At 70.1% G+C, this 57,671-nt stretch carries 49 protein-coding genes (1 of these 49 running past the window's edge); 16 read left to right on the plus strand and 33 right to left on the minus strand.

Annotation, left to right across the window (positions count from 1 at the left end):
* The 9 genes from ACIBTM_RS04900 to ACIBTM_RS04940 all read right to left on the minus strand — a co-directional run.
* On the minus strand, positions 1 to 907 hold the 5' end (the start) of the coding sequence (locus tag ACIBTM_RS04900; RefSeq protein ID WP_395875217.1) for an amino acid adenylation domain-containing protein. It extends 10,874 nt beyond the left edge of the window; 907 of the gene's 11,781 nt are visible here — the first part of the coding sequence; its start codon is at positions 905 to 907; its stop codon lies off the left edge, out of view.
* 55 nt (positions 908 to 962) lie between these two features.
* Positions 963 to 2,078, minus strand: a complete 1,116-nt coding sequence (locus tag ACIBTM_RS04905; RefSeq protein WP_395875218.1) for an amidinotransferase — start codon at positions 2,076 to 2,078, stop codon at positions 963 to 965.
* Positions 2,079 to 2,130: 52 nt separating this feature from the next.
* The gene (locus ACIBTM_RS04910; protein WP_395875219.1) at positions 2,131 to 3,087 is read right to left on the minus strand and encodes a TauD/TfdA family dioxygenase; all 957 of its coding nucleotides are present in this window, start codon (positions 3,085 to 3,087) and stop codon (positions 2,131 to 2,133) included.
* Between the two features lie 40 nt (positions 3,088 to 3,127).
* On the minus strand, positions 3,128 to 3,499 hold the full coding sequence (locus tag ACIBTM_RS04915; protein WP_395875220.1) for a nuclear transport factor 2 family protein: 372 nt from the start codon (positions 3,497 to 3,499) through the stop codon (positions 3,128 to 3,130).
* 53 nt (positions 3,500 to 3,552) lie between these two features.
* Positions 3,553 to 4,431, minus strand: coding sequence for a hypothetical protein (locus ACIBTM_RS04920; protein ID WP_395875221.1), 879 nt, complete (start codon positions 4,429 to 4,431; stop codon positions 3,553 to 3,555).
* Positions 4,432 to 4,869: 438 nt separating this feature from the next.
* Positions 4,870 to 6,129 (minus strand): MFS transporter, encoded by a 1,260-nt coding sequence (locus ACIBTM_RS04925; RefSeq protein ID WP_395875222.1) that lies wholly within the window; start codon positions 6,127 to 6,129, stop codon positions 4,870 to 4,872.
* Positions 6,126 to 6,473 (minus strand): VOC family protein, encoded by a 348-nt coding sequence (locus tag ACIBTM_RS04930; RefSeq protein WP_395875223.1) that lies wholly within the window; start codon positions 6,471 to 6,473, stop codon positions 6,126 to 6,128. The genes ACIBTM_RS04925 and ACIBTM_RS04930 overlap by 4 nt, the downstream gene beginning before the upstream one ends.
* A complete protein-coding gene (locus ACIBTM_RS04935) occupies positions 6,470 to 6,631 on the minus strand; it encodes a hypothetical protein (protein ID WP_016337362.1) in 162 nt (53 codons plus the stop codon). Before ACIBTM_RS04935 ends, ACIBTM_RS04930 begins: the two co-directional genes overlap by 4 nt.
* Before the next feature lie 9 nt (positions 6,632 to 6,640).
* The gene (locus ACIBTM_RS04940; RefSeq protein WP_395875224.1) at positions 6,641 to 7,777 is read right to left on the minus strand and encodes an MFS transporter; all 1,137 of its coding nucleotides are present in this window, start codon (positions 7,775 to 7,777) and stop codon (positions 6,641 to 6,643) included.
* A gap of 77 nt (positions 7,778 to 7,854) precedes the next feature.
* Here ACIBTM_RS04940 and ACIBTM_RS04945 point away from each other — a divergent pair, with 77 nt between their 5' ends.
* Positions 7,855 to 8,412, plus strand: coding sequence for a helix-turn-helix domain-containing protein (locus tag ACIBTM_RS04945; protein ID WP_395875225.1), 558 nt, complete (start codon positions 7,855 to 7,857; stop codon positions 8,410 to 8,412).
* Positions 8,413 to 8,414: 2 nt separating this feature from the next.
* Here ACIBTM_RS04945 and ACIBTM_RS04950 read toward each other — a convergent pair whose 3' ends face one another.
* From ACIBTM_RS04950 to ACIBTM_RS04960, 3 genes are read right to left on the minus strand one after another with little or no spacing between them, the layout of a single operon-like run.
* The gene (locus ACIBTM_RS04950; RefSeq protein WP_395875226.1) at positions 8,415 to 8,822 is read right to left on the minus strand and encodes a VOC family protein; all 408 of its coding nucleotides are present in this window, start codon (positions 8,820 to 8,822) and stop codon (positions 8,415 to 8,417) included.
* Positions 8,823 to 8,827: 5 nt separating this feature from the next.
* Positions 8,828 to 10,225 (minus strand): pyridoxal phosphate-dependent decarboxylase family protein, encoded by a 1,398-nt coding sequence (locus ACIBTM_RS04955; RefSeq protein ID WP_395875227.1) that lies wholly within the window; start codon positions 10,223 to 10,225, stop codon positions 8,828 to 8,830.
* A complete protein-coding gene (locus ACIBTM_RS04960) occupies positions 10,218 to 10,802 on the minus strand; it encodes a class I SAM-dependent methyltransferase (RefSeq protein WP_395875228.1) in 585 nt (194 codons plus the stop codon). The genes ACIBTM_RS04955 and ACIBTM_RS04960 overlap by 8 nt, the downstream gene beginning before the upstream one ends.
* A 276-nt stretch (positions 10,803 to 11,078) precedes the next feature.
* On the opposite strand from ACIBTM_RS04960, the gene ACIBTM_RS04965 reads away from it, so the two are divergent.
* Positions 11,079 to 11,546: an RICIN domain-containing protein gene (locus ACIBTM_RS04965; protein WP_395875229.1), complete on the plus strand. Its 468-nt coding sequence runs from the start codon at positions 11,079 to 11,081 to the stop codon at positions 11,544 to 11,546.
* Between the two features lie 84 nt (positions 11,547 to 11,630).
* Positions 11,631 to 12,656, plus strand: a complete 1,026-nt coding sequence (locus ACIBTM_RS04970) for a helix-turn-helix transcriptional regulator (protein WP_395875230.1) — start codon at positions 11,631 to 11,633, stop codon at positions 12,654 to 12,656.
* An 87-nt stretch (positions 12,657 to 12,743) separates the two neighbouring features.
* Here the strand turns inward: ACIBTM_RS04970 and ACIBTM_RS04975 are convergent, their stop codons facing one another.
* Positions 12,744 to 12,998: a hypothetical protein gene (locus ACIBTM_RS04975; protein WP_395875231.1), complete on the minus strand. Its 255-nt coding sequence runs from the start codon at positions 12,996 to 12,998 to the stop codon at positions 12,744 to 12,746.
* Between the two features lie 308 nt (positions 12,999 to 13,306).
* Here ACIBTM_RS04975 and ACIBTM_RS04980 point away from each other — a divergent pair, with 308 nt between their 5' ends.
* From ACIBTM_RS04980 to mscL, 3 genes are all read left to right on the plus strand, one after another.
* Positions 13,307 to 13,618 carry an FmdB family zinc ribbon protein gene (locus ACIBTM_RS04980; RefSeq protein WP_395875232.1) on the plus strand — a complete coding sequence of 104 codons (312 nt, stop codon included), beginning with the start codon at positions 13,307 to 13,309 and terminating at the stop codon, positions 13,616 to 13,618.
* A 115-nt stretch (positions 13,619 to 13,733) separates the two neighbouring features.
* Positions 13,734 to 14,375, plus strand: coding sequence for an SAF domain-containing protein (locus ACIBTM_RS04985; RefSeq protein WP_395875233.1), 642 nt, complete (start codon positions 13,734 to 13,736; stop codon positions 14,373 to 14,375).
* A 91-nt stretch (positions 14,376 to 14,466) separates the two neighbouring features.
* Positions 14,467 to 14,871: a large-conductance mechanosensitive channel protein MscL gene (gene mscL, locus ACIBTM_RS04990; RefSeq protein ID WP_395875234.1), complete on the plus strand. Its 405-nt coding sequence runs from the start codon at positions 14,467 to 14,469 to the stop codon at positions 14,869 to 14,871.
* Positions 14,872 to 14,877: 6 nt separating this feature from the next.
* On the opposite strand, the gene ACIBTM_RS04995 is transcribed toward mscL, so the two are convergent.
* Positions 14,878 to 15,051, minus strand: coding sequence for a hypothetical protein (locus ACIBTM_RS04995; protein ID WP_395875235.1), 174 nt, complete (start codon positions 15,049 to 15,051; stop codon positions 14,878 to 14,880).
* A 55-nt stretch (positions 15,052 to 15,106) separates the two neighbouring features.
* On the opposite strand from ACIBTM_RS04995, the gene ACIBTM_RS05000 reads away from it, so the two are divergent.
* Entirely contained in the window at positions 15,107 to 15,385 is a 279-nt protein-coding gene (locus ACIBTM_RS05000) for an Rv0909 family putative TA system antitoxin (protein WP_039921525.1), read from the plus strand.
* Positions 15,386 to 15,399: 14 nt separating this feature from the next.
* On the opposite strand, the gene ACIBTM_RS05005 is transcribed toward ACIBTM_RS05000, so the two are convergent.
* Positions 15,400 to 15,900 carry a molybdenum cofactor biosynthesis protein B gene (locus ACIBTM_RS05005; protein WP_005155592.1) on the minus strand — a complete coding sequence of 167 codons (501 nt, stop codon included), beginning with the start codon at positions 15,898 to 15,900 and terminating at the stop codon, positions 15,400 to 15,402.
* A gap of 122 nt (positions 15,901 to 16,022) precedes the next feature.
* On the opposite strand from ACIBTM_RS05005, the gene ACIBTM_RS05010 reads away from it, so the two are divergent.
* Positions 16,023 to 17,084: an NAD-dependent epimerase/dehydratase family protein gene (locus tag ACIBTM_RS05010; RefSeq protein WP_395875236.1), complete on the plus strand. Its 1,062-nt coding sequence runs from the start codon at positions 16,023 to 16,025 to the stop codon at positions 17,082 to 17,084.
* Between the two features lie 71 nt (positions 17,085 to 17,155).
* A complete protein-coding gene (locus tag ACIBTM_RS05015; protein WP_395875237.1) occupies positions 17,156 to 17,959 on the plus strand; it encodes an MBL fold metallo-hydrolase in 804 nt (267 codons plus the stop codon).
* A gap of 1 nt (position 17,960) precedes the next feature.
* Here the strand turns inward: ACIBTM_RS05015 and ACIBTM_RS05020 are convergent, their stop codons facing one another.
* From ACIBTM_RS05020 to ACIBTM_RS05060, 9 genes are all read right to left on the minus strand, one after another.
* Complete coding sequence (locus ACIBTM_RS05020) at positions 17,961 to 19,127, minus strand: serine hydrolase domain-containing protein (protein WP_395875238.1); 1,167 nt, start codon at positions 19,125 to 19,127, stop codon at positions 17,961 to 17,963.
* A 55-nt stretch (positions 19,128 to 19,182) separates the two neighbouring features.
* A complete protein-coding gene (locus ACIBTM_RS05025; protein ID WP_395875239.1) occupies positions 19,183 to 20,232 on the minus strand; it encodes a sensor histidine kinase in 1,050 nt (349 codons plus the stop codon).
* Positions 20,229 to 20,927, minus strand: a complete 699-nt coding sequence (locus tag ACIBTM_RS05030; protein WP_037340495.1) for a response regulator transcription factor — start codon at positions 20,925 to 20,927, stop codon at positions 20,229 to 20,231. The genes ACIBTM_RS05025 and ACIBTM_RS05030 overlap by 4 nt, the downstream gene beginning before the upstream one ends.
* A gap of 10 nt (positions 20,928 to 20,937) precedes the next feature.
* On the minus strand, positions 20,938 to 22,278 hold the full coding sequence (locus ACIBTM_RS05035) for a hypothetical protein (protein WP_395875240.1): 1,341 nt from the start codon (positions 22,276 to 22,278) through the stop codon (positions 20,938 to 20,940).
* A gap of 76 nt (positions 22,279 to 22,354) precedes the next feature.
* Positions 22,355 to 22,969, minus strand: coding sequence for a plastocyanin/azurin family copper-binding protein (locus ACIBTM_RS05040; protein WP_395875241.1), 615 nt, complete (start codon positions 22,967 to 22,969; stop codon positions 22,355 to 22,357).
* A complete protein-coding gene (locus tag ACIBTM_RS05045) occupies positions 22,966 to 23,430 on the minus strand; it encodes a hypothetical protein (RefSeq protein WP_395875242.1) in 465 nt (154 codons plus the stop codon). The genes ACIBTM_RS05040 and ACIBTM_RS05045 overlap by 4 nt, the downstream gene beginning before the upstream one ends.
* A 73-nt stretch (positions 23,431 to 23,503) precedes the next feature.
* Positions 23,504 to 24,466, minus strand: coding sequence for a cupredoxin family copper-binding protein (locus tag ACIBTM_RS05050; protein WP_395875243.1), 963 nt, complete (start codon positions 24,464 to 24,466; stop codon positions 23,504 to 23,506).
* A 26-nt stretch (positions 24,467 to 24,492) separates the two neighbouring features.
* Positions 24,493 to 25,395 carry a copper resistance D family protein gene (locus ACIBTM_RS05055; protein ID WP_395875244.1) on the minus strand — a complete coding sequence of 301 codons (903 nt, stop codon included), beginning with the start codon at positions 25,393 to 25,395 and terminating at the stop codon, positions 24,493 to 24,495.
* Between the two features lie 3 nt (positions 25,396 to 25,398).
* A complete protein-coding gene (locus ACIBTM_RS05060; RefSeq protein WP_395875245.1) occupies positions 25,399 to 25,956 on the minus strand; it encodes a hypothetical protein in 558 nt (185 codons plus the stop codon).
* A 338-nt stretch (positions 25,957 to 26,294) separates the two neighbouring features.
* On the opposite strand from ACIBTM_RS05060, the gene ACIBTM_RS05065 reads away from it, so the two are divergent.
* From ACIBTM_RS05065 to ACIBTM_RS05090, 6 genes are all read left to right on the plus strand, one after another.
* A complete protein-coding gene (locus ACIBTM_RS05065; RefSeq protein WP_395875246.1) occupies positions 26,295 to 26,846 on the plus strand; it encodes a copper resistance protein CopC in 552 nt (183 codons plus the stop codon).
* A gap of 146 nt (positions 26,847 to 26,992) precedes the next feature.
* Positions 26,993 to 27,649 carry a glycosyltransferase family 2 protein gene (locus ACIBTM_RS05070; RefSeq protein WP_395875247.1) on the plus strand — a complete coding sequence of 219 codons (657 nt, stop codon included), beginning with the start codon at positions 26,993 to 26,995 and terminating at the stop codon, positions 27,647 to 27,649.
* A complete protein-coding gene (locus tag ACIBTM_RS05075; RefSeq protein WP_395875248.1) occupies positions 27,646 to 28,290 on the plus strand; it encodes a DUF2064 domain-containing protein in 645 nt (214 codons plus the stop codon). Before ACIBTM_RS05070 ends, ACIBTM_RS05075 begins: the two co-directional genes overlap by 4 nt.
* Entirely contained in the window at positions 28,287 to 28,895 is a 609-nt protein-coding gene (locus ACIBTM_RS05080; protein WP_395875249.1) for a methyltransferase domain-containing protein, read from the plus strand. The genes ACIBTM_RS05075 and ACIBTM_RS05080 overlap by 4 nt, the downstream gene beginning before the upstream one ends.
* Complete coding sequence (locus ACIBTM_RS05085) at positions 28,892 to 29,959, plus strand: molybdopterin-dependent oxidoreductase (RefSeq protein WP_395875250.1); 1,068 nt, start codon at positions 28,892 to 28,894, stop codon at positions 29,957 to 29,959. Before ACIBTM_RS05080 ends, ACIBTM_RS05085 begins: the two co-directional genes overlap by 4 nt.
* Positions 29,956 to 30,366: a hypothetical protein gene (locus tag ACIBTM_RS05090; protein WP_395875251.1), complete on the plus strand. Its 411-nt coding sequence runs from the start codon at positions 29,956 to 29,958 to the stop codon at positions 30,364 to 30,366. The genes ACIBTM_RS05085 and ACIBTM_RS05090 overlap by 4 nt, the downstream gene beginning before the upstream one ends.
* A gap of 114 nt (positions 30,367 to 30,480) precedes the next feature.
* On the opposite strand, the gene ACIBTM_RS05095 is transcribed toward ACIBTM_RS05090, so the two are convergent.
* The 8 genes from ACIBTM_RS05095 to ACIBTM_RS05130 form a co-directional block, all read right to left on the minus strand.
* Positions 30,481 to 31,416, minus strand: coding sequence for a TauD/TfdA family dioxygenase (locus ACIBTM_RS05095; RefSeq protein WP_395875252.1), 936 nt, complete (start codon positions 31,414 to 31,416; stop codon positions 30,481 to 30,483).
* Complete coding sequence (locus ACIBTM_RS05100; protein WP_395875253.1) at positions 31,413 to 32,690, minus strand: ATP-grasp domain-containing protein; 1,278 nt, start codon at positions 32,688 to 32,690, stop codon at positions 31,413 to 31,415. Before ACIBTM_RS05100 ends, ACIBTM_RS05095 begins: the two co-directional genes overlap by 4 nt.
* Positions 32,687 to 33,958, minus strand: a complete 1,272-nt coding sequence (locus ACIBTM_RS05105) for an ATP-grasp domain-containing protein (protein ID WP_395875254.1) — start codon at positions 33,956 to 33,958, stop codon at positions 32,687 to 32,689. The genes ACIBTM_RS05100 and ACIBTM_RS05105 overlap by 4 nt, the downstream gene beginning before the upstream one ends.
* A complete protein-coding gene (locus ACIBTM_RS05110) occupies positions 33,955 to 39,384 on the minus strand; it encodes an amino acid adenylation domain-containing protein (protein ID WP_395875256.1) in 5,430 nt (1,809 codons plus the stop codon). Before ACIBTM_RS05110 ends, ACIBTM_RS05105 begins: the two co-directional genes overlap by 4 nt.
* Complete coding sequence (locus ACIBTM_RS05115; RefSeq protein WP_395875257.1) at positions 39,381 to 42,419, minus strand: amino acid adenylation domain-containing protein; 3,039 nt, start codon at positions 42,417 to 42,419, stop codon at positions 39,381 to 39,383. Before ACIBTM_RS05115 ends, ACIBTM_RS05110 begins: the two co-directional genes overlap by 4 nt.
* 11 nt (positions 42,420 to 42,430) lie before the next feature.
* Positions 42,431 to 47,746, minus strand: a complete 5,316-nt coding sequence (locus ACIBTM_RS05120) for an SDR family NAD(P)-dependent oxidoreductase (RefSeq protein ID WP_395875258.1) — start codon at positions 47,744 to 47,746, stop codon at positions 42,431 to 42,433.
* A gap of 10 nt (positions 47,747 to 47,756) precedes the next feature.
* Positions 47,757 to 51,215 (minus strand): amino acid adenylation domain-containing protein, encoded by a 3,459-nt coding sequence (locus ACIBTM_RS05125; protein WP_395875259.1) that lies wholly within the window; start codon positions 51,213 to 51,215, stop codon positions 47,757 to 47,759.
* A 304-nt stretch (positions 51,216 to 51,519) separates the two neighbouring features.
* On the minus strand, positions 51,520 to 54,978 hold the full coding sequence (locus ACIBTM_RS05130) for an AMP-binding protein (protein ID WP_395875260.1): 3,459 nt from the start codon (positions 54,976 to 54,978) through the stop codon (positions 51,520 to 51,522).
* 484 nt (positions 54,979 to 55,462) lie between these two features.
* Between ACIBTM_RS05130 and ACIBTM_RS05135 the strand changes: the two genes are divergently transcribed.
* Positions 55,463 to 56,440 (plus strand): hypothetical protein, encoded by a 978-nt coding sequence (locus tag ACIBTM_RS05135; RefSeq protein ID WP_395875261.1) that lies wholly within the window; start codon positions 55,463 to 55,465, stop codon positions 56,438 to 56,440.
* A 247-nt stretch (positions 56,441 to 56,687) separates the two neighbouring features.
* Here ACIBTM_RS05135 and ACIBTM_RS05140 read toward each other — a convergent pair whose 3' ends face one another.
* Positions 56,688 to 57,485, minus strand: coding sequence for a S1 family peptidase (locus tag ACIBTM_RS05140; RefSeq protein ID WP_395875262.1), 798 nt, complete (start codon positions 57,483 to 57,485; stop codon positions 56,688 to 56,690).
* Positions 57,486 to 57,671 lie beyond the last annotated feature (186 nt).

The raw sequence follows: 57,671 nt of genomic DNA on the forward strand, positions 1-57,671 counted from the left end.
TCGCGCGGAGCACGCCGCGCCCCAGCTTCTCGCCACCGAGGACGACGGTCCGCAGCCCGGTCTGGTGCACGGACACCGCCAGCAACCCGAAGTAGCCCGGGGTGAGTTTCACGAAGGTGACGCCACTCGCGACCAGGTGTTCGCGGTAGGCGTCCAGATCGTGCACCTGCTCCTGGTACACCGCGACCCGGCCGCCCAGGGCGAGGCAGGCCAGGGTCGTGGTCACGGTGAGATCGAAACTGAGGCTGGTCGAGTAGTCGCAGACGTCCTCAGCGGACAGACCGGTCCGTGCGGCCACGTTACGGATGTAGTTGACCACCGCCCGGTGTTCGATCATCACCCCTTTGGGGCGTCCGGTGGTACCCGAGGTGTAGATGACATACGCCAGATCCTCGGGCGTGCAAGAGGACTCGGCTTCCACCAAAGGATATTCGGCCTGTCCGGCATCGGGAGCCGGGCCGTCGACCACGAGAACGTCCACTGAGGACAGTCCGGCGACCCGTCCGGCGTATGCCCGGCCCGCCAACGCGACGACGGCGCCGGTGTCGCCGAGGATGAACCGCAGCCGTTCGTCCGGGATACCCGGGTCGATCGGCACATAGGCGCCACCCGCCTTGAGCACGGCGAGCAAGCTGACCAAGACGTCCGCGCTCCGGTCCTGGATCAGCACGACCCGGACGTCCGGGCCCACCCCGTGCCGATGACGGAGCAACGCGGCGAGCCGGCTGCTCCGCTCATCGACCTCCCGGTAGGTCAGTGCCTCGTCACCACAGCTGATCGCGATGGCGTCGGGCCGTTCCTCCACCCGCCGGGCGAACAGCCCGTGCGCCGTCTCGCCGTCCGGGTATCGGACTTGCGTGCGGTTCCACGCCGCGAGGTCGGCTTGATCTTGCGGCGTGAGGGACATCTACGCACCTTCCAGGTTCGGGACCGCGAGTGAGCCGATGTGGACCGTCGCCGATTCAGGCGTCCAGTTCGGGGAAGTAGGACTGAAGACCACCACGACGGCGGACGTCCAACGTGCAGCAGTGGAAGCTTCCGCCGAACGAGTAGACATCGCGGAAGGGCAAGGGGATCACCGTGAAGCCGAGGGTCTCCAGCAATTTGATCATCGGTTCTTCCCGCTCTTCACAGACGATGGTCTGCTCGTCGAGGTTGAACATGTTCATCGAGATCCAGTTGCTGACCTCGTCCGGGCGGGGAATGGTGTCGGTCACCGAAGGCACCGCGTCCACGACCTCCCATCCGTTGTCCTTGAACAACTGCGGGGTGTCGTCCACGGCGGGCCGCTCGGGGTTCATCATCACCAGCCCCGGCCGCAAGGGGACCATCGTGGCGTCGATGTGCTGGGGATGCGGATCCTTGAACCGCGCACGGTGCACCCGGTACTCCGGCCCGAGCTGCCTGGCGAGCCAGCGGGCCCCGAAATCGTTGGTGACGATGTCGGGCTGATAGAAGATGTCCTTGCCGATCCGGCAGAAGCTCGCCGCGTCGAAACAGGGCTCGAAGTCGGTGAGCGCAGGATGACTGTCGGCGTCGAACGGCGTCTCGACGGTGGAGTAGTCCTTGGTGTACATGGCGTCGGACATCGAGGGTTTGGGCGCGGCCACCCAGCGTGCGCCTCGGTTGAAGTAGTCCTTCACCAGCTCCCGGTAGGCCAGGTATTCGAAGAACCGGACCCGCTGGCCCATGGTCGCTTCGATGATCTGGTCACCGACCACCATGAGGACGTCGCGGGGGCAGGCACTGGCGTTCTGCCCCTTCACCTCGAAGTCGGGCGTCTTGACCGGGACGAAGTACTCGGTGCGCGTCGGCCGGTGAACCGTGATACCGCGCCCCTGCAGGAAGTTCGCGAAGTTGTCCAGCTGTGCCTGCGCGGCCTCGATGTCCTTCTCGTCGCGCGGGTAGCCGTCTCGTGTGCGGACACTCGGGTCACGGACGTAGGGGTTGAACGCCGGTTCGTAGCCCGCCTTGGCGGCGCCGTACGCGTTGCCGACGATGACCTCCTCGAGCGGATCCCACCCGTTGTAGGAGTTCACGACGGATTGCTGCGAGCCGACCTGGTCGGTACTGGTCATGAAACGTTCCCATCGATCCGAGCGGACAGTCCGGTGGAAGTGGCGGGGAAGGTCATCCCATCGCCACCACGATCTTGCGTTTCCCCGTGAACGGGGTACGGCCATGAGCGAACAGGAGGTTGTCGAGCAGCAGGACGTCGCCGCGCTCCCAGGGGAACGCGACCTTCTCCTGCTCGTAGGCGGCGCGGATATGGTCGAGCGTGTCGAGCTCGATGGCCGTTCCGTCGCCGTAGTACGCGTTGCGCGGCAAGCATTCCGTCCCCAGTTCGTCGATCAACGACCGCTGTTCGTTCGCCGCCAGTGCCGAGATGTGGAACAGATGTGCCTGGTTGAACCACACGGGTTCCGAAGTGACGGGGTGCACCAGCGTGGCCTGGCAACGCTGCCGTGTGGTCAGCTCCGGCTTCCCGGGCCCCCAGCGGACTTCGATGCCGTGCTCGACGCAGAACCCCTCCGCGGCCGACCGGTCGTCGGTCTGGAACACCTCCTGCCAGCTCAGGTCGACGCCGGCGGTGTAATTGCGCACGTAGAGCACGCCCAGCCGCTCGAACTTCTCCCGCACGCCGGGGTCGATCCGCTGGTACACCAGGCGGCTGTCGGCCACCGGGGTGTGCCCGCCCGTTTCGGCCACTAGCGCGCTGTAGAAGAAGATCCTGTTCGGCCAGACATCGGCGTAAGAGCTCTCGTTGTGCATCGGGATGCTTTTGTCGGCCGGGTACTCGGTGGCCGTGTAGAGTTTTCCGCCGAGTTTGGTGCGCGGAGTCGACCGATTGACGTAGTCCAGCAGCCGCGGGCTGATCAGCTGCACGGCCTTGTTGAAATCCGACACGGACTTCAACCCGAAACCGCGCAGCAGCACCCCGCCGTGGCTGGTCACCAGCTCGTCGAGGACCACACGGTTGTCCTGGAGCCAGGCCAGGGACTCGGCGCCGTTGTCCGGCCCCCGCAGCAGTACGGGACCCCGGCCGCCCGGCGCGACGGTTTCCAGTTGCTTTCCGATGACGGGCAAGGTAATCGTGGCTCCTCAAAGATCCGGATCGCCCGCGTGTTCACACCGCGGCGGCGTCGAAGTAGGTGTTGCGCTCGACCACCAGCGACTCGCGGAAACGCCAGAAGTCCGCGAAGCGCACGTCGAGGGCGAGCCCGTCTCTCGAACGGCCGATGAGGCTGCCGCGTACCGCCACCTCGTCCTTCCCTTCGATGAGCGACTCGATGGTGTGCTGCCCGGCGTTGATGATCCTCGTCCGGCGGTAGTATTCCTCGATCGATTCCAGGCCGGTGAACGCGTCATATCCGGGGCGCCGGTACACCGCGTTCGAAGCGAAACAGGCCAACGCCGCGGGCACGTTGCCGTGGTCGATGAAACGGTAGTAGTCACTGACGACCGCCGACAGTTCGGGCGGCTCATCGTTCAAAGTCATCCATGTCCCCTCGGTGCATTGTCATGAGCGCCGCGCGAACCCCTGAGTCGAACTCAGGTCCAGGAAACGACCGTATGCTCGTCGACGAAGCCGAGAATTCCGGAAATCGTGATTCTTCTCTTCTCTGAACTCGTCTCCGGTTCCACCGCGTGCACATGTGACCCGTTGAACATGTACACGTCGCCCGGATTGACGTCGAGTCGCACCGCTTCGACTTCTTCCAGTAATTCGAGAGGATAGGGCGAGCCGGTGTAGTGCAGGCCGAGCCTGCGCCTGCTCGCTTCGTCCGGCCGGATGTTCCAGACCACGAGCCTGCCGCCGGAACCGTTGTCGAGGCACATGTTCATCGCCACGACCTGATGATCGGCCGCACGCTGGATTTCGAAGTCGCGCTGACGGGGTTCGGTGCATTGCCCCAGGTCTTCATGGGGCGCCAGCGCGTATTCCCCTTGTCCGTGCCACGACCTGATGATCACCCGGCTCGCTTGACGTCCGTCTCGACCGGCGGGCCGGAACCGGACGCCCTCGGCCGCGAGCGCCTTGGCCAGTCCCTGGTTCAGACCGGCCACCGGATCGTCCGGTACGTCGAGTACGGCGTCGAGCGCCGCATGGAATTCCGCGGCCTCCGCGAGATAATCTTCCGTTGTCTTGTGATAATGGTAGGCACCGAGGTAATGACCGGGAGCGTCCGCTCCACGCCGCCGTCGAGCCGGGCTCGCCCAGAACCTCTCGGTCAGCAAGGCAAGGGTCCGCGCGGGGACCACACCCCGGAATACCACACCCGCCACTTGGCCACGCAAGACGTCCACGACGGCTTCGGGCCGATATTCGTCGAACTCCGCGAATCGGAAGTATTCGACGTCGCCCACCCGGCCCGTGAGCGCCCTGCATTGATCCACGTTCAATATAGCCCCCGCAGTAATCTTCCCCAAAGAAGCGCATGCAAATAGAGGTCGTTCTGCTGCCGCTGAGTTTTTCCCACCCCAAGATCACTTTGCGCCGACGACGCTACCACGACCTTTGCCTGCCCGCCAGGACGGCCATACAGGCCGTCTAACCGAAAATTCCTCGCCCGATTGGAGGATTGCGCCCGAAAAAACGCCGGGGCAGCGCCGTTTCCGCCCGATTCGGCCATCTCACAGAAGGGCCGGAAAAAACTTTTAGCCCGTTCGGCCGCGCGCGCATCACTCAGCGCCACCATGTCCGACGGCACAATTCTGCACCGCAATTTACGACAGTATTCTCCGAAAAACGCCGCGCACCGTCGTTTGCACATCGGTTTTCGTATGGGAGGGCCTGAATGGCCGACGCCCGGGTTCACTTGACGCCGCCCGGGTACGGCCGTACGCGAAATCCGGACCACGACCGACCTAAGTAGGGTCTTGCTTCCGGGCAGTCGTCCGCCCCGCGGCGATCGTGGCCGCCGCCAGGGCGGCCGCGAAAAGCCCGTAGGAGGCCAACAATCCGGTGCCGGACGAGCTCAGCGCGCCACCGACGGCCCGGCCCAGCAACTGCCCGACGCATTCCGCGGTGATGACGGCGGTCGCCAGCTCGGCGGCGGTGAAACCGCTCGCGTCCGCCGTCGTGGCTCTGAGATACAGGCCCGGGTAAGCGAGCCCGACGCCGATCCCGGCGACCGCCCAGGCGACGAGGGCCGTGGCGAACGAACCACCGAAGGCCACGGCCGCGGTGCCGAGGGCGGTCAGGCCCAAGCCCACGACGGGAAAGCGCGCCGAAGGGAACTTGGCCGCCACGAGGCTGGTCAGCGCCCAGCCGAGCGGGGCGGCGCTCAGAACGATCGCCGCCTGCCCGAGGCTCACGTGGAACCCGCTCGTCAGGAGCACGGTGATCAGGCTGTCCGCACCGAAATAGCCGATCGCGAACAGCACCATCGCGCCGAGCGCGGCGGGGGTTCCCGGCCGGAGCCGCGCGGTGCCCGGCGGCAGGATCGCGATCATCCCGGCGACGGTGAGCGCCGTCCCGGCGAGCGTCAGTGGCCAGAAGCCCGCGCTGAACACGACGATCGCCGCTCCCAGCGGCACCGACAGCGTCCACAGCAAAGGCCGTGAAGCGGCATCGGGTGCGTCGCCGCGGGCGGCGCGCACGACCAGCAACCGTCCGAAAAGGACGAACGGCACCGGAAGCAGCAGGGTCCACCGCCAGCCGACGAGATGTTCCAGGCCGAGGGTCGCGGCCGGGCCGACCAGGGCTGGCACGATCCACATCGCCGAAGAGGCCGCGATCACGCGGATCCGCAGCCGGTCGTCGAGATGCCGGATCGCCGAGCTGATACCGAAGACCGCCAGGAGACCGCTGGCGAGCCCGGCGGAGAACTGCCCGACGGCGAACATCCACGCGGTCCGCGCCGACGCGGCCAGGATGAGCCCGCCGAGGTAGGCGATCATCCCGGCGGCGAGCGTGCCGCGAGGGCCCAGCCGGGCGAGGACCCGGCTCGCCAGGGGAAGCGCGACGAACAGTCCCAGCGTCGAGCCGGCGATCAGGAGGCCGAGGTCGCTCCTCGCCTCGAGATCTGCGGCGACGACGGGCAGCAGGGTGGAGGCGACGAAACCGGTGACGGCGGCCGCGAACTCGAGTGCGACGATGCCGACGGCCAGCCGGACTCCTGTCACGTGTAGAGATCTCGGTCGTACAGGTTCAGCTGTACCCAGACCCCGTCCGGATCCCGGACGCGCAGCGAGTGACCGAAGCCCTCGTCCATCGGCGGTCCCGGTTCGAATCCGGCGGCCCGCAGGCGTTCCGCGACGTCCTCCAGCGGTTCCTCGACTTCGAAGGCCAGCTCACAGCGGCCCACGTCGTCGCCGGACGACCGATGGATGGCCAGCATCCCGGCCCCGGCGGGCATCTCGGCCCAGCCGCCGGGGCGCGACACCGGACCGGTCCGCAGGCCGAGCACCTCGTAGAACCGCGTCATGGCCTCGACGTCCGCAGTGTAGCGGATCGGCATGATCTTCATCGCTCGCGTTCCTCACTGGTCCGCAGCAGGTACTCCTCCAGCACCCGTTCGACGAACGACGAGAGCGACTCGTCGGCGTCGACGGACGCGTGCTTCACCCGCTTGATGAGGTCGGGCGGCAGATAGACGTTGAATTGCCGTTTCTCGACCTGAGCCATGCTCGCATGCTAGCAAACGAGCACAAGCAGCACCGTGACCAGCGCCAGACCAGCGCCGATCCACGGGATGGCGGTCAGCGAGGCCCCCCGGCTCAGCGCCCCCGCGACGAAGGCCGGGGTGAGGCTGATGCCCAGTTGGAAGGCCGAGACCGTGGTCGCGCCGGCGAGGGTCGGGGCGGAAGCGGCGATCGTGAAGACCCGTCCGTAGAGCGCCGGATTGAGCACGAAGGCCGCTACGCCCAGAAGGAACACCGTCGGCACGACGACCCAGACGGAAGTGGCGAAAAGCGCGAGTATCGCCGAAAACACCGCGATACCGGCGCCACCGCCGAGCAGCGCGTGGCGCGGGCGGCGGTCGGAGATCCGGCCGCCGATCGACAGTCCGGCGAAGGCGCCGATCCCGAACAGCGCGAGGACCGCGGGGATCCAGACCGCGGGAAGGACGTCCGCGAGCATCGCCGCCAGGTAGTTGAAGGACACCATGTACGCGGCGGTGCTCAGGATGGTGATCGCGTAGACGCCCCAAAGGCGTGGCGTCCGCATGGCGCGCAGTTCCCCCGCAAGGCTGGGTTCCGACGAAGGCGCGGTGGCGGGCAGGCCGATGGCGCACGCGACCACGCCCACGAGGGTCAGCGTCACGACGCCCCAAAAGCCGCCGGTCCAGTCGGTGAGGTTGCTCAGCAGGGTGCCCACCGGTCCCCCGGCCACCATGGCGACGCTGAGCCCGGCGACGACGACGCCGGACGCGCGGGCGTTGCGATCGGGGGTCACCAGGCTGATCGCGGTCACGGCGGCGACCGCGAAGAAGCCGGCGTAGGCGAGACCGGCGACGAACCTGGTGACCAGGAGGATCCAGTAGTCGTCGGCGAGCAGACCGACGGCGATGGCGGCGGCGAAGACGGCCTGTGTGGTCATCAACGCCGTACGCCGCGGCCATTTCAGGCTCAGCACGGCGAACGGCGGACCGCCGAGGACGACACCGAGGGCGAACGCGGTGATGAGCGCGCCCGCGGAGGACAGGGAGACGCCGAGATCGGCGGCGGCCGCGGGCAGGACCCCGGCCATCAGGAACTCGGCGCTCCCCATCGCGAACAGGCTGAAGGCGAGGAGGTAGACCCCGGCGGGAAGGCGTTTCGTCTCGATCATGGCGCCAGCATCGGGAGATTCTGGCTGTTTCGGCAAAGAACTTTGCCGGAACCGGGACGAACTGCTCTGCTGGCGCTATGGAGAGCCAGCCCGCCGTCACCGCGGCGATCGAACTGATCGCGCCCCGCCTGCGCCGCGCCAGGGAGAAGAAGGGCACGACGCTGGTGCAGCTGAGCCGCGCCACCGGCATCTCCACCAGCACCCTGTCGCGTCTCGAATCCGGGCAGCGCAAGCCGAGCCTCGAACTGCTGCTGCCGGTGATCGCCGCGCTGGGCCTGCGCGTCGACGAGATCGTCGCCTCACCGAGAGTGCTCGAAACGCCTTCGGACGGCCGGGTGCTCATCCCGCTCACCCGGCACGAGGACGGGCCCCGCGCCTACAAGATGACGATCCCGGCGGGCGACGACGAACCCCGCACCCGAACGCACACCGGCCGTGAATGGCTCTACGTGCTGCGAGGCAGGCTGCGGCTCGTGCTCGGCGACCAGGATGTCGTGCTAGGTCCCGGCGAAGCCGCCGAGTTCGACTGCCGGACGCCGCATTGGTTCGGCGCCACCGGCCGCGGGCGGGTCGAGGTGCTCAGCCTCTTCGGCGAACAGGGCGAGCGGATCCACGTCCGCGCCCGCACCCGATGACGTCAGACGCGCTGCTGGATACGGATCAGGTTCCCGGACGGGTCGCGGACCGCACCGTCGCGCAGCCCGTACGGCTGGTCCGTCGGCTCCTGGATGATCTCGGCGCCCGCCTCCTGCAGGTGCTTGAAGAGGCCGTCGAGGTCGTCGGAGGAGAACAGGATCCCCGCGTAGGTGCCCTTGGCCATCATCTCGCTGATCACTCTGCGTTCGTCCTCGGTGATACCCGGGTCGACGGCGGGCGGGTGCAGCACGATCGACACGGGCTGCCCCGGCGGGCCGACGGTGAGCCAGCGCATGCCGTCGTAGCCGACGTCGTTGCGCACCTCGAAGCCGAGGAGGTCGCGGTAGAAGGCCAGTGCGGCTTCCGGGTCGGTCTGCGGGAGGAAGCTCCCGTGAATGGCGATGTCCATGACGGTCACGCTAGGTGAGACCGGTCCTCGACGCTTCTCGATTCCTGATCGCTCTTCCGTGCCGCCTGGATCGCTTCGACACTGCGATCGACGTCCGCTTCGGTCGTGCTCCAGTTCGACACGGAGATGCGCATCAGGCGCCGTCCGTGCCAAGTGGTCGCGCCCATCCAGCACTCCCCTGACCGCTGGAGGGCTTCGACGACGCGATCCGTTTCCTCGTCGAAGGCGACGAGGACCTGGTTCAGCACCACGTCGTTCACGACGCTGACGCCCTCGCACGCGTCGAGTTTCTCGGCGAACCTCCTGGCCAGCGCGCAGCATCGGTCGACCATCTCGGCGATCCCGTCGCGGCCCAGCTCGCTGAGCGCGGCCCACGTCGCGAATCCTCGCGCCCGGCGGGAGGACTCCGGCACGAAGTCGCCCGGCGCTCTCACCCCACCATCGCCCTGGCCGGTCAGGTATGCGGCGGTCAGCGCCATGGCGGCCCTGTGCGACTCGGGGTGGGCGCAGAACGCGTAGCCGCTGTCGTACGGGACGTTGAGCCATTTGTGCCCGTCGACCGCCCAGGAGTCGGCCGCTTCCAGCCCCCTGGTCCATCGCCTGAGCGTGGGAGTGGCGGCCGCCCAGAGCCCGAACGCACCGTCGACGTGGACCCACGCGTCGTGCCGGTGGGCGATCTCCGTCGCGGCGGCGAAGTCGTCGAAAGCGCCGGTGTTCACGTTTCCGGCCTGGAGGCAAACGATTGCGGGCCCGTCGAGCGTCCTCTCGAGCTCGGCGATGTCGATGGCGCCCTGCCCATCCGCGCGCACCGGCTTGACCGCGTCGGTGCCCAGGCCGAGCAAGCGCAGTGAGCGGTCGATCGTCGCGTGCCGCTCCTCGCCGGCGACGACTCGCAGCGGCGGCGCCCCGTGCAGGCCGCGGCGCTCGACGTCCCATCCGGCCCGCGCCAGCAGATGATGCCGGGCGGCGGCCAGGCCGACCGTGTTCGCGCCCTGCCCGCCGGTCACGAAGCCGAACGACGCGCCGGACGGCAGGCCGAGGACCTCCTTGAGCCATCCGCCCGCCACCTCCTCGACGATCGCGGCGGCAGGCGAGGTGATCTGGTTGAACGCGGGCTGGTCCCAGCCGGTCGCCAGCATGTCGGCCGCGGTCGCGGCGTCGAGCGCGCCACCGGTGACGAAACCGAAGTACCTCGGCCCGGTGTTCGCCACCAGCGCCGGTTCGACGGCGTCGGCCAGTCGCCGGATCACGTCGGCGGGCGGGACGGGCTTCTCGGGCAGATCGCCGAGCTTCTCGCGGACGCCCGTCGTGTCTTCGGGGAAGACGGGGACGTCGGCGACGTCCTCACGGTAGCGGGCGACGCGGGCGGCGACGTCGGCCAGCAGATCTCGCAGTTCACTCATCCGACGGCTCTCTTTCGATCGTCGCGAACCACGCGGGAGCACCCTCTTCGTCGTGGAACCTCGTCCGGACGCGCTCCTCCACGATGGTCTTCACGCGCCATCCTGCCCCGAAGGACTTTGTCAGCGCTTCGCGTTTTACCGGGTGCGGCCCGGCGTTCTCACCGTTGCTGAAGCACAGGATGTAGAGCGTCCCCTTGGTGACCGCTTCGAGGCTCTTGACGTACGCGACGCGCTCGTCTTCGTCGAAGGCGTGGAAGAGCCCGCAATCGAGCACCGTGTCGAACCGCCGCCCGAGCCGCTCCAGGTGAAGCGCGTCCGCCGCCAGGAACTCCGCTTCGAGCCCGCGTTCACGCGCCCTCCGCCGTGCGATGGCGAGGGCCGTCTCGGCGACGTCGACGCCCACCACCGAAAGTCCTCGCGACGCGAGGTGAAGCGCGTTCTCGCCCGAACCGCAGCCCGCGTCGAGCACCGTGCCGGTGAATCTTCCCGCCGCGCGGGCGACCGCCGGCTGGGGTCCGCCGAAATCCCAGGGGGCCGGGCCTTCGCCATACGACGCATCCCAGGGGAGGCCGGTCATGCGCTCGTGACTGGTCGGATTCCTGCCGCCGAAAGGATCTTGTTCCGACATGGTGACCGCCCTTCCCGCACTCCGGCGTGGCACGACATCGCCGAGCTTAGGAAACTTCACCGGCGTTCGTCGACGACTACTTTCCGATACTTCGGCAAAACAGCTCGAACAAATCCGCCACCCCTGTCCACCCCCCCAAACCTCGGGATGTCGCCGGATCGTCTTCCGGACCAAAATCGACCTGTCCGAAGTACTCCTTCCGGAGGCGTTCACAAAGGGGAGACCATGAGAAAATCGACTCGTATCGTGACACTGCTGGCCACCATCGGCCTGCTGGGCGGCGGTGCACTGACGGGATCACCGGCGTCGGCCGCGGGGCGTGAGCTGAAGTCCGCGCTGAACAACAAGTGCGCCGATATCTTCATGTACCACCAGGAGAACGGTGCCTCCGTCGTGACCTGGAACTGCACCGGCAACGTGAACCAGCGGTGGAGCTGGGACGGTGAGCGGATCCGTTCGGATCTGAACGGCAAGTGCCTGGAGATCTACAACGGGCACCCGGGCGACCAGGGCTCGGTGAGCATGTGGGACTGCAACAGCGAGCCCCGCCAGAAGTGGTATCGGGTCGGGAGCGAAATCCGCAATCGAGCAGCCGAGAAATGTCTCGACATCCTCGCCGGCCGACCCGAGAACGGTCAGCTCCTCGTCAGCTGGAACTGCAATGGCGCCGTGAGCCAGCGCTGGAATTTCTAGTGGACGCCGGGTCCGGCACCGCACGTGCCGGACCCGGCGGACAATTCATTCGGCACCGATCCCGGTGCGGTGCATAATCGCTCGATGAGCTCGTTGGAATCGGTCACCAAAGGCCTGTCCTGGGGAGCGGGACACGCCACTTCGATGTCCGAGCTGGGTATCGTGCTGTCGGCACAGATCGGGCGGCTCGTACCGCACGACGGATATCTGCTTATCGGCTTCGATCCCGTCACCGGTGCGAGCTGCCTGATGGCCAGGCACCACTTCTTCACCCCGCGGACCCGCCATCGGCTCGAAGTCGAACTGGCCGACGCCGGCCCCGGCGACCCCCTCTTCGGCATGTTCCGTCGCCGGATCCACGTGCTGGGCTCCGGCTTCACCGACGAGCGGTTCAACACCCATCTGCACGACACGATGGCTTCGGAAGGATTCGGGAGCCAACTGTGCCTCACCCTGACCCGTCGGGGCGTACCGCGAGGCGGGCTGGTCCTGCTCAGGGAACGAGGGGCCAGACCGTTTTCCGGCGTCGAGGCCAAGCTCGCCACCCACTTGGCCGAACCCCTCGCCTGCTCGCTCCGGGCATTCGTCACCGCCAAACCGCCGCGCGGCGCCCTCCGGACGACACAGCCCGGCGTGGTCATCGTCGGCGACGGCAACAGGGTCAAGGCGATGACTCCCACGGCGGAGACGTTGCTGCGCGACCTGCTGCACGAGCTCGCGATCGGCGACGACGAGCTACCCAACACCCTGCTGAACATCGCCCTCTTCGCCCGGCGGCCGGGCCGTCAGGCCGTCAGCCGCGTCCCGGCGTCGTTCGGCTGGCTGGTACTGAGCGGCCAAGTCCTCGACAGCACGCCGAAGAGCGACGTGGCGATCACCGTTCAAGCCGCCGGCGCCGACCTGCTCTCCGCGGTCTCCGCGTGGTACGGCATCACACCCCGCGAAACCACCGTCATCGAACGGGTACTGGAAGGTCTGCCTGCCAAACACATCGCCCGCGGCCTCGGCCTCTCCCCCTACACCGTGAACGACCACCTGAAAGCGATCTATCGCAAGATCGGCGTGTCCAGCCGCGAGGAACTCACCGCCACCCTCACCCACATGCGGTGACCTCGGGATCGCACACTCGGAGAACGCCCGGCCGCACCCTGAGCAGAGCCGATCGCGGCACACCGGGCGTTTGACCCGCCGCCGCTACTAGACCCTGCGCTTGCATGCCTCCAGGGCCCACGCCTGGCGGCCGTAATGATCCCGGAAGATCCGGTAGCAGCCCAGTATGCTGTCGTCGGTGCAGGCCTTGTACGCGATCGTCACGGCGGCCCCTCCTTCGTCGACCGCGTAGTCGACGCAGTCGGACACCGATCGCGGCGCGGCCGTCGCGACCGGCGCCGCCGCCATCGTGCCTGCCAGCAACAACGCCGCCACGGACAGCCCGCCCAGCACTTTGCCCATAATCTCGCTCCGTCCCCGCTCGATGCCCGGATACCACCATCCAGCCCCAGCAAAATCACTGCATCGACCCTTCACAAGACGGATCCGCCCGAACCATCCAAGTGATGACGTCACTTCACCAGTCCGAGTAGCGAAACCCGAGCCGCCGCCACCGATCTCGGCCCGGCACGGAACAGGTACGGAACAGCGGGCGTGACCAGGTCCTCATGTGACCTTGGGAAACCTTGTTTGACCTGCGTCGGAATGCCCCGGTACCGTTAGGCGTTAGCACTCTTGTCGGCTGAGTGCCAATGCACGAAGGAGCAGCAGTGCCCACCTACCAATACGCCTGCAAGGAATGCGACCACGCTTTCGAGGCCGTGCAGTCGTTCTCCGACGCGAGCTTGACCGTGTGCCCGCAGTGCTCGGGCCCGCTTCGCAAGGTCTTCAGCTCGGTCGGCGTGGTCTTCAAGGGCAGCGGGTTCTACCGCAACGATTCGCGCGACTCGAAGGCCAACACGACCTCGGCCCCGGCCAAGACCGAGACGAAGTCGGAGTCGAAGACCGAGTCCAAGCCGGAGACCAAGAGCGCGGCATCCTCCTCCACGGGTACGACGAAAACGGCCGCCGCCGCTTCCTGACGTCCCGAGTTGTCCACAGGCCCCCGGTTATCCACAGCCGGGGGTTTTCGTTCTTTCCAGGGCCGCGTGCCGCCCCTAGCGTCGAGATCAACACCGATCGACGAGGGGGAATCCCGTGCTCCACGATCTGCCCGTCCTGCGAAGACTCCACGGCAGGCCCGCGCGGCTGCTGCGCCGCTGGCTTGCCCTGTCCCTGCTGCTCAGCGGCCTGGTCGCGCTCTTCCTGCCCGAGTCCGCACGCGGTGTGCCCGGCACCGCGACCGTGGTCTCCGCCCGTGACCTCCCGGCCGGGTCGGTGCTGCGCGCCGTCGACCTCAAGCTCGTGAACGTCCCGGACGACGTCCGTCCACAGGGCGCCACCGGCCTGCCCGCCTCGGTGGAGGGACGGCTGCTCGTCGGTGCGGCGCGGGCGGGTGAACCGCTGACCGATGCCCGCCTGCTGGACGCGGCCATCCCCGGATCGGGTGATCCCGAGAGTTCAACTGTCCCGGTGAGGCTCGCCGACGCCGGGGTCGCGGAGCTGCTCAGGCCGGGCCGGCGGGTCGACGTCGTCGCGGCCGCCGAAGCCGGGCGTGAAGCATCCGTGCTGGCCAGCATGGCTGTCGTGGCCGCCGTCGGCGAACAGGGCGCCCGTGATCCGACTGCTCCCGGCGCCGGGAGCAAGGGACCTTTGGTGCTGCTTTCCCTGCCTTCCGCGATCGCGACACGTGTCGCGGCCACCTCGCTGGAACGGTCCATAACGGTTACCCTCCGCTAGCTCGCGCCTGCCCTATGGCGGCGGGCGCCTGCGTCCCCCCGGTACGGAAAGGGACGGTCGGCGAACCGTCCCAGGTGAAGAGGAGAGCGTCTTGTTCAAGGGTTTCAAGGACTTCCTGATGCGCGGGAACGTCGTCGACCTGGCGGTCGCGGTGGTCATCGGCGCCGCGTTCACCGCGATCGTCACGGCCTTCACGAACGGCCTGATCAAACCGTTGATCAACGCCATCGGCGGGTCGGACGCCGCCAAGGGGCTCGGGTTCAACATCCTGTCCGAGAACGACGCCACGTTCATGGACTTCGGCGGCGTGATCAACGCGGCGATCAACTTCGTGCTGGTCGCGGCCGTCGTCTACTTCGTGATCGTGCTGCCGGTCAAGCACGTCCAGGAGCGGCGCAAGCGTGGCGAGGAAGCAGGCCCGGCGGAGCCGACCGACGTCGAGCTGCTCACCGAGATCCGTGACCTGCTGCGCGCGCAGCAGAACCGCGCGAGCTGAGCAGGTTCACCGGTCGTGATGAGGCGGCCGGTTCTCCAGGAACCACGAGTCGGAGTCCGGGGTGCACTGCCCCGGCTCTCGCTCGTCGGAGGTCGTGTCCGGCAGGACGTCTCCGAAGATCTCGTCGACCCGTCGTTTCGCCGCCGCGGCGGATCGCTTGTCCTCGTCTTCACCTGGCATGACGTCCATTTTCGCACCGGTCGCGAGGTCCGCCGACCGGTGGGACCATCAGCGCATGAGCATTGTCGACAAAGCGAAGGGGCTGGCCGCCCAGGCCATCCACAAAGCGGAAGAGGTCGCGGGCGAAGTCCGCGAGAAGGCCGGGCCGCTGGCCGAGAAGGCGGGCGACGTCGCGGCCAAGGGTGTCTCGGCGGCGTCGGCCGGGGCGAACAAGGTCACCGGTGGCCGGTTCGAGGACAAGATCGGCCAGGTCACCGAAAAGGTGGAGGGAGTGCTGCACCAGGACAAAAAGGGCGAGCCCGGGACAGAGCCCGGACCCGCCCCGAAGAACTAGGCCTCATTGAAGAGCTAGGCCTCTTCGAGACCGGACAGCTCGTCGATCACGTACGGCACCAGCGACGAGAGCGTCGCCATGCCGTCGCGGACGGCCGCGCGTGAACCCGCGAGGTTGACCACCAGCGTGCTGCCGGAGACACCGACGAGCCCGCGGGAGATGCCCGCGTCCACCGCGCCGGCGGCGAGGCCGGACGCGCGCAGTGCCTCGCCGATACCCGGGATCGGGCGGTCGAGCACACCGGCCGTCGCGTCGGGAGTGCGGTCGCGCGGGGAGACCCCGGTGCCGCCGACGGTGATCACCAGGTCGGCGCCGCCGATCACCGCGGTGTTGAGCGCGTTGCGGATCGCGGCCGTCTCGGCCTCGACCACGACGACGCCGTCGACGATGAATCCGGCCTCTTCGAGCAGCTCCGTGACCAGCGGTCCCGTGTTGTCCTCGTGTTCGCCGTGGGCGACCCGATCGTCCACGATGACCACCAGTGCGCGGCCCAGCCGTTGTGCGCTCCGTTCCATAGGCACACCGTATCCGGTTTCGGCTGATCTTCGCTCCGGCGGTGCCGCGTAGTTGTGACGATTCCCTGACGTGAGCCGGTGATCCGGGGCCGCCGCCGGAAATCGCCCCTAGCGTCGGAGCGGTGCGAACACTGATAACCGGCGGGGCCGGGTTCATCGGCTCCCACATCGCCGATCTGCTGTCCGATCAAGGTCACGAGGTCGTCGTTCTCGACAACCTCCTCAGCACCGCGCACGGTTCGCCGCGCCCGCCCGGGTACACCGGCCGCCACCGGTTCCTGCGTGGTGACGTCACCGACACGGAGCTGGTCGCGGAGCTGCTGGACGGTGTCGACGCGGTCTGCCATCAGGCGGCCGTCGTGGGGCACGGTGTCGATCCGTCCGACGCGCCGTCGTACGCGCTGAACAACGACTACGGGACCGCTGTCCTGCTCGCCGCGATGCACCGGGCGGAAGTCCGGAAACTGGTGCTCGCCTCGTCGATGGTCGTCTACGGCGAAGGTCGCTACGAATGCCCCGCCCACGGGATCGTCCCGCCGTCGCCGCGGGAACAGTCCGATGTAGATGCCGGACGCTTCGAGCCCGCGTGCGCGGCTTGCGGCACCGAGCTGGGCTGGCGGCTGGTTCCCGAAGACGCACCGCTGCGGCCGCGCAGTACCTACGCGGCCACCAAGCTCGCGCAGGAACATCTGGCGGCGGCGTGGGCCCGGCAGACCGGCGGAACGGTCTGGGCCCTGCGCTATCACAACGTCTACGGGCCACGGATGCCGCAGAACACCCCGTACGCGGGTGTCGCGTCACTGTTCCGTTCCTCGCTTCTGCGCGGCGAGGCGCCGATCGTGCTGGAGGACGGCAAGCAGCAGCGCGACTTCGTGCATGTCCACGACGTGGCGAGGGCGAACGTCCTGGCGCTGAGCACCGACGGCCCCGAAGGCGACCTGACGCCGCTGAACATCTGTTCCGGGCAACCCCACTCCGTCGGCGAACTCGCCGAAGAGCTCGCGAAGGCCTGTGGCGGACCTGCCCCGAAGATCGCCGGCGGTGCCCGTCCCGCCGACGTCCGGCACGTCGTCGCGGATCCCACCCGCGCCCGGCGGCTGCTCGGCTTCACCGCGCGAACGGGTTTCGCCGAAGGCATCGCCGGTTTCGCCACCGCTGAGCTGCGGGAACCGGTCGGTTCCTGAAACCGGGAACAGACCGGACCCCCGGCCGGTTGTCGTTCCCGGCAACGGAATCGACTTTTTTGGGGGTTTTGGTGGGCATCACCGTCGGAGACATCGAGATCGAAGCGCTCGGGGACGGCCTGATCCGGCTGCCGCTCGCGTTCTTCCCCGGTCTCGACCCCGAAGCCCACCCGGACGTCTTCGACGAGGACGGCACCGTGCACGTCCCGACCGGCGCGTACCTGATCCGCGGCAACGGCCGCACGATCCTCGTCGACACCGGCCTCGGCCCGCGCGAATTCGCCTTCCCGCCGGGGATGACGCCGGCCAAGGGCGACCCCACACCGCCGATGGGCACGGGCGGCGACCTCGCGGCCGCGCTGGACAAGGCCGGGTGCCCGGTGGACGAGATCGACACCGTCTTCCTCACCCACCTGCACAACGACCACATCGGCTGGATCGCGCCCGAAGGCGACCTGACCTTCCCCAGAGCCCAGGTCGTCTTCGGCCAACTCGACTGGGACGCGCTGATCGCGCCCGCCGGGACGGGCGAATGGAGCCGGGTCGGGATGGAGACCGCCCGCGGCGCGGGGCTGACCGAGGCGATCAGCGGCGACGACGTCGAGATCGCGCCAGGGATCGTGGCGCGGCACGCCCCCGGTCACACGCCCGGCCACTACGTCCTCGACATCACCGCGGACGACGAGCGCCTGCTGCTGCTCGGCGACGTCCTGCACACTCCCGCGCAGCTGACGGACTCCCGGGTCGGTTTCCTCAGTGACGTCGACCCGGATCTCGCGCTCCGTACCCGGCGGCGTTTTCTCGCCGAAGCGGAAGAGACCGGCGCGATCATCGCGCCGGCCCACTTCCCGGAGATGGGTTTCCTGCGGCTCTGACCTACTTGCCGCAGAGCACCTTGTCGGTGAGCAGCTGGTCCGCCTTGTTGTAGGCCTGCCCCAGATCGGCCTCCGAGTCGCCGTAGGTCATGGACAGCTCGTAGGTCCGGCTGCCGTCGGGCGTGCTGGCCATCAGCGTCCCGTAGCCGTGGAAGCCGCCCATTCCCTTGAGGACGGTGCCGCAGCTCGCTTCCTGGACGTACAGGCCGAGGCCGTAGCCGCCCTTCGGGTGCGGCTTGCGCATCTCGGCGAGCAGCGGGGAGGGCAGCAGCTTTCCGCCCAGCAGTGCGGAGAAGAACGTGTGGAGGTCCTTCGTGGTCGAGATCAGTTCACCGGCGCTGGACGCCCACGACGGGTTCTGATTCGTGATGTCGACCGTCTTCCACTGCCCGGGCTTCTCCTCGTAGCGGTAGTAGCCGTGGGCGTGCGGCCCGGGGATACCCGGCCAGGTGCCGGGTACCACGGTGTCCCGCAGCCCGAGCGGCCGCAGGATCCGTCGCTGGAGTTCGTCACCGTAGGGCCGGCCCGCGACCTTCTCGATCACCAGCCCGGCCAGGACGTAGTTGATGTTCGTGTACATCCAGTCCGTTCCCGGCGCGAACAGCGGCGGCTTGGACAGGCCGAAGCGCACCAGCTCCTCCGGCCGGTAGGTGTGATACCGGTTGTCCAGGAACTCCTTACCCGTCAAGGGGATTCCCGGCACGATCGTGCCATCGGGCAGCATCGCGCCGGTGTAGTCGAACAGGCCGCTGGTGTGCTGCAACAACATCCGCACCGTGATCCGCGGGTCGAGGCCGAACTCGGGCAGGTAACCGGCCACCGGCGCGTCCAGGCCGACCTTGCCCTCGCCGACCAGCTGCAGGACGACGGTGGACACGAAGGTCTTGGTGTTGCTGCCGATCCGGAACCGTCCGTTGGTCGGCGGCTTGGCCGCCGAGCCCAGCTCGCGCACGCCGGCGCTGCCGGTCCAGTCACCTCGCGTGTCGTGCACCCGAAGCTGCGCCCCGGCGAAACCGGAGGCGGCGATCTCCTCGACCATCGCCCGCAGCTCCGGCCGGTCCCGTCCGTTGTCCGCGGCGGCCACGCCAGGGATGACCCCGGCCAGCAGTCCGGCCGCCACCGCGGTGATGCCCACCCGTTGGAAGAATCGCTTCGCTGAAGTCGTCATGGCGGCAACGATCGCCGTCCGCGCTGACACCGCGGTGACACGCCGCTGACACGGGTCAGGGCATGGAGAGCGGAAGCCGGACCTCGAACCGGCAGCCGGGCCCGTGGTTCTGGACGCCGATCCGGCCGCGATGGGCTTCGACCAGGCCTTTCGCGATCGCGAGGCCGAGTCCGCCGCCGCTCGCCAGTCCACCGCGTTCGGGCGTCCGCGCCCGCGTCCCGCGGAAGGCGACGTCGAAGACCCGGCCGATCTCGTCGTCGGGGATCCCGCCGCAGCCGTCGGAAACCGCGAGCAGCGCCTCGCCGCCTTCGATGCCGATCTGGACGTCGACCGTCCCGTCCGGCGGTGTGTGCCGCACGGCGTTGGACACCAGGTTGCGCACGATCCGCGCCAGTTCCGGGTCGCTGCCGGAAACGACCGGCCACACGTCGGCGTGCTCGACCATGCGTACGCGCTTCTGCTCGGCGAGCGGCGCCTGCGCGGCGACGGCGTCGCTCACGACGTCGCGCAGCGGCACCGCGGCCATGGTCAGCTGGAGCGCGCCCGCGGTGATCCGCGAAAGTTCGAACAGGTCGCCGACCATGCCGGACAGCCGCGTGGTCTCACCGCTGATCCGCCGCGCGTACCCGGTGACCTCGATCGGGTCGGCGACGACGCCGTCCGCGACGGCCTCGGCCATCGCCTGGATCCCGGCCAGCGGGCTCCGCAGGTCGTGGCTGATCCACGCGACCAGTTCACGCCGCGACGCCTCGGCCGCGCGCTCCCGTTCCCGCGCCTCCCGTTCCCACACGCTGCGGCGCGCGATCGCGCGGCCGAGTACGAGCGCCGCCGGCACGGTCACCAGCGCGACCAGCAGGCAGACCAGGGTCATCGTGGTCAGCGCCGGGGTGAACATGAACCCGCTGATCCCGAGCACCGCGATCAGCGTCGCGAGCACCGGGATCAGCACGAGGATCGTCATCGTGCTGGCCAGCGAACCGTGCCGGAGCAGGTACAGGGCCAGCCCGCCGAGCAGCACCACCGGCAACGCGAACATCAGCGCGAACGGCAGGATGTGCCAGGCGTGCGCCAGCATCTCGCCGAGCGACTCCCCGGAGCCGATCATCGCCGCACCGGGTCGTACCGGTAGCCGACGCCCCATACGGTGGCGACGCGGACGGGTTTCGCCGGGTTCTTCTCGATCTTCTCCCGCAACCGTCTGACGTGGACGGTCACGGTGGACTGGTCGCCGAAGTCCCAGCCCCAGACCTTCTCCAGCAGATCGGCGCGGGAGAACGCCACCCCGGGATGGGTGAGGAAGAACGCGAGCAGATCGAATTCCCGGCTCGTCAGCGGAAGTTCCACGCCGCCGAGGGCCGCCTGCCGGGCGGACATCTGCAACGCGAGATCGCCGTCGGTGATCACCCGTGCCGCCGGTTCGGGCCGGGGCATCCGCGCCCGCCTCAGCACCGACGCCACCCGCAACGCGAGTTCCTTGGGGCTGAACGGTTTCGTGACGTAGTCGTCGGCGCCGAGCTGGAGTCCGGCGATCCGGTTCTCCTCCTCGCCGAGCGCGGTCAGCATCACGACCGGCACCTGGCTCACCTGCCGCAGGCGGCGGCACACCTCCAGCCCGTTGAGCCCGGGCATCATGACGTCGAGGACCACGAGATCCGGCCCGGTCGTGGAGAACAGCCGCAGCCCCTCGGTGCCGTCGCCGGCGACGTCGACCTCGAAGCCCGCGACCTCCAGATACCGCCGGACGACGTCCCGCACGGTCTCGTCGTCGTCGACGACGAGCACCCGTCCTTGCTCTGTCATGCAGCCCACCTCACCAGCTCGTCAGCACCAGATGGTTCACCACCAGTGCCGTGGCCGCCGACGCGGCGAGCCACCACCGCCGCCCCTTCGACGGCAGCAGCGCCACCGCGGGCAGCAGCCACACCTCGAACGGTAGCCAGATGCGTTCGACCTCCGCCTTCGACAGGCCGGACAGGTCGGCGAACGCGATCGTCAGCGCCGCGGCCAGCACGATCAGCGTGACCGGCTCGCGGAACGACCGCTTCGGCTCGGCGAGGAACTCCGCGCCCGCCCGTCGTGTCCCGGCGATGACCGCGGGGCCGATCGCGATCAGCACCGCCGCGATATCCGCCCACACCCAGTAGGAGTACGGACGCAGTGTCGCGATCCCCTGGTAGTAGCGCTCCACCACCAGGTGATAGCCGTCGAGCCACCAGAACCCCGTCAGCGCGAACGCCACGACGACCACGGCCACGCCCGCCGTGGCGAGGAACAGGATCCGCCACTCGCGGGTCAGCACGACGACGGCCAGCACGAGCACGCCCAGCAGCACGAGACCGTACGAAAGAAAGAGCCCGAACCCGAGCAGCAGACCGCCGGGGAGCGCGAGGATCCGCCGTCGCGTGGCGAGCGCCAGCAGCGCGATCCCGGTCGCCGTGACACCCGCGAAGAGCCCGTCCGCGGAAACCCCGATCCAGATCGCGCCCGGGGTCAGGACGGCGAACGGCAGAACCGTCCTCGCGGCTTCCTCCCGGCCCAGCGCGGAGAGCGTCACCGGCACCGCGACCACGGCCAGGCACCCGACGAGCACGACGACCGTCGACGCCCACGCGCCGCCCTGCAGACCTAGCCGGTCGAGCCAGACGAAGACCAGCGTCGCGCCCGGCGGATGCCCGGAGACATGCGTCGTCCACGAGTCCGGCTGGAAGTCCAGGATGCGCGAGGAGAATTCGTTCAGCATCGCCGGGATGTCGGTGATGCCAGGGACCTCGTGCAGGTACTCGTGTTCCGTGGTGAGCCTGCCGGTGAAACCGCGCGCCCATCCGTCGATCATCGCCAGCGAGAACGTCCACACCAGAGCGGTCACGTAGCCGAGCGCGAGCAGCGGACGCCAGCGCAGCCGCGCGGCGAGCGAGGGACCTTTGGTGACGACGAGGAGCGCGAGCACGACGGCGGCGACCGAACCGGGCCCCACATGCGGCAGCCACAAGCCGAACAGCGGCGGCGCGAAAGCGTAGATCACCACGCCGGAGCCGGGACGGTTGTAGTAGAGGCCGACGGCGATCGCGGCGGCGACCACGAGCATCGCCAGCCCCACGGCGATCAGATCGGCCCGGCGACCGGTACGGGAAGGGGCGGTGACAGTGGACATCACCGGCACCGTAACCGCGTTCTCCGCGCGAAACGACGAGTCGGCGCCGTCCGTCAGAACTCGGTAAGACCTTCCCTCACCCCGCCGGTCGCGACCCGACCAGCAGCAGGCACAGCACCGCCACCGCGGTGACGATCCCGGCGACCAGCAGCATCGGATCGAGCGACGGTCCGGTGGCCGCCGCCTCCTGGGTGACCGGCGGAGCGGGCGCCGAGGTCTCGCTCACGGGGGCCGCCGGAGCCGGGACAGCACTGCTCGTCGAAGGCGGGCTCGGCGACGGAGCCGAAGACGCCGTCGGACGGGCCGTGGTCTGTTTCGAAGGTGTGGGAGACGGCTGCTTCGTGGGCGTTTCCGCGGCGAGGACGGTGACCGTCGCGCGCATGTCCGGATGCACCGAACAGTAGTAGGAATACGTACCCGGCTTGGTGAAGGTGTGGCTCCAGCTCTGCCCCGCCGAGAGCTTCGGACTGCGGAAGGCGACCGGGGCGCTCGTCGTGACGACGTCGTGGGGCGCCTGATCGTGCTGCATCCAGGTGACGGTGTCCCCGACCCGCACGGTCAGCGCCGCCGGGCCGTAGGCGTAGCCCTGCATCATCACCTGCTGCGTGGCGGCGGTCGCCGGTGGCGCGAGGCAGATGGCCTGCAGCACGAGGAAGATCGCCGTCAGGCCGAGGCCGGTGAACCGCTTCATCGGGCGAACTCGATGGCGATCTCGACGTGGACGCGGCGGACGTACCAGGGTGCGCGCCGCGGCCGGGGCAGGATTCCTTTGGCCCACAAGACGATCCTTTCTTCCTCGACCGGACGCAGCTCGCCGGTGAGCACGAGCCCGCGATTCCCGATCCACCCGTCGATCCGCACCCGGCGTCCATCGACGACGAACTCGCCGGAGGTGAACGTCAGCACGCGGGCCTCGTGACGCCTGAGGATCAGGTGCTTCAACGGCCACGGATAGGTGCGCAGCGAAGGCACGTCCAGCTCGACGAAGAGCGCGGGATCCGCCGAGCTGTCCAGGTATCCCGCGGTCGCGGTGAATCTGGCGCGGGCCAAGGGAAAACGCAGGAATCTGAGCGACGGCTCGACGACGCAACGGTCCGGGCGGAGCGTGTGGCCGGTCTGGCCGGGGGCGGGCAGGAGTTCGGTGTCGGACATCGCTCGTCTCCGTGCTGGGGAACGTGGATACTGGCGAAGGGCCCGGCCGGCCGCTTACCGGCCGGGCCCCCGGTCAGCAGCTCGCCTGGTTCAGCAACGGCGTGAGCACGGTTTCGAGCCACACCGTATGCGTCTTGATGTACTGGTCGAGGTTCAGCAGATCGGTGACCTGCTGGCCGGGCGACGTCTCCAGATGCGCGGATTTGAGATGTGCGACGATCGGTGCGAGCGTGTCGGCGACGACCTTGTCGGCCGATCCGTCCAGCACCGGGGCGAGGACGGTTTCCAGCCACACCGTGTGGGTCTTGATGTACTGGTCGAGGTTCAGGATGTCCTGCACCTGCTGTCCCGGCGAGGTCTGCAGATGCGCCGCCTTGACGTGGTCGATGATCGGCTGCAGCACACCCTTCGGGACACAGGACCCGCCGCCCGGGGTGGTGGACGGCATCGAGTGCGTCGGGCTCGAAGTCGGTGCCGAGGTCGGCGAACTCGGCGGGACACTCGTCGGCGACGACGTCGGCGGAGTACCCGAGCCCTCCACCTTGACCGACGCCTTCATGTCCGGGTGCACCGAGCAGTAGTAGGAGTAGGCCCCGGCCTTGGTGAAGGTGTGGCTGAAGGTCTGTCCCTGCTGCAACGTGGGCGAAGTGAACTTCTCCGGGCCGTCGGTGATGACGACGTTGTGCGGCGCGGTGTCGTGGTTGGTCCAGGTCACCGTGTCGCCCACGGCGACGGAAAGGCTGGCGGGGCTGTACTTGTATCCCATGATCTCGACGGTCTTGGCCGCCGCTGTCGCCGCCTTCTCCTTGGCGAGCCCCTGATACAGCGGAACCGCCAGCGGTCCCTGCTTCGACAGCGCGGCCAGGTCGACGTCGGCGCTCTGGGCGGTGTCCGCCTGCTGCCCGCCTCGCAGGGTCGCGAGGCTGAACAGCGCGACACCCAGGGCGAGGATCGCCACCGCCACCGGCCAGATACGCCGGGCGGGCACCGGCGGCGGCGCTTGGGCCGTGGGGTTCTCGGTCTCCGGGTTGTCCATCGAGGACACTCCTTTCGGTAGGACGGTCACCGGCCGGGACTGGCCGTGACGAGAAGGCTCGCCGCGACGAGGACCACGATGACGAGCGCGGTCTCGGCGGCGACGGAATGGACGAAGGGGCGGACGGTGGCGGCGTCCCCGCGCAAGACCACCGCGAAATCCAGGCGCCGGGCGACCCAGCTCTTGCTGCCCTGCGCGATCACGAGGACGACGGCGAGGACGAGCAGCTTGGCCACGAGCGTGCGGCCGTAGTCCGTTGTGGACAGTCGATCCCAGCCGCCGACCGTCTGCCACGCCAGCACGACCCCCGCCACGATGACGGCGAAGACGGAAACCATGGCCAGCCGGGAATAGCGCGGCACGACGTCGGCGAGCTCGCCGGGATCACGCCGGGACAGCACGCCGAACAGCAGGACGGCCAGTCCGCCGATCCAGGCACAGATCCCGGCCAGGTGCACGAGGTCCGCGAGCTGGGTGAGCAACGGCTTCGCGCTTTCGACCGCGTGCCCGGTCAACCCCGTCGTGCGCAGAAGCCCCAGAGTCACCACGCCCGCGCCGACGCGCCAGGCCGTCGACTTCGCCGCGCTCCGGCCGCGCTGCATCAGGTCGGCGAGGACGACACCCGCCAGCAGCCACAGAAGTGCCTTCGCGAACCAGACGCGCCCGAACTGGGTATCGAGCACTTGCCCGAGCAGGTCCCCATCGAACAGGTCGGCGGCCGGCCGTTGCGCCGCCCACGCGCCCTGCAGGCCGAGACCCGCGACGGTACCGGCGAGACCGAGCAGCCAGCCGGCCCCGACGACCTTGCGGGTCCGGCCGTGCCCGGCACCGTCCGGCCACAGGAACGCGAGGAAGAACAGACCGCCCGTGAACAAGGTCAGGCCGAAGTAGTCCACGCAGCGGGCGAGTACGTACCAGGTCTTCACCATGGTTCACCGGGCCGGAACGGGGACGGTTTCGAGGACGACCGTGCCGTCAGGTGCCCGGCAGTACCCGAGCAGCGTCGCGCCGAGTCCGTCCGCCCCCGTCACGCCGAGACCTCCGGTCACGCCGCCGAGCAGGGGAAGCGCGGCGACGGTGTCCAGAACCTGTTGCACCGCACCGGGTTGACATACCGGAAGCTCCTCCGGTGGTGGCGGCGGAGTGGTCGGCGGCTCCGGATGCGGATGCGTCGGCACGGGTTCCGGTGGCGGTGCCGGCGGGCTGACCTCGACACCGCCACCAGGCCCTGGCGGCGCCACCGGGGCGGGGGCGTCGGTGACCGGAACCGCCGGCAGGGAAGGAATGGGCCCGGGAGGCGGCGGATTCCCGTCCGGCACCGGGGACGGGCCGGACGGCGCGGGCCGGTCGATCGCCGGCGGCGCGCTTTCGGCCACCGTCCCGGGTTTCAGCCCGAGACCCGACGCGTATCCGACCACGATCACGACCGCGCCGGTGAGGCTCGCCGCGATCAGCTGATCCCGGCGGGGGACGATACCTCGCAAAGCCACGAATATGTCCTCTCCTACGAAGGAGAAATGGGGAACGGGCTCGATGGGCGAGAAGAAAACCAGTTGCCGCGTTACCTGGCGTGATCGTCACATGAAGCCCAGGTAAAGGAACCCGGCCCGATGACTCCGTCCGGCTGTGAATTCCTCGGCCGAATGCCCGGCTCGTGCGGCCGAACGAGTGAAGGCTGTCCGTTTCCGAGTGCTTCTTCGCCGGGAGCGGTGAGTTTTCGTTAACACGGTTGTCTCATGAACACCCTCCACCGCAACGCGTCCGACCATTCCGTCGCCCACCATGGGCGTCCACTCCGGTCCACCGACGTGATTGCGAGGAACCGACCATGTCGCATTTCCCGCCATCGGCGCGAAACGTGCCGCGTGGAGCCGTGCTGGCGGCTTCGGTGCTGTTCATGGCACTCGCCGGCGCCCAGCCCGCCATGGCGCACAGCGTTCTCGTTTCGAGTGATCCGGCGAAGGACGCCTCGCTCGCGTCCGCGCCCGCCGCCGTCACCTTGGTGTTCAACGAGCCGCTCGACCGCGGTTTCACCGAATTGGCCGTGCTCGGCCCGGACGGCACGTCGCATTGGGAAGGCGGGCCGCCCGTGGTCACCGGGGAGAAGTTGTCCGCCCCTCTCCGGACACTGGGCTCCGCCGGCGTCTACACGGTGAAGTACCGCGTGATGTCCGCGGACGGCCACCCCGTGTCGGGTTCCGTCCCGTTCACGCTCACCACGGCGGGCCAGGGGACTGCCGCCGCCCCGAAGGTGCGGACCGACACCACGGCCGCTCTCCCGGCGCCGGACGACTCCGTGCCGATATGGCCGTGGATCGCCGGGGCCGCACTGGTCGCGCTCGCCGGGGCGTTCGTCGCCAGGCAGATCGCGAAACCGTGACGGCCGGGGCACCATAGCCCCGTCACGACCGCCCGGCGGCCTGAGCACGGGATCCGTCAGAACTCGGTAAGAACTACGCCGACGTCATGATTCGGTAAGCACGGCAAGGGTTTTCGCCCGTCCATCCCGGACTTAACGTGCGTTGCGTGAACGATGACCAGGTTGACGTCGTGCTCCCCTGTCTCGACGAGGCCGGTGCCCTTCCCGGCGTACTGGCGGCGCTGCCCGAGCGGTATCGGGCGATCGTGGTCGACAACGGCTCCACGGACGGATCCGCCGAGATCGCCGCCGGGCTCGGGGCGAAGGTCGTCCATGAACCCCGGCGCGGCTACGGCGCCGCGGTGCACGCGGGCCTGGAAGCGGCCACGACGGACGTCGTCTGCTTCGCCGATGCCGACGGTTCTCTCGATCTCGCCGAACTTCCGATGCTCGTCCTCGGCCTCGCGGACGCGGATCTGACGGTCGGGCGACGGGTGCCCGCCGGGCCGGGAGTCTGGCCATGGCACGCGAGAGCCGGGAACGCGCTGATCTCGGCGCTGTTGCGGCGCAAGGGATTGCCGGTCCGGGACATCGCGCCGCTGCGGGCCGTCCGGCGCCGGGCGCTCCTCGATCTCGACGTCACCGATCGTGCCTTCGGTTACCCGCTCGAACTCCTGATCAAGGCGGGACGCGCGGGTTGGCGGGTGACCGAGTTCGACGTGTCCTACGGCGAACGCGCCAAGGGCACGAAGTCGAAGGTCTCCGGTTCGTTCCGGGGAACCCTGCGCGCCGCGCGGGATTTCGGGCGGGTGCTGAGCCGATGACCTTCTGCCTGCTGATCGTCGCCAAGGCGCCCGTGCCCGGTTTCGCGAAGACGCGGCTGTGCCCGCCCGCGACACCGGAACAGGCCGCCGAGATCGCGGCCGCCTCACTGCTCGACACCCTCGAAGCCGCGCTCCTGACCCCGGACGCACGCGTGGTCGTCGCCATGACCGGCGAACTCGGCGAAGCCGCCCGTGGCGCGGAAATCGCCTCGGTGCTCCAAGAAGCGGAGGTGATCCCCCAACGCGGGAAGGGTTTCGACCTGCGGCTCGTCAACGCGCACGCGGACGCCCCTCGCCCCGGGGAGCCGGTGCTGCAGATCGGCATGGACACGCCGCAGGTCACCCCGTCGCTCCTGGCGGAAGCGGCGAACCGGCCAGAAGACTCGGTCCTCGGTCCTGCCGAAGACGGCGGCTGGTGGGCATTGGGGCTCAAGGATCCGTTACACGCCAAGGCGCTCGCCGGGGTCCCGATGTCGCGCGACGACACCGGGCGGCAGACCTTGCGTGCGCTGGCGGACGTGGGGCTGCGTCCAGGGCACCTGCGCACACTGTCCGATGTGGACACGATCGCGGACGCGCGCCGGGTCGCCGAGGTGGCACCGTACGGCCGGTTCGCCCGAGCGGTGGCCGAAGTCCGGTGACCGCCTTCGACCGCGGCCTGCTCGGCCACCGCTGCTGGCTGGAACTGGCGACCGGCGAACGCGTCGACCTGCCGGTGGACCGCTGGACCGCCATCCCCTGCGAAGGCGACGAAGTCCTTCTCGACGCCTGTGACGGCCCGACGCTCGACGTCGGCTGCGGGCCCGGCAGGCTCACCGCCGCACTGTCCGAACGCGGCGTCGCCTCGCTCGGCGTCGACATTTCCGCCACCGCCGTACAACTCACCCACGCCCGAGGCGCGGCCGCGCTCCACCGCGACGTCTTCGACCGGCTCCCCGGCGAGGGACGCTGGCGGCATGTCCTGCTCGCCGACGGGAACATCGGCATCGGCGGCGATCCGCACCGCCTCCTGACGCGGATGGCGGAACTGATCACCGCCGGCGGGACCGTGCTCGTCGAACTCGACCCGCCGGGTCGCGGCCTCCGCCGGCATCGGGTCCGGCTTCGTCCCGACGACGGCGCCTGGTTCACCTGGGCATGGGTCGGTGTCGAAGCGATCGCGGACCTCGCCGCCCGCACCGCCTTCCGCGTCGCCTGGTCCACCAGCCACGGCCACCGCTGGTTCGCCTGCCTGGAGAAAGCATGAACACACCCTCCGAGCGCGTGACATCCCGGATCGGGATCGCCCTCGCCGTCACGTTCACCCTGTGCTTCGTCACCGGCCTGATCAGCCATCTCATCCAGCATCCGCCGTCGTGGTTCGGCTGGCCGAGCCGTCCGGTCTGGCTGTACCGGGTCACGCAGGGCACGCACGTGATCTCCGGGATCGCGTCGATTCCCTTGCTGCTGGCCAAACTCTGGAGTGTCTACCCGAAACTCTTCGAGCGCCCGGTGATCCGGTCGTTGCCGCACGCGCTCGAACGCCTGTCGATCCTCGTGCTTTCCGCGGCCGCCTTCTTCGAACTCGTCACCGGCCTGTTCAACGTCGCGCAGAACTACCCGTGGAACTTCTACTTCCCGCAGCTGCACTACGCGGTCGCGTGGGTGGCGATCGGCTCGATCCTGGTGCACATCGCGGTGAAGCTCCCCATCGTCCGCCGCTCGCTCACGACGAAGCCCGAACCCTCGCGGCGCGCCTTCCTCCGCACGACCTGGCTGGCCGCCGGGGTCGCCGTCGTGGCGACGGCCGGAGCGACGGTTCCGTTGCTGCGCACCGTTTCCGGGTTGTCCTGGCGGAGCGACAAGGGGCCACAGGGACTGCCGGTGAACCGGACCGCCGCCGCGGCCGGTGTCCTGGACACGGCGAAAGACCCGAACTGGCGGCTCTCGGTGGTGACCCCGAGCGGTACGAAAACCTATTCACTGGAAGAACTCCGCGCCCTGCCCAGGACTTCGGCCGAGCTGCCTATCGCGTGTGTCGAGGGATGGAGCGAGTCCGCGCGCTGGAGCGGGGTCTCGCTGCCGGAGTTGTTGCGGCACGCCGGAAGCGAGCCGGGCACCCCGGTACGGGTGTTCTCGCTGGAGAAGGCGGGACCGTACGGGATCAGCGATCTTCCCGGCGAGCACACCGCGGACGAACTCACCCTGCTGGCGCTGGAACTCAACGGTGAAGTGCTCGACGCCGACCACGGCTTCCCGTGCCGGATCATCGCCCCGAACCGGCCCGGTGTGCTGCAGACGAAATGGGTCACCCGTTTGGAGACGCTGTGAAGACGTTGCGGTTGCTGCTGTTCCTGCCCGGCCTCGCCGCGCTCGCGTGGGGCGCGGTGCTGTTCGCCGAGTACGCGTTCCCGCTGCGCCCGGACGTCTTCGGGACGCTCGGCTGGCTCGCCGGTGGTCCACTGGTCCACGACCTGCTGATCGCGCCGCTGGCCGGTGCCGCGGGTTTCGCGCTGAGCAGGTTCCTCCCCGATCGCTGGAAGACCCCGGTCAAAACGGGCGCGGTGCTCACCGGTGTCCTGACACTGCTCGCGTTCCCGTTGCTGTGGCGGCCTTTCGGCGGCGCCCGGAACCCGGGCCTGCACGACGCCGACACCGTCACCGGCCTGCTCGTCACCCTGGCGGTCGTCTGGTTCGGCGTGCTCGTGGCCGTGTTCCTCAGGCGAAAGACGCACTAAAGGGGCCCGGGCTGCCCACTCGGGGCCGTCCGGCGATCGTGTCGCGAAAGCCACTTTCGGGACATCACACGTCCCGAAAGTGGCTTTCGCGACATGATCGCGGACGAGCCGAGGTCACGTCATCGCGACCAAGGTCCGCCGCTTCCCCGTGAACGGTTCGCGTCCGTGCGCCATCAGCATGTTGTTGATCACCATGATGTCGCCCGGCTGCCACGGGAACGCGTAGCTGACCTCGTCGTACGCGGCCTTGATCGTGTCCAGGTCCGCCTGCGGGATCGGCGAGCCGTCGGCGAAGAAAGCGTTGCGGGGCAGGTCTTCCACCGGGTACAGCTCCAGCAGCGCCTCGCTGACCTCCTCCCCCAGGCTCGAGACGTGGAACAGGTTGGCCTGGTTGAACCACACCATCCCGCCGGTGTGCGGTTCCGCGACGAACGACGGGCGGACGTGCCGCGTGCGCAGGCCTTCGTCGGTCCATTCGTACGTCTGGCCGTTGGCGGTGCAGTAGTCCTCCACCGCCTGCCGGTCGTCGGTCTGGAACGCCTCCTGCCAGCTCAACCCGAGGCCTTCGCGGAACGCCCGCGTGTAGGTGACGCCGCCCGCGAACCGCTCGCGCAGGTCTTCCGGCAGCAGGCGGTACATCGCGCGGCTGTCGGCGATCGGCGTCGCGCCACCGGTTTCGGCCGCGATGTCGCACAGGAAGAACAGGCGGTCCGGCCAGTGCGCCGAGTACGAGCTCTCGTTGTGCATCGGGATCGACTCGGCAGGCGGGTACTCCGTCGAGGTGTAGATGTTGCCCGAGACCGCCGATCGTGGCGTCGATCGTTCCGTGTACGTCAGCAGCGAGCCGCCGATCTCCTCGGTGACCTGGTTGAACACCGTCAGGTCGGCAGGCATCCCGCGCAGCAGGATCGCGCCGTGTTCGCGTAGCCGGTCCTGCAGCGTTTCGCGGTGCGCGCGAACCCAGTCCAGACCAGTGGCCGGGTACACGGTGAGTTTCGTGTGTTCGTTGCCCTCGATGTGCCCGAGGTTCGCCGTGAGTTCGGCGGTCATGACTCCTCCAGTTCGAATCGGATCAGCTTGGCGGCCTCGGCGTGCAGCGCGGCGAGGTCTTCGGTGTCGGCGAACCCCGCGGCGAGCACGTTCACCGCGTAGATCTCCTGGTCGTCGGTGAGCAGCTGGCCGGGGCGCACGATCGTGACGACCTCCAGGACCTCGGGCAGGTCGGCGACCTCGTCGGTGCCCTCGACGCGGACCAGCCGCCCGGTGCCCTCGGCGTAGAAGATCAGGTAGCCGACCGGTAGCGGCAGGCCGGTACCCCGCGCGGGCGGTGGCGTGCCCAGCGCCAGCGAAACGGCCTCGGCGATGACGTCGATGCCGGTCGCGAGCTTCAGCAGCACCGGCTGGGCGCCGCCTGCCGGACGGCCCGCGTTCACCTCGACGATCGTCGGGCCCAGCTCGGCGTCGTCGATCAGCTCCAGATGGGCGCACGTGTTGTCCAGGCCCAGCGCGAGCGCGGCGGCCGTCGCCGCCGCGAGCAGCCGTTCGGTGTCCTTTTCGGACAGTTCGAGCGGCGGGCAGACCATGCCCAGCTCGAACTTGCGCTCGTCGATCAGTGGCTTCTCCACCACGGCCACCGGCTCCGCGGCGCCGTCGCGCACCAGGACGTCGACCGCGTATTCAGGGCCACGCAGCAGGCCTTCCACGAGGAACACCTTCAGCGGGTCGATCGGCTCCGGTCCGCCACCGACGAGCCGGTGGTACCGGGCGTCCTCCGACAGCGGCAACCGCTCGGCCAGCAGCCGGTACGCCGCCGCCAGTTCGTCCACAGTGGACACCGTGCGGACGAGATTGCTCGCCGCGCCGTTCACCGGTTTGACGATCGCCGGGAGCCCGACCGCCTCGGCCACCGACGCCGCCTCGGACTCGGCCGCTATCAGCGCGCACCGCGGCCCCGGCAACCCGGTCGCGGCCAGCGCCTGCCGGACCGCGAACTTGTTGTGCGCCACGGTGAACACCGACGCCGGGCAGCGCGCGATGCCGAGCAGTTCGGCCGCACGGGCGACGCTCGCGACGATCCCCTCGGCGGCGGTCACCACCCCGGCCGGACCGGCGGTCCGCACCCGGATCGCCTCGGCGACGGCTTCGGCATCACGGACGTCGTCGACGACGACCACGCCGTCCACCAGTTCCGCCACCTGTGCCAGCTCGGCCGGCTCCAAGGGCTGGGTGACCAGCTCGGCCCGCAGGCCGGTCGCGTGCACAGCGGCCACGAAGTCGGCGATCCACTGTCCTGCGGTCTCGCAGACCACGAACGCGGTTTTCACACTTCCTCCAGTTCGAGCCGGACGAGCTTGCTCGCCTCCGCGTGCAGGTCGGCGAGGTCCTCGTGATCGGCGAACCCGGCCACGACGAGGTTGACCGCGTAGGTCTCCTGTTCGTCGGTGAGCACCTGACCCGGCGAGACGGTGGTGACGACGTCGATCACCTCGGGCAGCTCGGCGATCTCGTCGAGCCCGCCGATCCTCGTCAGCCGGCCGGAACCGACCGCGTAGAGGATCAGCATGCCCAGCGGGATCGGCAGTTTCGCCGGTTCCCGCACCGGCGGCGGGGCACCCACCGCGAGCGCCGCCAGCTCGGCGAACACGTCGATGCCGGTGCGCAGCTTCGCCAGCAGCGGCATGATCGATCCGGCGGGCCTGCCCGCGTTGACCTCGACGATCGTCGGGCCGCGGTCGGCGTCGTCGATCAGCTCGACATGGGCACAGGTGTTGTCGAGCCCCAGCGCGCGGACGGCGGCGACCGCCGCGGCGGTGACCAGCGCGGCCCGGTCGGCGGTGAGCCCGGCGGGCGGGCACGACAGCGCCAGCTCGAACTTCCGCTCGTCGATCAGCGGCTTGTCGAGGATCTCGACCGGTTCGGCCACCCCGTCACGGACCAGCACGTCCACCGCGTACTCCGGACCGCTCAGGAATCCTTCGACGAGAAACGTCACCGAAGGGTCGAGTGTCCCCAATGGACGGTGATAGCGCGGATCCGCGGACTCGGGAAGCCGCACGGCCAGCAGCTCGTACGCGGCCGCCAGTTCATCCACAGTGGACACGGTGCGGACGAGGTTGCTGCCCGCCCCGTTGACCGGTTTGACGATCGCCGGGAGCCCGACCGCCGCGGCGACCGACGCCGCCTCGTCGGCCGACGAGATCAAGGCGTACGCGGGTCCGGGCAGCCCGGCCGCGGCGAGGGCTTCCCGGACGGCGAACTTGTTCGCGCACAAGGCGAACACCGATGCCGGGCAGCGCGCCACCCCGAGCAGTTCCGCGGCCTGGGCAGTGCTCGCGATGGCGCCGTCCGAGCCGGTCAAGATCCCGGCCAACGCGCCTCCGTCGATCTCCCGGACCTTCGCCGCGACGGCTTCCGGGTCGTGGACGTCGTCGAGGGCGACGATGTCGTCCACCACCCCGTCCAGCGCGGCACGCTCGGCCGCGTCCATCGGCGGGGCGAGCAGCACCACGCGGTGCCCGGCCGCCCGCACCGACGGCGCGACCTCGCCGACCCAGTGCCCGCGGGCCTCCCTGACCAGCACTGCCGTACTCATGCGGCTTCCTTCCCGGCGAGCTTGCGCTCCCGTTCCTGAGCCCCCACCAGATCGTCGGGCAGCGAATCGGGTACCTCGGTGTCGAACCGGCGCAGCCGCCGCAGCGAGAACCCGCCCACGTTGATCAGCAACAGGATCAGCGCGAAGACGACGTAGGCGAGCCCGATCCCCCGCGTCTCGCCGGTACCGAGCACGGCGCCGACCGACCCGGTCAGCGCGCCGCCCGGCGCCAGCAGCGGCGAGAACCAGCCGACCGCCAGCGGCGCCAGCACGGCGAACCCGATCGGCAGCGTCGACCACGTGATCGTCTGGTTGATCGCGAACACCCGGCCGTGGAACCGCTGCGGCACCTTGACCTGCACGAGCGTCGCGTAGATACCCTGCGACACGGCCATCGCGGCGGCCAGGAGGAACACCCCGGCCGCGACGACGATCAGCGACGGCCGCAGGCCCATCACCAGGCTGCCGAGCGCGATCCCGACGTTGCCGGCGAGCACGCCGACCATCCGCCGCTGCCGCGGGCCGCCCCACAACGCCATCCCGATGCCGCCCGCCACCGCGCCGAGAGCCTCGGCGAGCGCCACCTGCGCGACGTCGGTGACCGAGCCGAACGACAGCACGAGCGGCGAGAGGAGCACCAGCGCGGGGGCGAGAAAGACGTTCGCCAGCGCGAAATACAGCAGCATCGTGCGGAAACCGCGGTGGTTCCACGAGTACCGCAGCCCGCCCGCGATCGCCGTCAGCAGCGGTTCACGCGGGCGCCAGCCCATCATGTCCGGGAACCGCACCAGCAGCAGGCCCACGATCGCGAACACGTAGCTCGCCATGTCCAGGATCAGGATGCCGGACAGTTCGATCGCCGCCAGCAGCCCGGCCGCGAGCACCGGCATCAGCAGCTGGGCGAAACCGTTGGACAGCTGAGCGAGGCCCATCGCGTGCCCGAGATACTGCTTCGGCACCAGCTGCGCCACCGAAGACTGATAGGCGATGCGCTGGAACGAAGAGGCGACCGACCCGAGCGGGATCAGCACGTAGAACAACCACAGCTGGACGTGCCCGGTGATCAGCAGTAACGCCAGTATCAGCTGGATCCCGCCCGCGATACTGCTGGCCGCGATCATGATCCGCCGCCGGTCGCCGCGGTCGACCAGTGCGCCCGCCACCGGCAGGACGAGCACGCCGAACAGCAGTGCGAGCGCCCACAGCAGGCCGAGGTCGGCGACCGAACCCGTGCGGGTGTAGAGCCAGATCGGCACCGCGAACGACGTCAGCGCCGAGCCGGTCGAGGACACCAGCTGCCCGATGGTGATGGTGACGAACCGGCCCATGCTCGGCCGCACCGTGGGTTTCTCGTCCACGACCGCCCGATGGGTCTCGTGCACCGCCCAGGCCGCGTCTTCGCCGCGGACCCGGACGTCGAGCTCGCCGGGATCGTCCAGCGCCGGATGCACACGCGTGACGATCTCCGCGAGTTCTTCGGCGCGATAGCGGAGGAAGAAGTGCCCGGCCTGGTCGAGCACCACGAGCGCGGTGGTGTCGGTGAGGAACTCCCATTCCCGGTACCGCTCGGCGTAGTAGTCGGTGACCGGGTCCTCGGAGCCGACCACCGACACGATCGGTGCGCGCAGTTTGGCCACGCGGGCGTCGAGCAGGCCGCTGAAGTACTCCTCGGCGGCGCGGCTGTCGGCGCGCATGTTCGTGATGATCCGGTCGGCCTGCGCCGGGTCGAGGTCGTCGGTGTCGACGCCCATGCCCTTGAGCCAGTTCGAGTAGTACCGGTTGCTGCGTAGCTTCTCCAGCCGGGTGCGCAGTGTGCCGACCGCACCCTTCATCCGGGCGAACGGGAAGATCGCGCCGATGTAGACGACCTCCAGCTCGCGTCCGCGTTCTTCGAGCAGCCGGGCGACGGCGACGGCGAGCGCGTTGCCGACACCGCAGTGGCCGTAGATGGCCAACGGGCCGTCGACGCGGTCGAGGATCTCGTCGGCCAGCCGCACGACCAGGTCGTCGAAGGGCAGGGCCTCTTCGGACAGTCCGACGTCGTGGCCGGGGATGGCGACCGAGTAGAGCGAGTAGCCCTCCGGGAGCGCGTCGGCCAAGGGCTGGTAGACGATCGCGCTGCCGCCGCCGTAGGGGAAGCAGACATAGGTCAATGTCCGCTGCTTCGTCGGCTTGGTCAGCTCGTACAGCAGATGCCGCGGCCGGTCGGCGTCGTCACCGTCCATAAAGGACGCCAGTTCGCGGATCGTGCGGTGCTGGAACAGATCCATGACACCGACCTGGCCCGCGTCCGCCTTGCCGATCCGCGCCACCACCTGGGTGGCCAGCATCGAATGGCCGCCGAGGTCGAAGAAGTCGTCGTCGACGCCCAGCTCGTCCACCTTGAGCACGTCACGCCAGATTTCGGCGAGCAGGGTCTCGACCGGGGTCGACGGCGCGACCAGTTCCTTGGTCGCGTCCCGCGACGCGACCGGAGCGGGGAGCGCCTTGCGGTCGAGCTTGCCGTTCGGGGTGAGCGGCAGCTCGTCGAGCGCGACGAACGACGGCGGGACCATGTAGTCCGGAAGGCTCTGCTTGAGCGCCGTCCGCAGCGCGCCGGGCTCGGCGTCGCCGACGACGTACCCGACCAGCCGCTTGTCCCCCGGCGTGTCCTCGCGGACGATCACGGCGGCGTCGCGCACGCCCGGCTGGGCGCGCAAGGTCGTCTCGATCTCCCCCAGTTCGATGCGGAGGCCGCGCAGTTTGACCTGGTGGTCGATCCGGCCGAGGAACGCGATCGTCCCGTCCGGGCGCCAGTGCGCGAGGTCGCCGGTGCGGTACATCCGTCCACTGTGGAACGGGTCCGGCACGAACCGCTCGGCCGTCAGCTCCGGGCGATTGTGGTACCCCAGGGCGAGACCGACACCGGCGATGTGAAGCTCGCCGGGCACGCCGACCGGGCAGGGCCGCCCGGCACGATCGAGGACGTAGATCCGGATGTTCTGGATCGGCGCTCCGATCGGCACCGACGCGACGTCGGCGAGCGCGGCGGGCGTGCAGTGCCAGGAGGTGACGTCGATGGCGGCTTCGGTCGGGCCGTAGAGGTTGTGCAGCTCGCAGTCCGGCAGCCGCCGGGTGAACTCGCGGGCGGCGTCGAGCGGCAGTTCCTCGCCGCTGCACACGACCCGCCGCAGCGCCGTGCAGGTCTCGACGCCTTGTTCGGCCAGGAAGAGCGTGAGCATCGACGGCACGAAGTGCGCGGTGGTGATGCCTTCGGACGCGAGCAGCTCACGCAGATACGCGGCGTCCTTGTGGCCGCCCGGTTCGGCGAGCACGAGCCGGGCGCCGGTGATCAGCGGCCAGAAGAACTCCCAGACCGACACGTCGAAACCGGCCGGGGTCTTCTGCAGCACCGAATCGGTGCCGTCGAGACGGTACGCGCGCTGCATCCAGTCGAGCCGGTTGACGATGCCGCGGTGACCGTTGGGCACGCCCTTCGGCTGACCAGTGGAGCCGGAGGTGTAGATGACGTACGCCGGGTCTTCGGGTCCGGCGAGCGGCTCGGGCGGGGTGCCTGGTTGCCCCGCGGTCTCGGCAGGGTCGTCCAGCACGACGACGGTCGCGTCCCCCGGCGGCAGCGTTTCGCGCAACGCCGCCTGCGTCAGCACGACCGGCGCGGCCGCGTCCCGCAGCATGAACGCCAGCCGGTCGGCCGGGTACTCCGGGTCGAGCGGGACGTACGCGCCACCGGCTTTCAGCACGCCGAGGAGTGCGACGACCAGCTCGAACGACCGCTCCGCGAACACACCGGTGAGCACGCCCGGTCCGACGCCGAGACCACGCAGCCGGTGTGCGAGCCGGTTGGCCCGCTCGTCCAGCTCGCGGTAGGTCAGCGACGCGCCGCGGAAGGTCACCGCGGGCGCGTCCGGCGTCCGGGCGGCCTGCTCCTCCACCAGCGCGTGCAGCGTGGTCTGCGGGAAATCCGCCGTCGTGGCGTTCCAGTGTTCTAGGACGAGTTCGCGCTGCGCGGCGTCGAGGATGTCCACTTCGGACAGCCGCCGGTCCGGGGCGGCGACGATCGAGCGCAGCAGCGTGACCAGCCGCCCGGCCATCCCGGCGACCGTGTCCGCGGTGAACAGCGCGGTGTTGTACACGAGCTTGCCGATCAGCCCGCGTTCGAGCTCGATCGCGTGGAACTCGAAGTCGAACCGGGTCGCGGGCAGATCCATCGGCAGCCAGCGGAAGTCCACTTCGGACTCGCCCGCCTCGCCCATCCGGCCCATCTCGTAGTTCTGCAGCACGAACATCGCCTGGAACACCGGCGAGCGGCTGACGTCGCGGGGCACGCCGAGGGCGTTCACCAGCCGCTCGAACGGGACGTCGGCGTGCTCGAACGCGTCCAGCACGTGCCGCCGGGTGCGTTCCAGCAGCTCGGCGAACGTCGGGTCGCCTTCCAGCTGGGCACGCAGCGGCAGCATGTTGATGAACATGCCCGCCACGCCCTCCAGCTCGGGCAGACCGCGCCCGGCCGACGACGAGCCGATCGCGAAGTCCTCCTGGCCCGAGTACCGCGAAAGCAGCACCTGATAGGCGGCAAGCAAGGTCATGAAGAGCGTGACCCCGTGCTCGCGGCTCAGCTCGCCGAGGGCGCGGGCAAGATCGCGCTCGACGAAGAACTCGTGGATCTCGCCGTCGAAGCTCTGCTTGGCGGGCCGGGGCCGGTCGGTGGGCAGCTCCAGTGGCTCGACCCCGGCGAGCTGCGCCTTCCAGTGCTCCAGCTGCCGGTCGAGTTCGCCGCCGGTGAGCGTGCGGCGCTGCCAGTGCGCGAAGTCGCCGTACCCGATGCTCAGCGCGGGCAGCTCGGCCGTGCCGCCGGTGCTCAGGGCGTGGTACTGCGCGGCGAGGTCGCGCAGCAGGAGGTCGACCGACCAGCCGTCGCCCACGATGTGATGCGTGCACAAGACCAGCAGGTGTTCTTCGTCGGCCACCCGCGCGAGCGTCGCCCGCAGCAGCGGGCCCGTGGCCAGGTCGAACGTCTCGGCCGCGGCGGCGTCGACGGCGGCGCGGGCGGCCTCCTCGCTTCCGGCGTCCACTATGGACAAATCGACGGTGACCAAGGGTTCGATGTGGACGGTCGGCTGACCGTCGTCCCCCGCCGGGAACCGCATCCGCAGCGCCTCGTGCCGCGCCGGAAGGCTGTCCAAAGCGGACTGAAGGGCGGCGACGTCGAGCCTGCCGGTCAGCCGGATCGGCACCGGGATGTGGTAGGACCCGGTGCCCGGTGCGAACTGCTCCATGAACCAGACGCGTTCTTGCTGGTACGACAGCGGGACGACGGCGTCGCCGGGACGCGGCGTGATGGTCGCGGCCGGCTCCGCGCGCCGTCGCAGCCGCCGTTCGAGCAGGGCACGGCGCGCGGCCGCGCTGGTTTCGTCGATCGTGGTCATGAGTGCTCGCCTTCGGCCAGCTGACGCTGGACCTCTTCGTCGCTGAGCTGGTCGAGATCCTCGGCGAGCCGCCGCTCGATCTCGGCGGCGAGCCCGGCGACGGTGGTGAGGGTGAACAGCCCCCGCACCGGGATGTCGACTTCGATCTGCTTGCGGAGCCTGGCCATCGCGCGGATCGCCAGCAGCGAATTTCCGCCACGGGCGAAGAAATCGTCGTGTGCTCCGAGGTCGTCGATGCCGAGCAGTTCGCCGAGAACCTCGGCGACGAGTTCTTCGGCCGCGGTACGGGGTGCGACGTATTCCGGCGCCTCGCCGGGTTCGGGATCCGGCAGCGCGGCCCGGTCGAGTTTGCCGCTGGCCGCCATCGGCAGCGCGTCGAGCGTCACGAACCGGGTCGGCACGAGATACTCCGGCAACGTCTTGCGCAGGGCCTCGGCCGCTCCTTCGGTGCTGCCGACGACATAGCCGACGAGCGTGTCGCCACGGACCGCCACGGCCGCGTCCCGCACCTGCGGCAGCTCGCGCAGTGCCGCTTCGACCTCGCCGGGCTCGATGCGGTAGCCGCGCAGCTTCACCTGCTCGTCGGCGCGGCCGAGGTAGTCGAGCGAGCCGTCGCGGCGCCAGCGGACGAGGTCTCCGGTCGCGTACATCCGCCCGGACGGGCCCTCCGTGAACTTCTCGGCGGTCAGCTCTGGCAGGCCGAGGTAGCCGCGGGCCAGCTGCGACCCGGCGACGTACAGCTCGCCCGGGACGCCCGGCGGCACCGGCTGCCCTCGCTCGTCGAGGACGTACGCGCGGGTGCCGGGCACCGGGCGGCCGATCGAGACGGGCCCGGAGGGCAGCTCGTCCCCGGGTTCGATCCGGTGCACGACGCAGCCGACCGTGGCCTCGGTCGGGCCGTACTCGTTGACGACGAGCGTGCCGGGGTGCCGCTCCCGCCACGGCTGAACGGTCTCGGCGGTCAGCGCCTCGCCACCGAGCACCAGCTCACCCGTCGGGAACAGCTCCTCGGCGAGGACGGCGAGATGCGTCGGGGTCGCCTTGACGAACGTCGGGCGGCCTCCGTCGACCACCGCACCGCCGGCGGTCAAGGTGCCTAGCAGCGTCGTCACGGTGAGGTCGAACGACGGTGACGTGTGCAGCAACGCCCGTCCGGCCAGGCCGGGATACGCCTCACGCGCCCACGCCAGATACGTGTCGACGGCCCGATGCTCGACCTCGACGCCCTTGGGCCGCCCGGTCGAGCCCGACGTGTAGATCACGTAGGCGACGTCGCCCGGCCCTGCCGCCGGTTCCGGGTCTTCGGTGGCCGCGGTGGACCACTCGGCCGGATCGTCCAGCACCAGCGTCTTGGTGTCCACTGTGGACTCTCCGGTCACCAGCACGAACGGGACGCCCGCGTCGGCGAGGATCAGCGCCTGCCGGGGAGCCGGGTTGTCCGGATCGAGCGGGACGTAGGCCGCACCGCTCTTCAACACCCCGAGCACACCGGTCAGCAGGTCCGCCGAATTCGGCACGCACACGCCGACGACGGTGCCGGGACCGGCGCCCAGCTCACGCAGCCGGTGCGCGACGCGGTTGGCTCGCGTGTTCAGCTCGGCGTACGTCAGGCGAACCCCGCCGAAGTCGACGGCGGGCGCGTCCGGGGTCCGGCGCGTCTGTTCCTCGAACCGGGCGTGCACCGTTTTGGTGTCCGGAGTGGACAGTTCCGTCGGATTCCATCCGTTCAGGACCAGTTCGCGCTCGACGTCCGACAGCAGTGGCAGATCCGCGACCGACCCGGCCGGATCGGCCAGCGCCGCGTCGAGCAGCCGCACGTACCGCTCGGCGACGGCTTCGGCGGTCTCGCGGTCGAACAGGTCGGTGCGGTAGACGAGCCTGCCGTCCACGGCGGTCAGGTCGATCGCGATGTCGTCCTTCGCGGTGGCCGAGCGGATCGGCTCCAGCCCCGAGTCGGGTAGGAAGTTGAACCCGAGCTGATACAGCGCCTGCACGCCGGGATCGCGCTCGGTCCCGACCGCCTCGGCGACCGCCTGGAACGGCACCTGGCTGTGGTCGATCGCCTCCAGCAGCGTGGTCCGGACCCGCCCGACCAGCTCGGTGAACGCGGGCGCGCCCGAGCAGTCGATCCGTACGGCCATCTGGTTGACGAACATGCCGATCAGGTTCGCCAGCTCGGGCAGCTCGCGACCGGCGACCGGAACGCCGACGACGACGTCGTCCACTCTGGACAGTCGTGACAGGAGCGCCGCGTAGCCGGCCAGCAGCACCATGAACGGCGACGCCGACAGCTCCCTGCTCAGCTCGCCCACCCGGTCGATCAGACCGTCCGGGAGGATGAAGTGCACCTGGTCACCGGCGAACGTCAGCTCCGACGGCCGCGGCCGGTCGGTGGGCAGGCCGTGCACCGGCGGCAGTCCGGTGAGCTGCTTGCGCCAGTAGTCCAGCTGTTCGCTCGACGTTTCGAGCTGCCCGCGCTGCCAGGCCGAGTAGTCCGGGTACTGGATGGCCAGCTCGGGCAGCTTCGGCTCGCGGCCCTCGAACACGGCGTCGCACGCCTCGCCCAGCTCGGCCCCCAGCACCAGCACCGAGCCGGCGTCGAACACCGTGTGGTGCACGACGAACGTGAGCACCCACTCGTCGTCGGCCATGCGGCACACCTGGGCCCGCCACGGCGGCGGCGAGTCGAGCGGGATCGCCTCGCGCGACACACCACCGACGAGTTCGGCGAGCCGGGTGTCGCGGGCGTCGGCGGGCAGCTCCCGCAGGTCGTGCACCTCGGGCTCGATCGGCACCTCGGCGTGCACCACCTGCATGAGCGCGCCGCCATCCATGCGGAACGACGTGCGCAGCGCCTCGTGCCGCCCGACGATGACGCCGAGCGCGGCGCGCCACTGCTCCGCGGTCAGCGGGCGGTCCAGCCGGGCCTGGCAATGCAGGTTGTACACCGGGGACGCCGGGTCGAGCTGGCCGGACAGCCAGATCCGCTCCTGCCCGAACGAGGCCGGGAACGTCCATTCCTTCGTGTCGCTCATGATTTCCTGTTCTAGCGCTCAAGCTTCGGGATGGTGGTCCGGGCGGGTTCTTCGGCGGGCGCCTCGGCCTTGCCTGCGCGCAGTTCCTCGATCCGCTCGACCAGAGTGGCCACTGTGGACGCTTCGAACAGCGTCTTCATCGCCAGCCGCGTACCGGTCGCCTTGCGCACCTGGGCGATGAGCTGGATGGCGACCAGCGAGTTGCCGCCGAGGGCGAAGAAATCGTCGTGCACGCCGATCTTCTCCACGCCGAGCAGCTCGGTCCACTGGCGGGCGATCTCGGCCTCCAGCTCGGTACGCGGGGCGACGTAGTCGTCCTCCGACAGCGTCACCGGCGCTTCGCCGGGTTCCTCCAGTTCCTCGGCGCTAACCTGGCGCTCGATCAGCTCCCGCACCGGCAGGGTGGTGATCACCACCTGCCCGCCGAGACCGGGGGCCAGCGCCCGGACGAACGCCTCGGCGCCGTCCACCGGCCGGATCCCGGTCGACGTCCCCGCGGTGGCGGCAGCGGACGTCGAAGTCAGGCCACCGCCGACGGCGTCCTGATCGACCTGGCGCAGCACGAAGTCCTCGATCGTGACGAGCACGCGGCCGGTCTCGTCGCACAGCGAGAGGTCGGCCGCCACCACCTGGTCGCCGCCGGAGTCGCGGTAGCGCAGATGACTACGGAAACTCGCCGGGAGCGCGTCGTGCACGACGATCCGGCCGTAGCTCATCGGCAGGTAGGTGCCGCTCCCCCGGCCGCGGCCGAACGCGGTCGCGACGTCCAGCAATGCCGGGTGCAGTCCCCACGCGCCGACGTCACCCGCCGCCGCCTCGGGAGCCGTGATCGTGGCCAGTTCCTCCTGTGCGCCGATGCGGTGTTCACGCAACGCCGCCCAGCGCGGGCCGAAGGTGACCATGCTGGTGCGGCCGGTGCCGAAGCCGTGTCCGTCGTCGATCGGCTCGGTCCGCCCGGTCACCGCAGCGATGTCCACAGTGGACACCGGCTCGGCGACGACCCATCCGGCGGATCCGCGCACGTGGGTCCGGCTCGCACCCGCGACGTGGCTGGTCACGGTGAAGTCGTCGCCGTCGAACTCCACGCGGTACTCCGCGGTGGCGCCGTCCGGGACGCCGAACGGCTCCAGGAACGCGACGTCCCGCAGTTCGACGACGTGCCCGTCCCCGGGCTTCGGCAGCGCCGCGGCCACCGCCGCGCGGACGGTCTCCAGATGTCCCGTGCCCGGAACCACCGGCACCCCGGCGATCCGGTGCTCGTCGAGCAGCCAGTGGGTGGCCGCCGAAACGAGCCCGTGCGCGCCGTCCTCGGTGCGCGTGGTGAGCACGGGGTGTTCGACCGGGCCGAGCGACCGCGACCGGGCGGTACGGATCGTGGTCGGCGCGGCCACCTCCGCGGCCATGCCGACCTCGTCCCAGCCACCCCAGGCATGCGAGACCAGCCGCGCCTGCCAGCCGTGGCCGCCCCGCGCGTAAGCGTCGAGGAAGTTGTTGGCGGCGCAGTAGTCGACCTGCCCGATACCGCCCGCCACCGCGGTGATCGACGAGCACAGCGCGACAAAGTCCATCGGCAGGTCGGCGAACGCCTCGGCCAGCGCCAGCGTCCCGGCGATCTTCGGGGCCAGCACGGCCTCCGCCGCGGCCCGCTCCTTCACCTCGGCGACGCCGCCACCGGGCAACCCGGCGGCGTGCACGATCCCGTCGAGGCCGCCGAACTCGCGCTCGGCCAGCTCACGCACCTCGCGCAGACGCGCCGCATCGGTGACGTCGGCGGCGACTACGTGGACCACCGCTCCCGCGGCCTCCATCCGCCGCACGGCGAGCATCGCGCGCCCGGCGCGGTCGGTGCCGCCGTGCGCGGCGAGATGCGCGTCCCACTCCGCCCGCGGCGGCAGCCCGGCGCGGGTGAGCAGCACAAGCTTCGCCCGCACCCGGCGGGCGAGGTCCTCGGCGAGCGTGATGCCGATACCGCCGGTCCCGCCCGTGATCAGGTACCGGCCGCCGTCGCGCAGCACCGGCTCGGCGGTCGCGGGCAGTTCGAGCTGGGTGTAGTCCAGCACCCAGCGACGGCCTGCCCGCAGCGCGACCTCGGCCGCCGCGTCGGCGGGACGGAACAGTTCGGCGACGGTGTCCTGCAAGCGATCGGTGTCTATCCGGCGCACCACCGTGCCCGGCACCTCCAGCGGCACCACCCGCGCGATACCGGCGAGGGTCGCGTGCTCGGGCCGGGTCAGATCGGTGCCCGTGACGTCGGCGGTGCCGGTGCTCAGCACGTCGATCCGCACCGGCTCGCCCCAGGCCTGAACAAGATTGAGCACGCTGAAGAACCCGTGGTCCTGCGCGGCCATACCGCGCTCGTCACCGGCCAGCGTCCAGGCGTGGACGATCCGCTCGGGCCGGGCGGGCAACGCGGCCACGAGCGCGTCGTAGTCCTCGCGGACCCCGGGCCGGACGGTGAATCCGGTCTCCGTCGCGGCGAACCCGTCGCCGGGGCGGACCTCGGTGACCGTCACCCCCGCGTCGCGCAGCAGTCCGGGCAGGACGTCGTCGGCGGCGAAGACGAGCGCGTCCGCGAAGGGCTCGCGTCTCAGGTCCGGTTCCGCCTGCCGCCACGCCGGGACCGCGAACCACTCGGACAGCGGCAGCGGACCGGTCGACCGCACGGGCTGGGTCGCCGTGACCGGGTCCGGGTCGACCCAATACCGCTTGCGCGCGTACGGGTAGCCGGGCAGCGGGACCCGGTGGCCGGGCGCGCCGAACGTCCGCGGTTCCAGCGAAACCCCGTTCGTCCACAAAAGACCGGCCGCGCCGTAAAGCGTTTCGACGTCGCCGATGCGCTCGGCACGGCCCGGCAGGCTCGGCTGCGGCGCGGGCATCCCCTTCGGCACCTGGCCGCGAGACAGCCCGGAAAGCTGATGCCCCGGGCCGCATTCGACGAGCGCCCAGCGGCCGCCGCGCGCGAACAGGTTCTTGACGCAGTCACCGAACCGGACGGCCTGACGCAGGTGCGAGGCCCAGTAGGCGGGGTCGGTGGCCTGGGCGTCGGTGATCCAGTCGCCGGTGACGTTCGACAGGAACGGCCGCACGGGCGCGGTGCGAACGACGGCGTCAACGGCCGCGGTGAACTCGGCGAGGATCGGATCCATCATCGGCGAGTGGAACGCGTGCGAGGTCACCAGCTCGCGGCATTGCACGCCGCTGGCCTTGAGCGTGGCCGCGAAATCCGCGACGGCGTCCGATGGCCCGGCCACGACGCACGTGCCGGGCCCGTTCACCCCGGCGATCGCGAGCGCGTCCGGCAACCGCGTGGCGACGCTCTCCTCGTCGAGCTGGACGGCCAGCATCGCCCCGGCGGGCATCGACTGCATCAGGCGGCCGCGCGTGGCGACCAGATTCAGCGCGTCCGGCAGGGTGAAGACCCCGGCGACGGTGGCGGCGACGTACTCCCCGACCGAGTGCCCGATCATCGCCGCGGGCCGCACACCCCAGCTCTGCCACAGCTTCGCCAGCGCGTACTCGACGACGAACAGCGCGGGCTGGGTCACGCGGGTCTCCCGCAGCGCCTGCTCGCCGCCGCGCCCGAAGATCAGGTCGCGCAGCTCCGGCAGCTCGGATTCGAGCAGCCGCAGGCATTCGTCGACGGCCGCGGCGAACACCGGCTCCGCGTCGTACAGCTCGGCGCCCATCCCGGCGTACTGGGAACCCTGCCCGGGGAAGAGGAACGCCACGTTCGTCTCCCCGGCCTGTGCGGACACCAGACGCCGGGGGTCACGCAGCCCGTCGACCGCGTCCTCCGGGTCACGGGCGACGACGACCGCGCGGTGCGGGTACTCGGTGCGCCCGGCCGCGAGGGTGTACGCCACGTCGGCGAGATCGAGATCGACGTCTCCGGCCAGCCGCTCGGCGAGCTGGTCGACCGCGGCCGAGAGTGCTTCCGTGGTGTTGGCCGAAATCCGCAACAGATGCGCCGGGTGCGGTGTCCGGGATCGCTGCGGGCTCGGCGCCTCCTCCAGTACGACGTGCGCGTTGGTGCCGCCGACGCCGAACGAACTGACGCCCGCCCGCCGCGGCACCCGGTCCGCCTCCCACTTCGTCACTTCGCGCGCCGGGTAGAACGGGCTCGCCGGGAAGTCGATCCCCGGGTTGGGTTCGTGGTAGTTGATGGTCGGCGGGATCAGCCCGTGCTCCATGACGAGCACGGCCTTGATCAACGAGACCACGCCCGCCGCCTGCGACAGGTGGCCGATATTGGACTTCACCGAGCCGATCGCGCACCAGCCGGTGTCCGCGACCCCGTTCCCGTACACAGTGGACAGTGCGGTGATCTCGATCGGGTCGCCGAGCGCGGTGCCGGTGCCGTGCGCCTCGACGTAGCCGATGGTGCGCGGATCCACTCCGGCCATACCGACGGCCTGCGCCACCGCTTCGGTCTGCCCGGACACGCTGGGCGCGGAGAAGCCGACCTTGGTGGCGCCGTCGTTGTTGATCGCGTTGCCGAGCACGACACCCCGGATGTGGTCGCCGTCCTCGATCGCCTGCGACAGCCGCTTCACCAGCACGACCCCGACGCCGCTGCTCCAGACCGTGCCGTTGGCGTCCGCGTCGAACGCGCGCACGTGGCCGTCCGGTGAGGTGAAGCCGTCGACGCCCATGTAGCCGACGCCGTGCGGCATCTCCACGTTGACCCCGCCGGCCAGCGCCATGTCGCACTCGCCGTTGCGCAGCGCCTCGCAGGCGAGGTGCACCGCGACCAGGGACGTCGAGCAGGCGGTGAACACCGCGAGGCTCGGGCCGCGCAGGTTGAGCTTGTACGACACCGAAGTGGTCAGGTAGCTCGGCTGGTTGCCGGTCGAGATGCCGATCCCGCCGTGCTGCGAGGCGAGGAGCCGCTCGTTGCGCAGCAGGTTCTCCGTCAGGTAGCCGGTGCCCCCGGACCCGCCGTAGACGCCGATCGCGCCGTCGAAGCGGGCCGGGTCGTAGCCCGCGTCGGTCAGCGCGGCGTGGCACGACTGGAGGAACAGCCGATGCTGCGGGTCGGTGATCTCGGCCTCGCGGCTGGTCATACCGAACAGCTCGGCGTCGAACTCGTCGAAGCCGTCGACCACGGCGGTGGCGTTCACCCAGCTCGGATCGTCCACTGTGTCCGGTGCGGCGCCGCGGGCGATCATCTCCTCGCGGGTGGCGGGCACGATCGACTCGACACCGTCGACGAGGTTGCGCCAGAACTGCCGCGCGTCACGCGCGCCGGGTACGCGCACGTCGAGTCCGACGATCGCGATCGGTTCGGCTCCGGGATCGCCGGTGCCGGTTTCGGGGAGGTGGGTCACGGTGGTGCTCCTATCCGGGGCCGGCCGGGCCGGCGGTGCGACGGGGTCTTCTGGTCTGGATGCGGCCGCGGCGGGCGGCGACGCGTTCGGCGGCTCGGGCCAGTTCCGGGCCGGCGGCGCCGCCGGAGTGCAGATGCGCGGCGAGGGCTCGGACGGTGGGGTGGGTGAACAGGTCGACCATCGGGATCCGGCGGCCTAGCCGGGCGGTGACCTGGGCGTGCACCCGGACGACGGCGAGCGAATGCCCGCCCACGTCGAAGAAGTTGTCGGTATGCCCCACTTCCGCGACGCCGAGGACGTCGCACCAAGCGCGCGCGATCACGGCCTCGGTCGCGGCGAGCGCCGCCGGGTCCGCGGTCACCGACGGCGGCCGTGCCCTGGCGCGGGTCGTCGCGCCCGGCGCGGCGGTGCGGACGCTCACCCGCGGCAGGTCCGGCACGCTCGTCCCGACCGGCGCGTCCGGCGCCGCGGCCAGCGCGCCGAGCAGGGTGACGTAGTCCTCGGCGAGCCCGGCCATCCGGGCGTGGTCGAACAGGTCCGGGTTGTACAGCAGTTCGACGCCGTCGTCGTGGACGTACACCGTGAGGTCGAACGGCGACCCCGGCTTGTCGACCGGCAGCCACGCCGAAGCCACGCCGGGCAGGTCCAGCCTCGGCTCGGCGAAGTTCAGGACGTTGAACATCACCTGCACGAGCGGGGCGTGCGCGGGATCGCGGGGCACGCCGAGCGCCTCGACGAGCCGCTCGACCGGCGCGGCCGGATGCGCGGTCGCGGCGAGGAGTTCCGCGCCGCCGTCGCGGACGTGCGTGGCGAAGTCCGCCGCGTCGTCGGCCCGCAGCCGCACCGGAACGATGTCCACGAAGAACCCCGCGACGTCTTGGCTTTCGGCGAGCTGCCGGTCCGCGACGACCGTGGCGACCAGATGGTCGGCCGCCCCGGTGAGCCGCCGCAGAAGCTGGCCGAACGCGGCCAGCAGCACGCCGGCGCGCGTCGTGCCGGTGCGGGCGGCCAGCGCCCGTACCGACTTGGCGACACTGTCCGAAAAGGACTGATGCAGGCTCGCGCCCCGGTAGGTCTGCACGGCCGGGCGCGGCCGGTCGCGCGGAATGTCCACTGTGGCCGGTGCACCGGCGAGATGTTCGGTCCACCAGGCGACATCCACGGCCTCCCGCCGTTCGTCGCGTCCGGCCCGCCACACCGCGTAGTCCGCATAGGACGCCACCGGCGGCGGCAGCGGCTCGCCCCGGTAGGCCGCCGACAGGTCGGCGCACAGCAGGTCCTGCGACCAGCCGTCGAACACCGCGTGATGCAGCGTGAAGCCGAGTACGTGCTCCGTCTCACCGAGCCGGTAGAGCCGCACTCGCCAGGGAGCTTCACGGTCGAGGTGCACCGGGGTCGCGGCGTCGGCGGCCAGCCGGGCCCGCAGACCGTCCTCGGTCACCGGCGCCACCGGCAGCGGAACGTCCGACGGCGGCAGGCGATCCGCCACCGGCGCGCCGTCGACGGCCCGGATCCGCCAGCGGAGCACGTCGTGCCGCTCGACGACCGCGCGCAAGGCGTGGCGCAGCGCGTCGACGTCCAGCGCGCCGGTCAGCCGGAACGCCATCGCGATGTTGTACGGCGCGGCGTCCGGGGCGAGCTGGTCGAGGAACCACAGCCGCCGCTGCTGCGGGGACAGGGCGGGCGCGTGCCCGGTGGTCAGTCCCGGCCCCGTCAGCGGCGGCGCGGCCGCGACCCGCCGGGTAAGCCCGCCGAATGTGCCTCCGGCCAGGACGTCCTCCGTGGCGACGTCGGCGGCCAGCTCCGCCCGCAGCGCCGCGACCAGGCGCATCGCGGCGATCGAGTTCCCGCCCGAGGCCAGGAAATCCGGTCCCGCGCCGGGGCCGAGTACGCGCCGCCAGATGGCCGCGACCGCGCGTTCGGCCGGGGTGCCGAGCGGGCCGAGGTCCGCCGGCTCTCCCGCCAGCGCCGCTTCGGCGAGGTCGCGCAGCGCGGGCCGGTCGATCTTGCCGGTGAGCGGGTTGACGGGCAGACGGTCGAGCACCCGCACCGCTTCCGGGCGCATCGCCGCGGTGAGCCGGTCCCGGCCGAGTTCGTCCACATCGGACGGTGCGGACGCCGGTGCCAGGAAGGCAACCAGCCGGGTGCCCGCCTGCCCGGGGACGGCCGTCACGGCGGCGGCTTCGACGTCCGGATGGGTCATGAGCGCGGCCTCCACCTCGCCCAGCTCGATCCGCTGGCCGCGGACCTTCACCTGCCGGTCGGCGCGGCCGGCGAACCCGAGGCGGCCGTCGGGCAGCTCGCGGGCCAGGTCACCGGTGCGGTAGAGCCGTTCTCCCGGTGTGATCGGGTCGTCGACGAACTTCGCGGCGGTCAGCTCCGGACTGCCGAGGTAGCCACGCGCGACGCCCGGGCCGCCGATGAGCAGCTCGCCGATCTCGCCGGGCGCGACCGGACGCAGCTCGGCGTCCACGACGTAGGCCCGGTGGTTCGGCGTCGGACGGCCGAGCGGCAGCGGGTCGCTGGGGATACCGGTGACCTCGTCGGTGACGACCACCACGGTGGTCTCGGTCGGGCCGTAGGCGTTGAAGAACCGCCGTCCCGGCATCCAGCGCGCGGCGAGCTCCGCGGGTACCGGCTCGCCACCGCAGGCGATGACGCGCCAGCCGGGTACGGCCGCGGGGTCCACCATGGACAGCAGCGTCGGCGTGACGAAGCCCCATTCCACGTCGTGCTCGACGAGGAATCGCCGCAGCCGTTCGGGGTCGGCCCGGTCGGCGGTGCCGGTGAGCTGGACCGATCCGCCGTGCGTCAGCGGGACGAACACGTCCATGGTGAAGGCGTCGAACGCGGGCGAGGAAATGCCGAGCGCCCGGGCACCGGGCCGGATCCCGAGGGCGGCGGCGAACCCGGTGACGAACGCGACCACGTTGCGGTGACTGGTCAGCACGCCCTTGGGACGGCCGGTGGAGCCGGAGGTGTAGAGCAGGTGGACGAGGTCGTCCGGCCCGGCCGGGCATTCGGCGGGCCCGTCCGCGGGCGGCGGCACGTCGAGCGCCTCGATACCTTGCGTGGCACCGAATTCGGCCCGCGCGCAGTCACCAACGACGAGGGAGATCCCGGCGTCCGCGGCGATTTCGGCCAGCCGCGTCTTCGGGCCACCGGGTTCGAGCGGCACGTAGGCGGCCCCGGACAGCAGCACCCCCACGACGGTCGAGATCAGCTCCGGCCGCCGGTCGGCGCAGACACCGACGCGGGTGCCGGGTCCGGCACCCCGGGACCACAGCAGCCGCGCGACGCCGGTCGCCGACGCGACCAGCTCGCGGTAGGTCAGCCGGGCTTCCCCTTGCCGGACGGCGACGGCGTCGGGGGTGCGCGCGGCCTGGGCGAGGATCAGCCCGGTGAGTGTGGTGTCCGGATAGGACAGTGGTGGGCCATGGCCGCCTGTGACGGGCAAGGTGTCGGTCACCGAGGGGTCTCCTGGTCTGAGTATCTGTCGGTGAACCCGCGTCCGCGATAACGGCCTTGCAGGGTCCCGGCAAAGTCACATAACTGCTGGTCGGGCGGGTTACGTGCAGCGATTCGGGCTCTGGTGGCGAGGGACCCGATTGCGATGTCCCCAATGTCGCATCTGTGTCGCTCAGCGTCACAGATGCGACATTGGGGACACCTCGTCACCGAAGGGCCGACAACGTTCGGTCCGAATCGCAAAGAGTGACACCAGCCGTTATGCGACTTTGCCGGGACCCTGAGCGGCCTTGGAGGGAGCGGGTTCACGCGTTCGGTCGCCTTTCAGGTTTATCTTCAGCTCCGCCAACAGGCTCTGTTGTGTGGTGAGGCGGTGGGTCGATCCAGTGCCGCTCCCGCTGGAACGGATAACCCGGCAACGGGACGAGGCCCGGTTCACCGCCCGCGAACCACTCGGCCTCGCCGCCACCGGCCCAGCGGACGGCCAGATCCCGCTCCGCCCCGGCCGGGCCTTCGACGTCGGTTCCGTTCGCCAGCAACGCATCGAGCGCCGCGACCGCCGACGAGACCGAGTCCGCCACCACGGCGGCCCGGCACGCGAACGCCCGCCGGACCGAAAGCGTGTACGCCACGTCCCCGAGGTCCGGCGCGTCCGTGGCGAGCCGGCCGCGCAACCGGGACACCGCCTCGCGCAACGCCTTCGCGTCACGCGCGGACACCGGCAGGACGAACGGACCGCTCGCCTCCGGCCGTGGCGGGACGGCAGGGGCCTCCTCCACGATCACGTGCACGTTCGTGCCGCCCATACCGAACGAACTGACCCCGGCCACCCGCCGGTCGCGGACGGGCCAGTCGGTGGCCTTCGCCGGGACGTACCAGGGGCCGCCCGCCAGGTCGACCTCCGGATGCGGGGCCGTGAAGTGCAGGCTCGGCGGGATGACGCCGTGCCGCACGGACAACACGGCCTTGATCAGCCCGGCGACGCCTGCCGCCGTGTCGAGGTGCCCGATGTTCGTCTTCACCGAGCCCAGCGCACACGTTTCCGGCGGTGCGCCCCGATAGACGCGGTTGAGTGCGGCCACCTCGATCGCGTCGCCGAGCGGGGTACCGCTGCCGTGGGCTTCGACCAGCGCGACCTCGTCCGGAGCGACGTCCGCGACGGCCAGCGCCTCGGCCACCGCGGCCGCCTGCCCGGCCGGTCCCGGCACGGCGTAGCCCGCACGGTCCGGACCGTCGTTCGTGATCGCCCAGCCGGGCAGCACGGCGTAGACGTGGTCGCGGTCGGCGAGCGCGTCCGCCAGCCGCCGCAGCACGACCACCCCGGCGCCCGAGCCGAACCCGGCGCCCGCCGCGGCGACGTCGAACGCACGGCACCGGCCGTCCGGCGAGACGAGCCCGCCACTGCGATAGCGCGGCCACGTCACGCTCGCCCCGCCGGCCAGTGCGACATCGCACCGGTAGTCCAGGAGGCTCTGCGCGGCCAGCGCGACCGCCGCGAGCGAGCTGGAGCACGCGCTTTGCACGGCCACCGCCGGTCCGGTCAGCCCGAGGCGGTAGGCGACCTGGCCCGGCAGGTGGTCGGTGAGCTGGCGGCCGGGCAGCCGCCCCTCCCAGTCGTCCGGGTCGACGTCGCCGGTCACCGCCGGGTTGCCGAACAGGTGGAACAGGAAGTAGCGGTTCACCGAGGTGCTCGTGAACACCCCGACCGGCCCGGTCTCGGCGGCGGGGTCACGGCCCGCGTCCTCCAGTGCCCGCCACGCCGTTTCGAGGAACAGCCGGTGCTGCGGGTCGGTCCGCGCGGCCTCGTCGGCGGTGAACCCGAAGAACCCGGCGTCGAACTCCTCGACACCCTCGATCCGGCCGCCCGCCCGCACGTACGCCGGGTCGGCCCGCAGGCCCGGCCCGACGCCTAGCGTCGCCAGCTCGTCGTCGGTGTAGTCGTGAATCGAGTCGACGCCCGCGCAGAGGTTCCACCAGAACGAGGCGGCGTCCGGCGCTCCGGGGAAGCGGCAGGCCAGCCCGACGACGGCGATGAGATCCCCGGTCTGTTCTTCCGCGCTGACCGGCGGTCGAGTGTCCGAAGTGGACTCCGTGAACCAGGCGGCCTGCCCGGCGATCGTCGTACGCTCGAACAGGGCGAGCATCGGGACGTCCACCCCGAACTCGTCGGCCAGCCGCGCCTGCACCCGGCCGAGGCGCAGCGAGTCGCCACCGGCGTCGAAGAACGCCTCGGTGCGCCCGACCCGGTCGCGGCCCAGCACCGCGCACCAGATCCGGTGCACGCGTTCCTCGGCCGGGGTCAGCTGCTCGTCCGGGACGGTCGCGGCCGCCCGTGGGTCCGGCAGCGCCAGCTCGTCGAGTTTTCCGGTGACGGTCAGCGGAAAACCGTCCAGCACCGCGACGGCCGCGGGGACCGAGTAGCCGGGCAGGACGTCCGCCAGCGCGGCCCGCAGCGCCCGGCCGTCCGGACGCGGCCCGGCCGCGGTCACGTAGGCGAGCAGGTCGCCGTCGCGCACGATCGCACGGGCCTCGGCCACGCCGGGCTGTTCGGCGAGCCGCGCCTCGATCTCGGTCAGCTCCACCCGGAAACCGCGGACCTTGACCTGCCGGTCGAGCCGGCCGAGGCAGACGAGGTTCCCGTCCGGCAGCAGGGTGGCGAGGTCGCCGGTCCGGTAACGACGGCCGCCGTCGGCCGTCACCCCGAACGCCGGGCTCGGCTGGTCGAGGTAACCGTCGACGAGGTGCCGCCCGCGCACTTCGAGTTCGCCGCTGTCCAGCACGGTGAGTGTGAAGCCGGGCAGCGCGCGCCCGATCGGCAGCGGCCCGTCGGCATCCGGGCCCAGCTCGGCGGCGGTCGTCCGGTAGTGCGCGGCGAAGGTCACCTCGGTGGCGCCGTAGCCGTTGACGAACACGCATTCCGGAGCGAACCGGCCGCGGCGCACGTCGGCGTGGGTCGCCTGCTCACCGCCGAGCAGCACGGTCCGCACGGACGGCAGGCCGGCCTCGCCGAGGACGTCGAGAAGGTGCCGGTAGACCGTGGGTGTCGAGTGGTAGACGGTCACTTCGTGCCTGGTCAGCTCGCGTGCGGCGTGGGCGAGACCGTGCGCGCGCAGGTCGACCGGCACGAGCGCGGCGCCAGTGAGCAGGGCGGGGTAAAGGTCCGGGATCGCCGCGTCGAAGCCGAACGACGCGAGCAGGCTGAGCCGGTCGGCCGCCGTGATACCGAGCGCGGCGATCTGGTTGTCGACGACGTGCAGGAGATTGCGGTGGGTCTGCGCGACGGCCTTCGGCCTGCCGGTGGACCCGGACGTGAACAGCACGTACGCCGGGCTGTCCGGGTCCGGTTCGGGCACCGGGAGCGGCGCGGTCTCCGTGCCCGAGCGCACGAGCCGCGCGGAGCCGGTGCGGCACAAGGACTCCGCCAGCTCGATGTACTCCGGATCCGCGAGCACGGCGGTCACCCGCGCGGCCGCGAGCTGGTATTCGAGACGCTCCCGGGGGAAGGTCGGGTCCAGCGGCACATAGGTGCAGCCCGCGGCGAGGGTGCCGAGGATCGCCGCGATCGCGGCACTGCCGTGTCCGGTGACGAGCCCGACCCGCTCCCCCGGCCGCACACCGGCGTCGCGCAACCGCAGCGCGCGGCCGCCCGCGAGACCGGCGAGCCGGGCGTAGGTGAGCCCGGTGCCGTGCTCGAAAACCGCGATCCGGTCGGGCGATCGCCGGGCGTGCACATCGAATCGGCTGACGCAGCCGGCTTGTTTCATCGGGCGTCGGACAGTCGCTCCGAGGCTTTTCCGGCGCGCGACAACAACGGCGTGGACTTCATCTTGCTCCCCAGTGACCATGCAGGTGAAGAATTACGCAAGGTTAAGACGACCGGCCGCGACGTGGAATACGATTTCCGTCGATTTGGGCCGAATGGCCCACTGATCTTGGACCACTAGACGCAGTAACCCACGTCTTACAGTCCAATCAGCGACCCTGACGACTTCCGCGATGCACTCCCCGACCACCATGGACACTCGGTTGATCACCTTTAGTAATGTGTCGGATATTAACCGACACTGTGCCGACCAATACGTTAACGAAAACAAAGTGGACAATTTTCCGCAATCGATTCAGAAATGTTTCCGCGACATACGAGGGCACGGTTCGTCGTCCTCAATGGACTCTCGCGCCGTGACCGGCCGCGCACGCCTCCGACGTGTCCGAGTTGAGAACCGGACGTACAACCACTACAAGGGATGAATGAAGACCCTACTCAAGAAGGCGACGATCGCCGCCGCGGCGAGCACGCTGCTGCTCGGCCTCACCGTGGCAGGCACCGCCTCCGCCGAGGCCGCGGCTATCACCTGCGACTCGAAGTCCAGCGGCAAGGACGGGCCCTTCTACCATGGGGAATCCGCCTCCTACGCCTACGACGACCGGTTCAGCAAGAGTCACCCCGTGCCCGCACTGGAGACCAACATCCCCCAGGGCACGGCGACCTGGTCGAACTGGGACGGGGCGAACGACCTGATCCTGGTCACCTCCTACGAGTCCGGCCACCGCAGCGCGATCATCATCGGCATCGACGCCAAGACCGGCAAGCAGGTCGGCCAGGCGCTGCTCGCGTACTCGCACGTCGGCGGGATCGCCGTGTTCGAGAAGCAGGGCTGGGCGTTCGTGTCGGGCAAGGGCGACACGATCCGCAAGTATTCGCTGGCGAAGCTGAAGAACGCGATCAAGAAGTCGCTGCCCATCGAACAGGAGGGGACGGCCCAGACCGTCTATGCCTCCTCGTTCCTCACCAGCCACGGCCCGACCGACACCCTGTGGGCAGGCAAGTTCGAGGACGCCAAGCGCGGATCGATGCACTCGTACACCGTCGGCGCCGACGGCAAGCTGGGCTACCGGCCGGGTTCATGGGAGGTGCCGACGAAGACGCAGGGCCTCATCGTCACCAAGGACTTGTTCATCTACAGCACTTCGCACGGCAGGAACAACCGCAGCAACATCTACGTGGTCCGGCGCGGCGCCGGCGACAAAGACCTGGACACGGCCAAGAAGCACTGCTTCCGCGCGCCGAGCATGTCCGAGGGGCTGACGGTCTACGGCAGCAACGTCTACCTGGCGTTCGAGTCCGGCGCGCACTACTACAGCAAGGCCGCGGACAAGCCGAGGAACATCATCTCGAACCTGCACAAGGCGCCGCTGTCCTCTTTGGAGGCACTCGCGCCCCGGTGACAGTTCCGCGATCGCTGGCCCCTTCCGGCTGCGGGCCGTGAAGGACCCCTTCCCTCGGCTCAGCCGAGAAAACTCGACCTTGCCAAATACATGAAGGCCCCCTTCCTTGCGCCTGGCGCAAGGAAGGGGGCCTTCATGTACTGCAAACACCAACGCGGGTCGCGAGTGGCGTTCTGACCGGAACCCGAATCGCCGCTCTCGGCTCAGCTGCCAAAGTGTCTACTTTGGACAAAGGCGCAGCCCGACGTCACGCCACGTTCGCCCCGCGGCCGGAATAGCTCGCCTGCTGCTCGGCGATCCAGTCCCGGTACACCGTCACATCGGTCCAGATGCCCAGGCCGCTGGCACACTTCGGGTCCGCGTCACCATCGCGGCTGGTGGCACCGACCAGCTCCCACTCACCAGGCCTGCCCTTGATCTGCGGCCCACCGGAGTCGCCGTAGCAGCCCATCGCGTCCGGCGTGTCGGAGCCGGTGCAGATCTCCTTGCCCGTGGCCAGATTGCGGCAATCCTCCGCCGGCCTGACCTTGGTGTCCAGCTCCTGAAGGATCTCCGGCGCCCCGCAGTTCTGCTCGGCGCAGTGCTCGCCCCAGCCGAGGATCCGCGTCGCCGTCCCCGCGTCGCCCACCGCCTCGGCGATCTTGATCGGTTTCTCGGTCACCGGTTTGTCCAACCGCACCAGCGCGATGTCCCCGCCCGGCGGGTTCTGCCCGACGAAGTCCGGATGCACGATGATCCGGCTGACGCCGGTCTCGGTACCTCCGCTGTTGTGCTGCCGCGCCCCGATCCTGGTCCTGATCTCCCCCGGCTGCGCGCCCCGTACGCAGTGCGCCGCGGTCACCACCCAGTTCTCGCTGATCAGCGAGCCGCCGCAGAAATGGTTCCCACCCTGCTGCAGCGACACCATGAACGAGTAGTCCTCCGTGGCGTCGTGCCCGCCGATGACGAAAGGCGTCGGCCCGCCGGCCGCCGCCGCGACCCCCGGTATCAGCACCGCACCCACGGCGGCCAACCCGACTACCAGTACCCCTGTTTTGCGAAGCATTATCGCGATCTCCCCGTAGACGACGAATTACTGACAGTCGTCACACTATGGGGCGAAGATCATAACTGGATCGACTTATCGGCCGGGTCACCATCGGCCGAATGGCCGACCCAGCGTGACCGCACCACACGATAGATGGCTCGACCGAGGAACCGTCCAAACCCGTGGACGGTTCCTGGACGGCGG

Origin of the sequence: Amycolatopsis sp. NPDC049868, assembly GCF_044461365.1 — a bacterium.
GTDB lineage: Bacteria > Actinomycetota > Actinomycetes > Mycobacteriales > Pseudonocardiaceae > Amycolatopsis.

Bases quoted from the DNA above. Each gene is read 5' to 3' on its own strand.
- ACIBTM_RS05065 (WP_395875246.1), top strand. From the start codon at position 26,295: ATGTCGCATTTCCCGCCATCGGCGCGAAACGTGCCGCGTGGAGCCGTG.
- ACIBTM_RS04970 (WP_395875230.1), top strand. From the start codon at position 11,631: ATGAGCTCGTTGGAATCGGTCACCAAAGGCCTGTCCTGGGGAGCGGGA.
- ACIBTM_RS05045 (WP_395875242.1), bottom strand. From the start codon at position 23,430: ATGTCCGACACCGAACTCCTGCCCGCCCCCGGCCAGACCGGCCACACG.
- ACIBTM_RS05110 (WP_395875256.1), bottom strand. From the start codon at position 39,384: ATGACCACGATCGACGAAACCAGCGCGGCCGCGCGCCGTGCCCTGCTC.
- ACIBTM_RS05035 (WP_395875240.1), bottom strand. From the start codon at position 22,278: ATGTCCACTGTCACCGCCCCTTCCCGTACCGGTCGCCGGGCCGATCTG.
- ACIBTM_RS05040 (WP_395875241.1), bottom strand. From the start codon at position 22,969: ATGAAGCGGTTCACCGGCCTCGGCCTGACGGCGATCTTCCTCGTGCTG.
- ACIBTM_RS04905 (WP_395875218.1), bottom strand. From the start codon at position 2,078: ATGACCAGTACCGACCAGGTCGGCTCGCAGCAATCCGTCGTGAACTCC.
- ACIBTM_RS04930 (WP_395875223.1), bottom strand. From the start codon at position 6,473: ATGAAGATCATGCCGATCCGCTACACTGCGGACGTCGAGGCCATGACG.
- ACIBTM_RS05075 (WP_395875248.1), top strand. From the start codon at position 27,646: ATGACCTTCTGCCTGCTGATCGTCGCCAAGGCGCCCGTGCCCGGTTTC.
- ACIBTM_RS04975 (WP_395875231.1), bottom strand. From the start codon at position 12,998: ATGGGCAAAGTGCTGGGCGGGCTGTCCGTGGCGGCGTTGTTGCTGGCA.
- ACIBTM_RS05115 (WP_395875257.1), bottom strand. From the start codon at position 42,419: ATGAGCGACACGAAGGAATGGACGTTCCCGGCCTCGTTCGGGCAGGAG.
- ACIBTM_RS05055 (WP_395875244.1), bottom strand. From the start codon at position 25,395: ATGGTGAAGACCTGGTACGTACTCGCCCGCTGCGTGGACTACTTCGGC.
- ACIBTM_RS04950 (WP_395875226.1), bottom strand. From the start codon at position 8,822: ATGGACATCGCCATTCACGGGAGCTTCCTCCCGCAGACCGACCCGGAA.
- ACIBTM_RS05140 (WP_395875262.1), bottom strand. From the start codon at position 57,485: ATGCTTCGCAAAACAGGGGTACTGGTAGTCGGGTTGGCCGCCGTGGGT.
- ACIBTM_RS04945 (WP_395875225.1), top strand. From the start codon at position 7,855: ATGGAGAGCCAGCCCGCCGTCACCGCGGCGATCGAACTGATCGCGCCC.
- ACIBTM_RS05095 (WP_395875252.1), bottom strand. From the start codon at position 31,416: ATGACCGCCGAACTCACGGCGAACCTCGGGCACATCGAGGGCAACGAA.
- ACIBTM_RS05030 (WP_037340495.1), bottom strand. From the start codon at position 20,927: ATGACAGAGCAAGGACGGGTGCTCGTCGTCGACGACGACGAGACCGTG.
- ACIBTM_RS05050 (WP_395875243.1), bottom strand. From the start codon at position 24,466: ATGGACAACCCGGAGACCGAGAACCCCACGGCCCAAGCGCCGCCGCCG.
- ACIBTM_RS05085 (WP_395875250.1), top strand. From the start codon at position 28,892: ATGAACACACCCTCCGAGCGCGTGACATCCCGGATCGGGATCGCCCTC.
- ACIBTM_RS05135 (WP_395875261.1), top strand. From the start codon at position 55,463: ATGAAGACCCTACTCAAGAAGGCGACGATCGCCGCCGCGGCGAGCACG.
- ACIBTM_RS04960 (WP_395875228.1), bottom strand. From the start codon at position 10,802: ATGACCGGCCTCCCCTGGGATGCGTCGTATGGCGAAGGCCCGGCCCCC.
- ACIBTM_RS05105 (WP_395875254.1), bottom strand. From the start codon at position 33,958: ATGAGTACGGCAGTGCTGGTCAGGGAGGCCCGCGGGCACTGGGTCGGC.
- ACIBTM_RS05020 (WP_395875238.1), bottom strand. From the start codon at position 19,127: ATGACGACTTCAGCGAAGCGATTCTTCCAACGGGTGGGCATCACCGCG.
- ACIBTM_RS04965 (WP_395875229.1), top strand. From the start codon at position 11,079: ATGAGAAAATCGACTCGTATCGTGACACTGCTGGCCACCATCGGCCTG.
- ACIBTM_RS04955 (WP_395875227.1), bottom strand. From the start codon at position 10,225: ATGAGTGAACTGCGAGATCTGCTGGCCGACGTCGCCGCCCGCGTCGCC.
- ACIBTM_RS04935 (WP_016337362.1), bottom strand. From the start codon at position 6,631: ATGGCTCAGGTCGAGAAACGGCAATTCAACGTCTATCTGCCGCCCGAC.
- ACIBTM_RS04995 (WP_395875235.1), bottom strand. From the start codon at position 15,051: ATGCCAGGTGAAGACGAGGACAAGCGATCCGCCGCGGCGGCGAAACGA.
- ACIBTM_RS05025 (WP_395875239.1), bottom strand. From the start codon at position 20,232: ATGATCGGCTCCGGGGAGTCGCTCGGCGAGATGCTGGCGCACGCCTGG.
- ACIBTM_RS05130 (WP_395875260.1), bottom strand. From the start codon at position 54,978: ATGAAACAAGCCGGCTGCGTCAGCCGATTCGATGTGCACGCCCGGCGA.
- ACIBTM_RS05000 (WP_039921525.1), top strand. From the start codon at position 15,107: ATGAGCATTGTCGACAAAGCGAAGGGGCTGGCCGCCCAGGCCATCCAC.
- ACIBTM_RS04940 (WP_395875224.1), bottom strand. From the start codon at position 7,777: ATGATCGAGACGAAACGCCTTCCCGCCGGGGTCTACCTCCTCGCCTTC.
- ACIBTM_RS05005 (WP_005155592.1), bottom strand. From the start codon at position 15,900: ATGGAACGGAGCGCACAACGGCTGGGCCGCGCACTGGTGGTCATCGTG.
- ACIBTM_RS04915 (WP_395875220.1), bottom strand. From the start codon at position 3,499: ATGACTTTGAACGATGAGCCGCCCGAACTGTCGGCGGTCGTCAGTGAC.